This is a genomic window from Sphingomonas sp. LC-1 (assembly GCF_025371035.1).
In the GTDB taxonomy this organism is placed as follows: Bacteria; Pseudomonadota; Alphaproteobacteria; order Sphingomonadales; family Sphingomonadaceae; genus Sphingomonas; species Sphingomonas sanguinis_E.
In genome coordinates this window covers 56,723-114,393 of the sequence record NZ_JANZXB010000003.1, presented here as the reverse complement: position 1 = coordinate 114,393, position 57,671 = coordinate 56,723, and the positions used below count along the sequence as shown (strand labels likewise).

Here is a 57,671-nt window from a genome sequence, read left to right as displayed (position 1 = left end):
CCGCGCATCCAGCCCGCACGCACCTCCTCGCGCAGGCCGGGCCGGTCGGCGAGCAGATCGAGCATATTGTCGCCGGTCTTCGGACGCACGCCGAAGACGCGCTCGAACTCATTGGCATTGGCGAGGTTCAGGCCCAGAATGTCGAACTTCATATCGACCGCCATCACCATGATGTCGGTATTCTCGACCATCGTCGCCAGCATGTTGCGCTCGGCGGTCCGCTCCGCCACCCGCTGTTCCAGCGTCATGTTCAGCGCGTGGAGCTGATCCTCGGCAAGCTTGCGGTCGTGAATGTCGACCGAAGAACCGAACCAGCGGACGATCCGGCCGCTCGCCGGGTCGCGATAGGGATGCGCCCGGTCGAGGAACCACCGATACTCGCCCGATGCCGAACGGATGCGGTGCTGGCATTTATGGACGCCGCCACTGTCGCGTGCCGCCTGGAACGAGGCGACGACGTGGGCCGCGTCATCGGGGTGGATATGGGCCGCCGCGATCTCGGCAGGCGTCAGCGATTCGAAGGGCGCCCCGGTATAATCGGAGAAGCGCCGGTTGAGGAATTCCATCCGGCCATCGGCGTCCGCGATCCATATGATCTGCGGCACCGCATCGACCATCAGCCGGAAATGGGTTTCGCTGTCGGCCAGCGCCGTCTGCGCCGCGACCTGATCGGTCATCTCGGCCAGAACGCACAGCACGCCCCCCGGCCGACCGTCGTCGTCGATCACCGGTGAATAATCCAGATTCAGCCAGACCCGTTCGGCGACGCCGTCGCGATAGAGCGTGAAGGGCCGGTCCCGAAAGCTGAGCGTATCGCCGGCCAATCCGGTGCGCATCACATGATCGTTGAACTCGACCGCTTCGGGCCAGGCCCGCCGCACCGGCGTCCCCATCGCATCGGGATGCCGCCCCCTCGCCATCCTGGCATAGGCGTCATTGTACAGCATGACGCCCTCTTCACCCCATAGCAGCACCATGGCGACGGGCGATCGCAGCACGAGTAGCGTCGCGGCGCGCAGCGAGGCGCTCCACCCCTCCAAGGAGCCAGGCGTCCCCTGCGACCAGTCCCGCCGCGCGATCAACGCACCGCACGGCCCAGCGCTCAACAGGCTGTCGCGAAAGCTGGAAACCAGGGCCATGCGGGGATCGACCGTCCTTCACGCCGCACCGCCCAATCGGCCACGGGGTTAACCCGTGATAGACGATCGAACATCGCGATGCACCGCCCTTTCGACAGGATCGCGGCTCGCCCCCGGCCTCAAGAGTCTGTAGCACGGGGAAAAACAGATATGGGAGTGGGCATGAGCGATCTGGAACAGGCGACGGTCCGCCGGGTGACGTGGCGGCTGATGCCGCTGCTCGGCCTGCTGTATCTGGTCGCCTATATCGATCGGCAGAACATCTCCTATGCCAAGCTGCAGATGGTGGACGCGCTGGGGTTGAGCGAGGCGGCGTTCGGCTTGGGCGCGTCGCTGTTCTTCATCGGCTATTTCCTGTTCGAGGTGCCGAGCAACATCCTGCTCCATCGGGTCGGCGCGCATCGCTGGTTCGCGCGGATCATTGCGAGCTGGGGCGTGGTGACCGTGCTGCTGGCCTTTACCCCCAACGCCACGATCTTCTATCTGCTGCGCTTCCTGCTGGGCGTGGCGGAGGCGGGGTTCTTTCCCGGCGTCCTCTATGTCCTGACCCTGTGGTTCCCGGTCCGTTACCGCGCACGGGCGGTCGGCCTGTTCATGCTGGCGAGCGCGGTGGCCAATGCGGTGGGCGGCGCGGTCGGCGGGCTGTTGCTCGACCAGGACGGCACGCTCGGGCTGGCGGGATGGCAATGGGTGTTCCTGGCGACCGGCCTGCCCGCCGTGGCACTCGCCCCGATCGTGCTCTTCGCCCTGCCGCGCACGCCCGAGGCGGCGGCCTGGCTGACCCGGCCGCAAAAGGACTGGCTGGCCGCCGAACTGGCGACGGGACAGGCGGAAGCGGCGCATGGCGGCACTCTGTCGGTGCTGCGCGATCCGCGCGTGCTGCTGCTCTGCCTCGTCTATATCGGCTTTCCGCTGGCGGCTTATGGGCTCAGCTATTGGTTGCCGACGATCGTGCGGGGGTTCGGGGTGTCGAACACGGTCAACGGGCTGCTCGGCATCATTCCCTGGACGCTGGTCGCGATCGCCTTATGGGCGGTGCCGCGCCATGCCGCGCGGTTCCGCAATCCGGTCTTTCATGCCGTCGGACCGGCGCTGGCGGGGGCCGTCCTCTTGGTCGCGAGCGTGATGGTCAGCTCGATCCCCCTGCGCTTCGCCTGCCTCAGCCTGGGGGCCGCCGCGATCTTTTCGGGCCAACCCGCCTTCTGGACCCTGCCGCCACGCTTCCTGTCGGGCGCCCGCGCCGCCGCGGGCTTCGCCGCGATCAACTCAGTCGGCAATCTGGGCGGCTTCATCGCCCAGGCGATCGTGCCCGCGATCCGCGACCGGACGGGCAGCGATGGCGCGCCGATGCTGTTCCTGGCGGCCTGCCTAGCCCTGGCGGCGCTGGGCGTGCTGCTGGTCGAGCGGATGCTGCCAAAGCCCGCATAGCCCGCCCGGCACCGGGCGGGGATCAGGCCAGGCTGATCCGCCGCCCTTCGCGCGCGGAGCGATAGATCGCCTCGATCACCCGCATATCCGCCAGTCCCTCCTCGCCCGCCACCAGCGGCCGGGTGTCGTTCAGAATACATTCGGCCAGATGGTCGAGCTGCCCGGCATGCTGCCCCTTGCCCGCGGGCACCTGCCGCTCCTCGGTCCGGCCGTCGCGGCGAATCCACATTCTCTGCCCCTCATAGGACGTGGCGGGCTCCAGCTCGATCCAGCCTTCGGTCCCCGTCACCCGGTACATATTGTGGTTCGAACTATAGCTCGACACGCAGGTCGTCTCGATGCCCGAGGGAAAGCGCAGCAGGAAGCTGATCCGGTCCTCGACGGTGCGAAAGCGCGGGTCGTTGCGGTCGGTCGCCTCGATCGCGCTGACCTCCACCGGTTCCTCACCGGTCAGGTAGCGGACGGCGTTCAGGCTGTAGATGCCGATGTCCATCAGCGACCCCCCGCCCGACAGCGCCCGGTCCAGCCGCCACTGATCGGGCCGCGCATTGAAGCCATGATCGGCGGTGATGATCCGCGTCGGCCCGACAAAGCCCTTTTGCGCCAGATCGATCGCCAGCCGGTTGTGCGGCTCGAACCGGGACCGGTATCCGATCATCAGTTTGCGCCCCGCCTTGCGGCACGCCTCGATCATCGTCCGGCATTCGGCGACCGATACCGCCATCGGCTTTTCGCACATCACATGCTTGCCCGCCTGGGCCGCGCGCACCGTATATTCGGCGTGCATCGCATTGGGCAGGATCACATAGACGACATCGACGTCCGGATTGTCGCGAATGCTGTCGAACGTGCGGTAGCTGTAGCGGTGGCTTTCGGGCACGCCATATTTCTCGCCGAAGCGCTTCAGCTTATCGGGCGTCCCGCTGACCAGCGCGGTCAGGCGGGCATGGTCGCACTCGGCGAATTTGGACATGATCAGTTCGGCATAGCTGCCCAGGCCGACGATCGCATAGCCGATCCTGCGCCCGCGCGGCGCGGCGCAGGCATTGCCCGCGGCAAGCGCCAGGCCCGCTCCCAATCCCGCGATGACGGTCCGACGGTCGGCGTTGCGCATGATCCTCTCCCATTGGCATGACCGGCGATATTGGCCAGCCATGTCATGAAGTTATCATGCTCGCCCGCGCGGCACCACTGACATGGGCTAGACGGTCACCGCCGTCGCCTGTCGCCCCTCCTGTCCAAAAATGCGCAGATAGCGCGCGATCTCGCTCGGCTGGCCGGTCGCCTTGGCGGGATTGTCGGACAGCTTGACCGCCGGTCGGCCATCCGCGCTGATGACCTTGGCCACCAGCGAGATCGGCTCCAGCCCCGCCTCGCCCGCCGGATCGCATCCCCGGAAATCATTGGTCAGGTTGGTTCCCCAGCCGAAGCTCATCCGGACCCGGCCATGGAAATGGCGATAGGTCGCCTCGATGGTGTCGATATCCATGCCGTCGGAGAAGATCAGCAGCTTGCCGCGCGGATCGCGGCCATGGGCGCGCCACCAGTCGATGATCTGCTCGCCGCCCTCGATCGGCGGCATCGAATCGGGGCGAAAGCCTGTCCAGTCGGCCAGCCAGTCGGGGGCGTGGCGCAGAAAGGCGCTGGTCCCGAACGCATCGGGCAAGGCGATCAGCAGGTTGCCGTCATACAGCGCCTGCCATTCGGCCAGCACCTTGTACGGCGCCGCCGCCACCCCCGCATCGTCGGGTGCGAGCGCGGCCATCACCATCGGCAGCTCATGCGCGTTGGTACCGATCGCCTCCAGGTCATTGTCCATCGCCAGCAGCACGTTGGACGAGCCGATGAAGCGCGCGCCCAACCCTTCTTTCAACGCCTCGACGCACCAGCGCTGCCACAGAAAGCCGTGCCGCCGCCGCGTTCCGAAGTCGGAAAGCACCAGGTCGGGCAGCTCGCGCAACCGCTCGACCTTGTCCCACAGCTTGGCCTTGGCGCGGGCGTAGATAATGTCGAGTTCGAACCGACCCTTGCCCTTCAGCGCCGCGCGCGAACGGAGCTCGTTGACGATGGCGAGCGCAGGGATTTCCCACATCGTCGTATGCGCCCAGGGCCCTTCGAAATGCAGCTCGAACTGGCCATCGACGGTACGCAGTTCATATTCGGGAAGCTGGAACCGGGCGAGCCAGTCGATGAATTCCGGCTTGAACATCCGCTGCTTGCCGTAAAAACTGTTACCCGCCAGCCAGATCAGCTCCTTCTTTGTAAAGCGCAGCGTGCGGGCATGATCGAGCTGTTCGCGCAACTCGCGCTCGTCGATCACCTCGGCCAACCGGACCGAATGGCTGCGATTGATGAGCGAGAAGGTCGCATGCACATCGGGATGCAGTTGCCGGATCATCTGCAACATCAACAGCTTGTAGAAATCGGTATCGAGCAAGCTGCGCACGACCGGGTCCAGCCGCCAGCCATGGTTGTAGACGCGGGTGGCGATGTCGGTGACGGGCATGATCGGTCCTTGGCCATGGCGCTGCGCATGCGGTGGGACGTACCGACGCCGGAACGCGGCACCCCGTGCATCCGGTTGCAAGACCATGATCGCGCCCGGATGTCAGCCCCTTTGTGTCTTTGCCCGCCCCTCGCCGCACGCTTGGCGAGCGTCCGTGGCCGCCCTATGCCGGCCTCCCCCATGTGATCAGGACGCGGCTCTCTGCGATGACATTTCCCACCCCTGGCCTGTTCGGCCATATCGAGCGGCTTCATGGCGACCGCCCTTGGGGCACGATGCTGGATGCCGGGACGGGGACGGGATCGCTGCGCTGGATCGCCACGCTTCCGACCGAGCGCTGGACCGCCGTGACCGGGGCGGCGGGCTATGCCCGGCAGTTGCGCGAACAGACCAGGGCCAGCCGCCGTCCGGGCGACCGCATCATGCTGGGCAATTGGGAAGAGCCGACACTGCTGGCGGGCGAGCGATACGACACGGTGCTGGCCGACTATCTGCTGGGCGCCATCGACGGCTTCGCGCCCTATTTTCAGGACCGCCTCTTCGCCCGCCTGCGCCCGCTGACCGCCGGGCGGCTCTATATCGTCGGACTGGAACCCTATGTCACCGCCGAGCCGCCCATCGACCCGGCGGAGCGGATCATATGGCGGATCGGGCGGCTGCGCGATGCCTGCCTGTTGCTGGCCGGCGAGCGGCCTTATCGCGAATATCCCGCCGACTGGGTGATGGACAATCTGCGCCGCTCCGGCTTCCGCCCGGTCGATCTGCAGCATTTTCCGATCCGCTACGGCACGCGCTTCGTCGAATCCCAGATCGCGATGCTGCCCCCGCGCCTCGCCAAGCTGAGTGATCGCGCCCTTGCCGCGGCCTTGAACGCCCAGGCGGCGGCCCTGCGCGAGGAGGCATTAGCGGTGATCGCGGAACAGGGCGCGCTGGCCTGCGGGCGCGACTATGTGATTGCGGCGGAGCCCGAATAGGCCGACCTTGAATATCGTACCGGTCTCGGTCGCAGGTCCGAAGGGGTTACTCCCGACCAGGCCTTTTGCATGACGTGACACCAGGAATCCGCACCATCGGATGCCGAATTCAAGTGACCGGTCGCGCCGGAGTGCCCCAGGTCGGACGCGAGGCACCGGTCCATGTCTCGACCAGACGGTGTTGCGCCTTGGCCGAGAGTCCCCGCCATCGCGCCTTCTCGCGCGGCGACAGCGCATAGAGGGTCCAGCCGCGCATCCTCATACATTGTTCGATCGTGTCGGGGACGGGCGCGATCGGCTTGGGCAGGTCGGGGGCGGTTTCGTCCGGCGGCATCAGGACGCGGTCGGTCTCGATCATCGATCCCGTGCTGATCGCGCGACAGCGTCGCAGGTCGGCGTCCCGCCCGGCGATGGTCGCGCCCGGACGGTTGTAGAAATGACCGGGCGGAGGTGCCGGGACGGGCACGCCCTGGCCCATCAGGGATGTGGTCGCGATGAGCAGACGAAGCATCCGGGCATCTCCTCCTTCCCGTCCGGGGAGCGGATCGGCCACCGCCCCCCGGCCCAGCCGGATCAGAACGCGATGGCGAGCCCCGCGCGATAGGCCTGGTTGCGGACATCCGAGCGCGCGACCGTGGTGTCGGCCGCGACCGAGACCGTCATCCTGCCCGTGCGATAGGACAGCCCCGCCGACAACTCGCCCCAGTCGCGATCCTGCGTCGCGACGGCGAAGGGAATGCGCAGTGCGGTGCCGTTCGCGAAGCCGACAAAGGCCACGTTCGGGCGATCCTCGAAATCATGGACATAATAGGCGGAGGCGAAGGGGCGCAGGCCCCCGGCATCGCCGTCGAGTTGCAGGCCGGCACGCCCCTGCACGCTCAGGAAACTGTCCCGATCATAGGCCAGGGCCGGGCCGGTGCCGCGCTCGGGGGTCGGGGTGAAGTCGATCCGGTTGGCGCGCATCGACACGCGCGGGCCGAAGCGCAACGCCTCGCTGCCCGCCTGATACGCCGCCCCCAGCTCGGCCGACAGCGCCAGGGCATTGTCGCGAGCGCGCAGGTCATAGGGGGTGCCGAGGAAATCGCCGGTCCGGCGGGTGGTCGACTGATAGACGCCGGCGCTCGTCTGGACGTCGAGTACGGGGCCCAGCGATCCGCCGACACGCCCGTATAGCGTCCCCTGGATCAGCTCGCCGCGCGCCGACTGGCCCAGCCGGATCTTGCCGTCCAATTTGGAATAGGACAGGCCGAAGCCGAGCATCACGGCATCGCTCGCGCGCGCCTCGACACCGGTCGCGACATAGAAGCCGTCGAACCGGTCACGCCCGCCCGGGAGCGTGCCCGGCATCGCCGCGCCCGATCCGTCGATATAGCCGCCCGCCAGATACATGGCCGCATTCTCGGGCAGTACGCCTTCGCGCACGGTCGTGGCCGGCGTGTCGCTGACCATCGCGGCCTGACCGGGCATCGCGATTTCGTTGGCGGCGAACTCCATCGGCTTGCCGATCATCGCGATCGATCCCCCCTGGAAGCGATCGGGGGCCATGGCGGCGATACGGTCGCGGTAGAAGCGGGCCATATTGTCGGTCGCGGTAGTGCCGATCGCACGGCGCATCGTCTCCGAACGCGGGGCCAGCGACTCCAGCGTCCCCTGGATCGTCGCGACCGACTGGAGATCCAGCGGGTCATACACGCCGGACAGTGCCGCATAGGCCGAGCGATTGCCGTCGAGCAGACGGCCATAAGCCGCCTGGACCGGCGTCGCCGCCAGCTTGGCATAGGAAGATGCCGCGACGCTCGCGGTCACCGTGGTCGCGGCATAGGAGAGTTGCGGATAGAGGATGGCGCTGAACGCGGTCGCATCCCCGAACCCGCCAAAGACCCCGCTGCTGGCGGTCAGCACGGTGTAGCGGTCGCCGAAGCGCGGCACATGGCCCAGCGGGCGCAGCGTGATCGTGCCGCCCCCCAATATCGCCTGGTTGGCGATCAGCAGGTCGGAGGTGCCGCTGGCGCCGATGTCGACGACATAGTGGCTGCCCGCCGCCAATATGGCGGTGCCGGCCACGCTCAGCGTGCCGATCGCCCCCGCATTGCCGGGGGACAGGATGCCCCCGCTTTGTACCGACAGCGCGGCCACACGGCCATTGCCGCCGATGGTTCCGCCGGACGCGGCGGTCAGCGCGGAGCGGGTCAGCGCGCCGTTGACGGTCAGCAGCCCCTGTTCGACCCGCGTCGGGCCGGAAAAGCTGTTGCTGCCGGTCAGGATCAATTCGCCACCGCCGCGCTTGGTCAGCCCGCCGATATCGCCCGAAAAGCCCGCCAGCACCGCGGCCGAATAGCGGTCGCGCGCATCCTGGATGTCGTTGCTCCAGACATCCACACCGCCCGTCGCGACATTCACCTCGCGCGTCTGGCGCAGCGCGGTCGGCCCGCGCAGCGCGATCTCCATCTGCGGCATTCCCCAGCCCGAGCGCAGGTCGACCCCCGGCGTATCGAGGTCCTTGGAACTCGACACCAGAATATCGGAAATCAGGCCGGTATTGTAATCGGGAAAGCGGCTCATGAGCACCGCGGCGAAGCCCGAGACGTTCGGGGCGGCCATCGACGTGCCGGTCAGCGCAGCATAGCCGGGGCCGGTCAACGTCAGGAACTGCTTCATATCCGCCTGAAGCTGGGCATTGGCCTTGGTCAGCACTGCCCGGGAGAAATCGACGCCGAGCAGATCGGCATTGCTCGCCACGATCCCGGCAAGGCGGCTGGTATAGCCGTCCGGATCGCCACCGGCGAAGCGGCTGCCATACGCCAACGAGATGCCGACCGCCTGCTGCGCAAGCAGCGTGCTTTCCGCATCCTCGTCGAAGGTGGCACGGGTCCGCTGCGCAGCGGACTTGCGGCTGAGATAGCCGTTGAGCACGCCGATCCAGGCATTGACCGCGGCATTCTGAAGCGTGGCCAGCGTCGTGGCGCTATAGATGGCCGGATAGGCGGCGCGGGTATATTTGGCGCGGATCGCGGCGACGTCGAGCGTATAGGTGGCGACACCCGAGACGATCGCGCTGCCCGGCGCCGCGACGCACCAGGTCGCGGTCTGGCCGCACAGGCTGGAACTGGGCGCGGCGGTCCCGTCGGCCAGATAGTTGGCGACCGACAGCCAGTTGGAGCGCAACCGCATGTCGCTCAGCGGGGTGACGGCATCGATGCTGGCATGGACGCCGCCGCCATTGCCCGCCGAAAAGACGACCAGCACGTCGTTCTTCAGGACCGGATCGTAAAAGCCGTTCAGCGTCTGGGCGAATTGCGCCCGCGCCGTCGCGAGCGCGGCAGTATAGGGCAGCGTGGTGCCCGACCCCCAGCTATTGTTGATGATCCGGACCCGACCGGTGCTGGCGAGGCCGACGATATTCTCCTGCGCATTCGCGACGGGCAAGTCGTTCAGGACGCCGTCGCGCCACCACAGGAAATCGCCCGCCGCGAAATTGGTCGTCGCGGCCAGGATGTTGGCGCCATAGGCGTTGCCGAACATCACGCCGTTCGCCAGCCGGTCGCCCGCCGCGGTCCCGGCGACATGCGTCCCATGGATTTCCCAGGGGCGACGCGGATTGACCCGGCCGTCATTGCCGTAACCGGACGGCACATCGGTGCGATAGCCGGTCAGCTTGCCGGTACCGGCGAACAGCGGATGATCGAAGGCGACACCGGCATCGTTGATCCCGATCGTCTGACCACGCCCCGTCAGGCCCAGCACATAGGCATATTCCATGCCCAGCGCCGCCTTGGAATAATCGACCCTGAACTGCGCATCGTTGCGCCACGATGCGAGTGCGGCGTTATAGTCGGCGGTCTGCTGGCCATTGGCCAGGATGTAACCACCCGGTGGCGGAGGCGGCGGAGTCGCCTGGGTCTGTGCCTCGGCGGGCGACATGGACAAGGCCCCACTCAGGGCAGCGCCAGACAAGGCGATACGCAACAACGTACGATAGGATTTCACGGTCATGCAGAATTTCCCCGGTCGGACGCCTGTCGCGCCGACCCCGATTCCCGCAATCATGACAGTTTTGGTTTAATGACAATGGTTTGTCGGTAGATTTTCTGACTATTATGGTCAGAATGGCAAAATTGTCACAGAAGCCTGATTTCTCTTATGAACATGAGAATCAAGGATAAAATTTTCTCAGCTTGTGATCTAGGGCGACGATCGCCACGAAGGCTGGTCGCCCGGTGAGACAGAACCGGCAGATTGTGAGCAACTTCGGCTTTTTCGCAATGACTTAACAGGATTTCGGCGCGACGCTGGGACGGGGTGTCGGCGCTGCTGCGCCGGGCGATAGTGCCTCCCATTCCTGAACGGCCAGCCCCGCGTGGCGGCCATTCATCCCCGACGCTTCCATTACCGCACGCAGGCAACGGGTCGTAACGGTGGGGAAACGGACCGTCTGGAACCCGTCTATCCCGGTCGGATAGCGGGCCGCGATTCGCCGCCAGCCCTTATCCCAATATTCCAGATGCCAGGCCGCAGGCGGGGCGACGCCTTCGCTCGCCCCGGCGGGATGGTCGGCGAAGAAGCGGATGCGGCTGGCGTTCAGCGTCACCGGCGCGGGCCAGCGATATTCGATCCAGGCGCTCGGCGGGTTCGCCTGCGTCCAGTTGCCCCACATGTCGGGCGGCAGCGGGCTGGTACGCACCACACCATCGTTCAGCGCCGCGATCCAATATTGCACCGGCCCCGGCGCGTTGGAGGCGGTGGCAAAGGCGCCGAGAGCGACATTGCGCGTCGGCCGGGGCGGCGGAGCAGGCGCCTTGGTCGGCGTGACCGGACGGATCGCGGGGGGTGAGACGCTGTCGTCCCAGCGCATCGGATCGATCGCGACCGAGCGGCGGAAATGCCCGCCCCCCGTCGCATCCGCCGTATGATAGGCGAGATACCAGCGCCCCTTGAACTCCACGGCTCCGGCATGGGAGGTGGTCGACGACACCGGTCGCAGCACCACCCCGCGATATGTCCATGGTCCCATCGGCGAGGGCGCGGAGGCATAGGCCTGGCACGCATGGTACAGCGTCGGGGTACAGGGGCTGTCGGGCCCGGCGTTGTTGGCGGCGTAGAGCAGATAATAGGTGCCGCGCCGTTTCATGATCCAAGGTGCCTCGAAGAAGCCGGTCGCCCCGGTGACGACCCGTTCGGGGCCCTTGGGGGTGACCATATCGGCGGCCAGCTCCATCGCCCGCAGCCGCCCGAAGGTGCCCCAATAGATATAGACGCGCCCGTCCCCACCCTTGGCATCGTCGATCAGCACGCTGGGGTCGATATTCTGGATGTCGTTGGCGACGGGCGTCTGCTGCGAGATGATCGGCCCGGACGGATGCGCATCGCGCCATGGCCCGGTCGGGCGATCGGCCACGGCCACGCCGATCGCGAAACGATCCTTCGCTCCGCCGCCTCGCTGGAGCACCGGCGCATAGAGATAGAAGCGCCCATCCCGCCCCTTCACCATCTGTCCGGCATAGGCACGACCCGGCTCGGCCCAGGCGAATACCGCCTCGGGCCGGGCGATGGCGGGGTCATGCCGCCACACGCCGCTGGCGGGGTCTTTCGTCGACAGCAGCTGCCACTCGTTCATGATGAAGTCGTTGACGCCTTCGGGCGCCTCGTCCCGCCCTGCCAGGATCCACAGCGTGTCCCCATCGACCAGCGGCGCGGGATCGGTGGGAAAATAGCGCCCGTCGGACAGGATCGGATTGCCAGCCGCACGGACCGTCTCCGGCGTCGAGGGCGCGAGAAGCGCAGCGAGGAGGATGGGGATCATGGCGCGCATCCTGACCCGCCCCATCGAGTTTGTCGATATAGTATACGGTTATGTCAGGGTGTTGCTAGTATCGCGGTACTGGGGCAATGGTCGGGCACTGCCCCCGGCCCGCGTCGATAAACCAGCCGTACCCGGCTAGGTCCCGTGGGGATACAGGCGGCGAGATGATAGTCCTTGGCCAGCACGTCGCTCAGCACCTTGCGCGTGGCGGGGTTGCCGAAGGTGAAGCGGGGATAGTCGTCAACGATCGCGCCCGGCCGCGCGGCCAGGATGCGGCGGATTTCGAAGACCGGATCGACGCCGAGCGCGGCCGCGCTCGCCTCGTCGCTCGTATTAAGATGGCCGGGAAACACCCATTTCGACGGCAGGCAGCTATGGGTCAGCATGTAGAGCGCCGGATAGCCGTCATAGACATAGAGGCAGCCGCGATCCGGCATGGCCGCACGGGCGATCGCCATCGCCTCCGCCGCGCCGCCCTTGGCGCGTTCGCTCAGGGCCAGCACGATCTGTCCGGCCACCGCGATCACCAGGATCAAACCCAGCAGCCAGCCGCGCCGCCAGCGCCCCAGCGCGGGCGCGGCGGCGAGGGTCGCGGGCAGGACGATGGGCATGGCGTAATGCGGGCTGCCGAACCGGCCATAGAGCAGGACCGCGACCGCCGTCACCGCCAGCCAGACCAGCAGAAAGCCGAACCCGTCCCGCCGTTCGGGCGCGACATGCCGCCATGGACGCCCCAGCGCGATGACCAGGCCGAGCGGTAACAGGATGCCGACACAGGCGGCCAGCCCCTCCAGCTCGGTCGCCAGCGGCCGCGCCGCCTGTCCGCCGAGCGAGACCAAATTGGCGAACAGCCACGCTTCGCCCTGCCCCATCGCCGCATAAGCCCTCCAGGCCGCCAAGGTCGGCAGCAGCGCCAGCGCGACCCAGACCAGCGCCATGACGGCCAGCCGGACCAGCGGCACTTGGCGGCGCCAGCCGAGCCACAACAGGATGCAGCCAAAGGCGAACCCCTCGGGCAGCACCGAATATTTGATCTGGAGCGCCAGCCCGACCGCGCTCATCGCACCCGCGCCACAGGCGAACAGCCGCCCCCGCCGCTCGACAGCGCGCAGCACCAGGCTCGCCGCGACCAGGATCAGCGCATTGTAGAAGACGGGCGACTGCCCCCCTTCCCCCTCCATCAGGTTCAGCCACAGAATATAGAGGATCGCCGCGCCGATCGCGGCGGCTGGCGGGGCGAATGCCCGCGCGATACGCTGCACGCCGTACGCTGTGGCGACGACGAACCCCGTCGCGACCAGCTTATAGGCGAGGAAACCCCCTTCCCCGAATAGCGTCCCCAGCGCCCGCGCGCCGGCATAGATCAGGAACAGCCCGATCGGCTTGCGATCGAAAATATCGACATAGGGTAGTGCGCCGTGCAGCATCCGGTCGCCGACCAGCAGATAGAACTGCTCGTCGAACCCGATCACCGGATTGCCGAAGCCCTGCGCCCGCACGATCACCGCCACCAGCGCCAGCAGCCCCCAGGTGGCGACCGGCCCGATCCCGCGACCCTGTCCGCTCATGTCGTTCATGCCCGGCGGGTGGGTCGCTTTGCGGGCAAAGGCAAGCGGATTTGGCGCAGGCGGGCAGGACAAGGGGTGGGACGCCGCGCGACGGCCGAACATGACAGCGCCGTCACCAGTGTTTATATGCGGGAATATCGACCATTTTCTCTGGCCGATCTATGGATGGGGTGATGGGGCGACTTTCGCGACGATTGGGGCACGGCTTGGGGGGCGCGGCATCTTGCGCGTTCTGACCTTTCTGCACAGTTTCGAGCCTGGTGGAGTGGAGCGGATCGCGCTGCGCCTCGTCCGCCGCTGGCGCGACACGGGAATCGATGCGCCGCTTTTCCTGGGGCGGACCGATGGGGCGATGGCCGAGGATGTCGGCGCGGACCTCGATTATCTGACGCCGCCCCGCCGCTGGCCGGGGATCACGCATTGGGAAACGATCTGGATGGTCCTGACCCTGCCGCGCGTTGTGCGCGCGGTGCGGCCCGACCTGCTGTTCTGCGCGGGCAATACCTATGCCTTTGTCGCAGTCATGCTGAAGCTGGTGCTGGGGCGGAACTGCCCGCCGATCGTCGCCAAGATCAGCAACAATCTGGACCGGGCCGACGCCTCGCCACTCTACCGGCTCTTCTATCGTTTCTGGCTACGTATCCAAGGGCTGGCGATCGACCATTTCGTCGGCATGGAAAAGCCGATGCGTGCCGAGATCATGCAGGGCGTGCGCGTGTCCCCCGCCCGTGTCGCGATCATCCCCGACCCCGCCTTGTCCGAGGCGCAGATCCTGGCGCTGCGCGAGCCGGTCCCGGCGCCGATCCCCGCCCCACCCCCGCCCGGCGCACGCCGTTTCGTCACCATCGCGCGGCTGGCCCCACAAAAGAACCTCGCGCTGATGCTGCGGGGTTTCGCACGGGGGAGCAGCCCCGGAGACACGCTGACCCTGTTCGGCGACGGGCCGGAGCGCCCCGCGCTGGAGGCGCTGGCATCGTCGCTGGGGATTGCCGGACGGGTCGATTTCCGGGGCTATGTCCCCAACCCCGCCGCGCTGCTGAGCCAGTACGACATGCTGCTGCTGTCCTCGCATTATGAAGGCGTGCCCGCGGTGATCCTGGAGGGGCTGGCGGCCAATATCGGCATCATCGCCACCAATTGCAGCCGGTCGATGGCGACCCTGTTGCAGCAGGGCGCGCTGGGGACCTTGGTCCCGGTCGGCGACGAAGCCGCCTTCGCCGCCGCGATCGCCACTGCCCGCCCCCATAGCCAGGATGCCCGGCGCACGCTGCATCAGGCGCGGCGCTTCACCATCGAACATGGCGCGGACCATTATATACGGGTGATGCGCGGCGTCCTGCGCACCCGAAGGGCCCCGGCCCCGATGCTTGCCGAGCCAGTAACCCCGACGCGCTGACCCGGTTCGGGCCGCTCGCGAAGATGTCGCACGAGGAGGATGCGACGAAATGCTTTCGCGTGCCCGACGCTATAAGTCGTTCGGATCGCGCTCATTTTGCCCATGCCGCGATCTCTTCAACATGCACGTCAAGCTCTTCGCGGAAAAATGCCTTAATTGTGACATGGTTGCCACAGTATTTGCGGACTTCACGTCGGCGATGGGAGTGGCTGGACGATGGGATGCAAAGGGAACGCGCCGGCCATGCGCCGCGCGGCATGGTCGATTGTCGCGTTGGGGCTATCAGGGCCGGCCTTCGCGCAAGACGAGGCGAGCCCCGCCCCACAGACGGACGTTCCACCCGCCGAAGTCACCGTCACCGGCAAGCGCATCCCCGGCTCGGTCATCGGCGCGGTCGCGCCGGTGGCAGTGCTCGATGCCCAGGCGATGGAGGCGATGGGCGCAACCAGCCTGAGTGACCTGTTGAAGAAGATGAAGGCGCTGACCAGCTCCGTCAGCGGGGGCGAGCCGGTGATGCTGCTCAACGGACGACGCGTCTCGGGCTTTTCGGAGTTTCAGTCGCTGCCCTATGAAGCGATGGAGCGGGTCGAGGTGTTGCCCGAACAGGAGGCGGCGCGCTTCGGCTATCCGCCGACGGTGCGGGTGATGAACTTCATCACCAAGAAGAAATTCCGGGCGGTGACGGTGCAGCAGCTCCCCAGCCTGATGACGGACGGTGGCGGCGCGACCAACTATGCCGAGATCACCTCGGCCCGGATCGACGGACCGCGCCGCCTGACCTTCAGCGCGACGCACCTGCATGTCGATCCCGTCTTTCAAAGTCAGCGCGACATCGTTCCCGACCCCGATATGATGTTCGCGACGACAGGCAATGTGACGGGTGTTGGCGGGGCCAGCCTGGACCCTCGGCTCGACCGTCTGGCCGGACGCGCGGTGACGGTGGCTGGGGTACCGACCGATCCGGCCGCGCGTCGTTCGCTTGACGCCTATGCCGATAGTCCGGTCGCGGTCACCGATCCAGGCCGCTATCGCACGCTACAGCCACTGACCGACACGATCGAGGCTTAGGGCGGGCTGGCTTCGCCCATCGGCAAGACCATGTCGGGATCGCTGACGCTGTCGATGAAAGCCGATCGGAACAAGGGGCTGAATGGCCTTGCCCCCGCGACGCTGCGCGTGCCGGGCGGATTGGGGGCGTTTCCCTTTGCCGATGATACGCTCCTCTATCGCTATCTGCCCGACAGCGTACTGCACCAGCGGACGACCAGCATGGCGCTGCATGCAGGTGGCACCCTGTCCGGCGATGTACGCCGCTGGACCTGGACTGTGACGGGCAATTACGATCGGCTGGTGTCGCGCAGCATGTCGGAAACCGGCGTGCCGTTGGGCGCGTTGCAGGCCGTGATCAATGCGGGCGGCGATCCGATGGCGACGGTCGATCCGGCGATCGCGACCGCCCGTACCGTCAATCGCAGCCGGGCGGCATCCGACACGCTGGGGATCAAGGCGACCGCTAATGGCCCGGTCGTCCGCCTGCCCGCGGGCGAAGCTCAGCTGACCGTCACCACCGATTACAGCCGGATCGACAGCGATGCGACGACCAACTTGGCCCTGATCTCACCGAGGCCGGTAGAGGGTGTCGAGCGCACTATGCGCGGGGCTAGCGTCAATGCCAGCGTTCCCCTCGCATCGGCGCGGGAAGGCGCGCTGTCGCTGCTCGGCGAGTTGCAGTTGAGCGCCATGGCGGGCGTATCACAGGTGTCGAATTTCGGACGGCTCAACACGTCCAATTGGGGTTTGAACTGGACGCCGTTCGGCCCGGTTCAGCTCAACGCCTCGGTCAATGTCGCGCAGACCGCACCCGCCGTCACGCAACTCGTCGCGCCGGTGCAGGCCACGCCCAATACGCCCTTTTTCGACTATGTGACCGGGCGCAGCACGCTCGTCACCACCCTGCTCGGAGGCAATCCCGATCTGGCGCCCGAACGGCGGCGGATCACGACGCTGGGCATCGCGGTACAGCCGATCAAGGACAAGGACATCCGCTTCGGCCTGGATTATCTCGATACGCGGATCGACAACCAGGCCGCCTCGCTGGGCGGGGCGACCCCGGCGTTCCAGCGGATCTTTCCCGACCTGTTCGTCCGCAATGCGCAGGGCCAGCTAATCAGCGTCGATCTGCGCCCGGTCAACCTGGCGTTCGAACGCGAGCGCAAGCTGCGCCTGACCCTGACGTTCAGCGGTCCGCTGGGCAAGAGCCCGACGCCTCCGGCCGCGCCGCCCGCCCCCGACTCCGCCAAGGCCAGCCCGCCGCCTCGCCCGTCCAAGCGCCCCCCCTATCTGTCGGTCACCGCGACGACCAATTACCGACTGGAGGACCGGTTGACGCTTAGGACCGGGGGGCCGGCGCTCGATCTGCTCGACGGTGCGACGCTGAACGGCACGGGCGGGCGTCCGCGCTGGGACGTCGATCTGAACGGCTTCTTTTCCTATGGGCCGTTCAATGCCGGTATCTTCGGTCGCATCCAGGGGCCGAGCCGTATCCGCAGCGACATCGCTGCCTCCGACCTGCGCTTTTCGGGGCTGACATCTCTGGGGTTCTTCAGCTCGATCGACGCACACAAGCTGATCGACAAGCCGTGGACGGACAAGATGCGCATCCACTTCATCGTGGACAATCTGCTGAACGATCGGATCAACGTCACCGACCGCAACGGCGATACGCCCAACCGCTTCCAGCCCGCCTATATTGATCCCGTCGGGCGGTCGATCCGGATCGGGGTGCGCAAGCTGTTCTGATCCCGCCCTTCCCCGTCAGGGGAGGGGCGGGCCAAGTCCTACAGGCCGAGCGCCTTCGTCACCTCCGCCCAGCTGACATATTTGAAATTCTGCGTATCTGGCGCATTGTCGCCGTCCTGCGCCACGAACAGCCCCTTGGGATAATCGGGGCCGAAATCGCCCAGCGCCAGCTCGATCCCGTCAGTGTCGCTGGTCCCGTCGATCGCACCCCCGCCGATACGGAAGCGTCCGGCATAGATCACGCCCGGCAGGCGATAGAGCGTATAGGCGTTGTCGCCCTGGCTGGAGACGACCAGATAGCCGCCCTTCGCGCCCCGGGGCGCCAGCGCCAGCCCCTCGGCATCGGCGACGAGGGTGCGGCCGTCGACCCGTGCGATCGGGGTGGCGGTGCCGGGCGCGGCGGGGTCGGCCGCGAAACGCCACAGGCCGACATCCTCCTCCGCCACGTAAAGCAGGCCCGTGCGATCATCGACGACGCAGCCCTCGGCCTGGGTGCCCAGCTTCATGCTACGCACCGTCTCTACGCGCGGGGTGGCCCCGGACAGGTCGATGCGGACCTGGTCGATCCGCCCGTCCTTCAGCACGATAAAGCCGAACAGCACCTTGTCTCTGGCGCGGGTCCACAGGCACATGCCATAGGCCTCCCCCGCCCCCACCGGATAGCGACCCATCGGCACCAGTCGGCGGGCGACGGTGTCGAGGGTGAACAGCGCGACATGCGCCTGTGCAGTGTCCGCCCGGTCGCTGGCGGCGACGATCACCCGTCCAGGCCCCATGTCGCGCAGGTCGACATTGTTGAGCCGCGCGGCGGGGGTGAAGGACAGGCGCTTGCCCTTCAGGTCATAGACATGGATGCCCGCCTGCTTGTCGGTGCCGATCACCAGGCTGGCAGCGGGATTGGCCGCGTTGCGCCAGATGGCGGGATCGTCCGCCGCATCGGAGCTGCTGTCGACAGGATCGGTCTCGGCGCTTGCGGCGATCACCGGCGCCTCGGCGGTCGGCGTGGCCGCGGGCACGCTGGCGCATCCCGCGAGCAGCAGCGCGAGGAACGCGGCCCTCACAGCTTCACCCGCACGCCACCGAACACGGTGTAGCCGAACTTCTCATACTCATAGGTGCGGAACCGCTCGCCAAAATAGCGCACGCCCGGCGTGTTGGTCAGGTTCTTGCCCTCGGCGAACAGGTTGATGCCACGGGCGAGCTGCACGCTGCCCGTCACGTCGAGCTGGCCGCGCCCCTCCCAATACAGGTCGAGCGCGGGGTTGTCGGCGTTGATCTCGTCCAGATAGTCGCTGCGCTTGGTATAGGCGACGCGAACATTGACCGGCCCTCGCTCGTAGAAGACGCTCGCGTTCCACATATGGGTCGACTGGCCCGGCAGCGCGAAGCGGCTGCGCCCGCCATAGACGGCGTCGAAAGTCGCATGCCCCTTGGTATAGGTGTAGTTAGCGAACACGCCGAGCCCGCCCAGCACGCCCGGCAGGAAGCTGAAATGCTGCTGCCAGTTGAGCTCGACGCCGTAGAGCTCGCCGTGCTGCGCATTGATCGGGCGGCTGAGGATCGCACCGCCCACGCCGTTGTAAACGCCGGTGTTGTTCAGCGTGTAGCGATAGTCGGACAGATCCTTGTAGAAGCCGTTGACCGAGATCACGCCCAGCGGCCGGATGTAATATTCCAGCCCCGCATCGGCATTGTTCGACAGGGTCGGCTTCAGGTCCGGATTGCCGAACTCGACCCGCACCGTGTTGCCCTCGGTAGTTTCCAGCACACGCGGCGCGATTTGCGGGAAATTGGGGCGGTTGATCGCACGGCTGAGCGCGGCGCGCAGGATCAGGTTGGGCGTGAAGGCCTGGCGCAGCGTCAGGTTCGGGAAAAAGTCGGTATAGCCATTATGCCCGCGCGCGGTCACGACCGCGCCGGTGCGCGAGACGCTGGGCGCTTGGGCGTCGAAATCGGTGGTCTCGACGCGCAGACCCGCGATCAGGGTCGTGCCGTCCTTGACGTACTTCGCCATGCCGAACAGGCCGAGGATCTTTTCCTCCGCCGTATAATCGGCGGTCAGCGACTGGGGCAGACGACGCTCGGACGCGGCCTTGGTCGCGTCGAAATAGGCGTCGGCCAGCCCGGTATCGAACCGCTTGCCGACATCATAGTCGAAATTGCGCGAATCCTCGTCGGACAGCAGCCCGGCCAGGCTCTGGCTCGGCGCGGCGGACGAACGGCGATCGCGGAACCGCTCCTCATCGGCATTGATATGCCGTTCGCGATATTTGCCCCCGGACGAGAAAGTGACGGTGTCCCCCACCGGCAGGTCGGAGCGGATGGCGACGGTCAGTTCGTCATTCTTGGTCGTGTTCGAGCGATAGGCGTTTTCGCGGAAGGCGAAGGTGCCGGTCTGAAGATGCTCCTTCGTCGTGAACAGCGAATAGTTGGGCAGGTCGGCATTGCTGAAATCATAGGACAAGGTCGGCCGCAGCGAGGAACGGAACAGCAGCTCGTCCCGGCGCGGATAGGTTTGCGAGCTTTCGCTATAGGCGACATCGGCGCGGATCGTGCCCTCGCCCAGCCGCTGTTCGATGCCTGCGGTCGCCGACCAGATCTCGTTGACCTGCTTGCGGTGGCGCACCTGCTTTTCGATGCGGGTGTTGCGATAGGTGGCGGCACGGTCGGTCGATCCGGCCTGCAGCGTGCCCTCGCTCCACAGGATACCGATGCGGTCGCGGAACTCGTCATCCTCGAACCGGGCATAGGTGCCGCGCACCCAGGCGTGCGTCGCGTCGGTCGGGCGCCATTCGAACGCGCCCGTCCCTGCGATCCGCTGGCGCTTGGTGTCGTAATCCTTGAACAGCGTCTCGGTGACGCGAAGGCCGGCGGGCGTCTGGCTCCAGGTGTTCTCGACATTGTCGGGGCGGCGATGGGTGCGCGAATAGCTGCCCGAGAAGAGCAAGCCGAACTGGCGATCGGGGCCGAACGTGTCGCTGACCGCAGCCGATCCGCGATAGTCGCTGCCCTTGCCATATTGGTTGTAGCTCGCCCCCGCCATGCCGGTCAGCGCAAAGCCCTTGCGGTCGAAGGGCGAGCGGGTGGTGATGTTGACCGCGCCCGCGATCGAATCCGCATCCTGATAGGGGAGCAGCGACTTGGTGACTTCCAGATTGGCGACGATGTCGGACGGCAGTGTGTCGAGGTCGACGGCGCGGGTCGTCGGATCGACCGCAGGAATCTGGATGCCGTCGACCGAGATGGCCGACCATTCGCTCGGCGCGCCGCGCACGTTGATATAGCGGCCCTCGCCCTGGTCGCGCTCGATGCCGACGCCGGGCGCGCGCTGCAGCGCTTCGGCGATGTTGGGATCGGGGAAGCGGCCGATCGCGTCCGACGAGATGATGGTGACGGTGTTGTCGGCGGTCCGCTGCTGATTCAGCGCGCGCGCGGTATTGTCGAGCAGCGAGGCGCCGATGACGACGATGTCGCCAGGCTCACCGCTGGCCGCGGGCAGGGTCAGCGAGACGTCGCGACCGCGATCCGCCGCGGCCACGACGCGGGTGACGGGCGGACGGCCGAGATAGTCGATCAGCAGCGTGACGTCGCCCGGCGCCTCGGGGGTGACGATGCTGAATTCACCCTGGAGATTGGTGGTCGCCTGCGCGCCCGTTCCCTCAACCACGACCCGCGCACCCGGCAGCGCGACACCGGTCGCGTCATAGATACGCCCCGACAGGATCGGCCCCGAAACGGGCACGCCCGCCGATGCCGCGTCCGCATCGGGGCTCATGGCGAGCGCCGGCATGGCGGCAAAGCCCAATGCGATGAGAGAGGCCCCCGCGAGACCGCGGATTCCGCAACGGACGACGTGCATGATGTTCCCCTTGGGCGCTTGGTCGTGCCGACACCCCCCGGCGCCGGTCGTTCCGCCCCCGTGGCCGGGGTTTGTTACGCTACGATGTGATTGTGATGACGGGTCGATGACGCGGACGTCACAATCGATTTATGTAGAGGCTCTGGTTTTGGAGGATCGTCGTTTAGGCAAGAACGCTAATTCCTCCCCTGTGAGGGGAGGAATGACGGTCACCCCTTGGTCAGGTATAGCGCACGCAGCTTGGCGATCTGGCTTGGCCCCAGGCCCATTTCGTCCTTGAGAAACCCCATCGTCCCGCCCGGATGGCGGTCGGTCACCGCGAACACCGCGTCGATATAGCGGCGGTCGACCCCGGCGAAGGTGCGTGCGGCTTCGGGCGAGAGCCGGGCCCAGAAGCCGGTCGGGTGCGCAGGGCTAGGCGCCATATGCTGGTTGGACAGCAGATAGTCGTCTATGATCGTCGCCCTCGGCACGCCCAGCGCGGTCAGCAACAGCGCGGCCGCGACGCCGGTGCGGTCCTTGCCCGCCGTACAGTGAAAGGCCAGCGGCACGTCGCCCGCCAGCAGTTCGGCGAACATACGGCGGTACTGGCCGTTGAACTGGTCGAGCAGCTGCGGATAGGTCGCGGTCATTGCCGTCACGACCTGCTCATGCGTCCAGGTGGCAGGATCGCCGGGCAGCTTCATGGCGCTGACGTCGAGCGTGTAATCGTCGCTCAGCACCTTCGGCTTCCGACCGGCGGGCCAGAGCGTCGGCTCGCCCGCCCGCTCGCGCGTGTCGCGAAAGTCGCAGACGGTGCGGATGCCCAGCTTTTGCAGATAGGCGTAATCCGCTCGCGTCAGATCATGCATCTCGCCCGAGCGATAGAGCAGCCCCCATTTCACCGTCCGGCCATCGGCGGTGCGATAGCCGCCCAGATCGCGGAAGTTGCGCCCGCCCTGTAGCGGCAGGACGCGGCTGTGCGCGGGGGCCGCCACGGGGGTGGAGGCCAAAGCCCCCACCCCTGCCGGTACTGCCAACAGCACCGCGATCGCGATGGCTGCACGCATCAGAACTTCACCGTGGCTTCGAGGCCATAGGTGCGCGGTTCGTTGAAGAAGCCCGACACGCCGGTCAGGGTGCTCAGCCCCTTGTAGAACATATGCTGCTCGTTCAGCAGGTTGCGCGCCCAGGCCGAGACGCTGAGCCGTGCGCCCGTATCGTTCAGCGCGATGTCGGTCACGCCGACCCGGCCGTTGACGACAAAGCCCGGGTCGCCCTTGGGCTGGCTCACCCCCGGCGCGGGGTCGTTGTAGCTGGCATAGAAGCCGCTGTCGTAATTGCCATCGAGATGCGCGACCAGGCTATAGTCGCCCATCGGCCGATCGTAATCGATCGACCCGCTCGCGGCGTGCGCGGGCGTGTAGACCGGATAGATTTTGATCGGCGTGGTCACGATCACGCCGCTCGCCCCTTGCGGAAACGGATTCACCGTCGCCGGGATCGTCACGTCGTTATAGGAATAGCTGGCGCTGAGCGTCAGGCCTGCCATCGGCGCGACGGTCAGCTCCGCCTCGACACCCTTGGCGCGGCCGGTGCCGGGTGCATTGGTCGTCTCGATGGTGGTGCGGTTGGTCTGGAGCAGATTGCCCTGCGCATCGACCTGGAGATAGTTCGCCTGGAAGTCGATCTGAATCGCCTTGTACGCGCCGGTATAGGCGGCCAGGTTCAGGCGGACGCGGCGGTCGAGAAACTCGCTCTTGGCGCCCACTTCGAACATCGACAGCGTTTCCGGATTGAACGGGGCGTAACGCAGCGAGCGCGAATTGGCGCCGCCCGACTTATACCCCTCCGACCATTTGCCATAGACGTGCACGGCGTCGGTCACGTCATAGGCGAGCGTCACCAGCGGATCGACGCGCGACCACGCCGCATCCAGCTTGCGCGGGGCCACCACGCCGTCGACATTGGGCGTCTTGCCGTTCACGATGAACAGCGCGCCATGCTTCATGTCGCGGGTGTAGCGCGCGCCGCCCGTGACGTGCAGCCGGTCTGACAGGATCGCCGGGGTCCAGGTCGCCTGGCCGAAGGCGCCGATGCTGCGCGTCGTGATCCGGCTGGCGCGGTCGAAGGGGACGGTGGCGATGTTGTAGGTGGCGACAGTCGCGGCGGTGCCGTCGGCGTTCCACGTCATCGTGTTGAACGCCTGGGCATTGTCGGTGGTATGCTCGCGATAGGCCATCGCACCCGCGACATATTTCAGGCGAGGGCTGTCGCCGATCAGCTGGATTTCCTGGCTGAACTGGTCCTGCGCGAAGCCCGCCAGGCTGTAGCGGCTGAAGCTGCCGTTCGGCTTATAGGTGGTGCTGTTCTGGCCGCCATTGTCATACTGGCTCTGGTCGAGTTCGCGATAGGCGGTGATCGACTTGAGCTGGAGGCCCGGCGCCAGGTCGAGGCCGAGCGTCAGGCGATGGCCATGCGTCTTGCCGATGCTTTCCTGCTGCGGCACGCCGATGCTGGCGGTGCGCACCCGGTCGGGCTGGAGCGGCAGAGCGGGCGCGCGGGTCAGCGTGCCGGCCGTGATCGTCTGGAGATAAAGCGGGGTCGAAGCGTCATAGGAGGTGTCGAAGGCATAGTTGGCGCTGACGCCACCTTCCGGCTTCCACAAAACCTCGACATGCGCACCGTGCCGGTCGAAACCGTTGAAGTCCGCCTGGCCGGGCAGCGGATTGTCGACCAACCCGTTGCGCTTGGTGACGATGCCGTCCAGCTTCACACTGAAATTATGCCATTCGGGCAGGTTAAGATGCGCCTCGGCCTTGCGGTTGCCGAAATTGCCGATGCCCGCAGTCGCGGTCAGGCCAGATTCGCCGGTGGGCTTCTTGGTCACGATGCTGACCGCGCCGCCCTCGGTATTGCGGCCGAACAAAGTGCCCTGCGGACCTTTGAGCACTTCGATGCTCTCGATATCGTAGAGCGCGGTGCCCAGGCCCTGGGCGCGGCCCAGATACACGCCATCGATATAGACGCCGACGCCCTGGTCGCGCGCGGGCTGGTTGCTGTCGGCCAGCACGCCGATACCGCGGATGTTCATGATCAGCGCGGAGTTGCGCGAATAGAAGGGCGCGACACGGAGCGACGGGATCGCGCCGTCCTGCAGGTCGACCAGCGACTGGACATGGCGGTTCTGGAGATCCTCCGCCGACAGGACCGAGATGGCGATCGGTGTCTTCTGCAGGCTCTGCGGGCGCTTCTCGGCGGTAACGATGACCTCGTTCAACGCGCCATCGGCGGTGGTCTTCTGGTCGTCGGGCGCGGTCGTCTTGGCCGGTTCGGGCTCGGCTGCAAGAGCAGGCGTGGCGATCAGAAGAGCAAGCGCACTGGACGCAAAGAACCGCCCCGCAAAACGCGGGTTGAACGAAGTCATGATCTGGATTCCCCCCAAAGGATTATGCGGCGAGCCCTTGGGGCCGGTTCATTGCGCTTTGATGACGTTTGGGCGGGATCGGGAATATAGGATGATGAATTCTTGTTCATCATAGGGCCGAGGCGGATCACCGTCCCGGCCCTCTGATCCTCAGAAACTGAGGCGCAGGCCCGCCATGGCCGTGCCCTGTCGATCCCCGCTGCCGATCAGCGCGCTGCCCGAGGCATAGAGGTCCAGCCCGTTGGCGAAGCGATAGGAGACGCCCGCCGTCGCGGTCCCGACCAGCGGGGCGCGCGCGACACCCAGGGCGAGCAGGTCGGGCGCGACGCCGCCATAGCCGCCCGTCGCGCGCGTCCCCGTGCCCTGAAGCTGATAGCGAAGCCCCAGCGTGCCGAAGGGGCACAGCGGCGCGTTCGACCGGCCGCTTCGCTCCAGCGATACGCCCGCATCGACGAAGCTGGCGGTCAGCGACTGGCGCGTCAGGGTCAGGGTCAGGGGCAAGGCAAAGGGGCTGCCCGTTTCGCTGGAGTCCATACGATCGCCGCCGCCGCCAATCCGCGCACATCGACCCGCGCCTTCAATCGCGCGCAGAGCAAAGCGGTGCCGCTGATCTTGCGCTGGACGAACAGCGTCTCGACATGCGGCACGTGCCACGTATCGCGGTCGGCAATCATCGCGCGGGTTTCCTCACGCACCACGGGCACGAAGGCGCGGTCGCCGAAGTCGAACGGGCCAGGCCTTGCCATCGTATCGTCGATCGCCGCAATGATCCGGTCGACCGCCGGGCGATGTGCCGCGACCGCCGCCTCGCCCAGAAAGCCCGTCTCCACCGCAATCTCGCGAATCTGGTCGCGGTCATGCGCGAGGCCTGCCTCGATCAACCGGCGATAGGAGGCGACGGTTTCAGGCGGCACGTCACGCGCCGCGCCGAAGTCGAGCAGCACGAGGCAGCCGGTTTCCGCCTGCCAACGATAATTGGCGAAGTTCGGATCGGTCTGCATCATGCCGAAGTCGAACAGTTCGCGCAGGACCAATTGGATCAGCGCGGTCATCGCGGTGTCGCGGGTTTCCTGGGGGACCTCGACCAGCGTATCGATCGACTGGCCGGGGATATAATCCATCGCCAGTACCAGCGGCGTGGTCAGCGACGGCTCCGGCTTTGGCACGACATAGCGCGGATCGCCCGCCAGTTGCTCGCCATAGGCACGCATCCGCTCGGCCTCGCGCAGATAATCGGCCTCCTCGGCCAATTGCCGCTTGGCCTCTTCGAGCAGCGGCTTGAGGTCGATCGAGGGCGGAATCAGGTTCGACACGCGCAGCAGTGTCGCGACATTGTCGACATCCGACCCGATGCTGTCGCGCACCCCCGGATACTGGACCTTGATCGCCAGCACCCGGCCATCGGGCAGGGTCGCGCGGTGGACCTGCCCGATCGAGGCGGCGGCCATGGGGGCAGCCTCGAAATGGCGGAAGCGGCGTCGCCAGTCGGCACCCCACTGCGCCTTCAGCACCTTGTCGAGCTGTGCGGGCGGCATCCGATAGGCCTGGTCGCGAAGCCGCGCGAGGATGGTCTGAAGTTCGGGCGGCAACAGGTCGCCCGCGTCCATCGAGATCATCTGCCCCAGCTTCATCGCCGCGCCGCGCAGGTGCGAGAGCCGGTCGGCGACCCGCGCGGCATTGCCGGGGGTGAGGATCAGGTCGCCCAACTTCGGCCGCTCGCCGCTCGCCAGCCTGCGCGCGCCCTCGGCCAGCATCCCGCCCGCCACCCCGCTTGCCAGGCGGCCAAAGGCCCCTGCCCGCGCGATGCGTCCGCTGGGGACGGCGCGATGGGTGGCTTTGGTGCGATTGCTGTCGTCATCGGTCATGCGCGGGATAGCGGCGGGCGCACGTCTTGGTTCCGTTGGTCCGACGCCGACCGTCGGACATGTCGTCACGTCGTCGGGATCGCATATCCATATTGTCGGCCACCATGGAAACCGACATCCTGCTCCTCTGCGATCGTTCGGGGATCTCATGCGCGTCATGCTGCCGATCGCCGCCACGGTGCCCCAGGGGGCGTTCCAGAGCTTGCTGTTTTTTGCAAGGCCCCGATCGACTTCGTCTCGGACGGCGTGGCGGTCCATGTCGAGGCCCGGTCATGCGCTGCTCCGCTTACTCAGGGGTTAGATATCCGAGGATCGAGTGCATCCGAACAGCGCCTGTCGCGCTTCCGGCCCGCACCCCGACTTCCTCAGTACAATCTCCCAAATGCGATCATTCGCTGCGACCGCGTCAAATGACCAAGTGCCCAAGACCGCCAATGACCCAATCCGGCGTGCCACGAATGGCAATTCATCAGATCGGCGCGCAGCCCAATCATGGGCACCAAAACTCGCACGGTGACAGCAAATGCTTCACGCCTCCGATAGCACCAGAATGCCGCACGCAGCTTTGATTGTTGCATTTTTCTAGTGGGATGAACGCACTTCATCGCCATGCTCAGGTACAGAATTAATAAACAACACATTTTTAATGATTATTAGTTAGCGTAGCGGAAATTTTTAAATTTGCATGTCAAAGACTGTTGGATAATTATTTTGTCTAGCCTTTCCGATACGTTGGCGATCGACAAAGAGATTCAAAAACTGAATCGCCTGAGGTTCTCGCCGGCCCTCGAGGCACAGTTTGATGCGGAGGGCGTTGACCATCGCAAACGAGTCGGACCCGTCTCATTGGCTGCCGGCATGGTCATGTTTAATGCATTTTTGTTGGCGGATTTTACGATACTACCTGATGTGTTCCATTGGCTTGTGATAGTAAGGCTTCTAATATTTACGCCTGCTTGCCTTCTTATCCTTTGGGCCGTTTCCCGTACATCCAGTACATTTCAAATCGATGCGATGGCCGTGGCTGGCACATGTCTCGCAGTCGCACTGCCAACCACAACGATTTTATTCAGCGCTTCTAAATATACTTTGCTTTACCAGTTTGGAAGCATGGTAACCATTACCTACTACACACTCGTTCAAAGAGTGCGATTTCGAATGGCCTTAGCGGGCCTATTAATTATAGTCGCGCTTCATTTATACTGCGTTAAATATCTTACGGCAATGGACTCGATCTCATACAGCTTTGTATGTCAGTTTTACCTGGCAGGATCGTCCTTACTTCTGATGGGATCTTACATCCAAGAGCGATTGGAACGACAGGGATTCCTTGAAAGGCTGAAGAGCACCATGCTTTTGAAGCATATTGAATGGACCGCTCGAACTGACTTGTTAACTAGCCTTTCAAATCGCCATCACCTCGCTCAAGTACGAGACCAATTCGAATCAAAGCAACTCGAGGGGCAAATTGCTGCATTGATGGTCGACATAGACCATTTCAAATTATTCAATGACACGCAGGGTCATTTGGCTGGAGACCGCTGCATCAAGGCGGTCGGACGGGCAATAGTTTCGGCCCTGGAAGCGATCAGAGCATGCGAGAGGCAACATGACTTCGCCTTTCGCTTTGGCGGCGAAGAATTTTTGATTCTGTTGATGGGTTGGGACCATGAGCAGGCCATGACCCTGGGTGACGCAATACGTCGACACATTCGCGAAGCCTGTATTGGGCACCCTGCAGCCGGGGGGAGCGGGCGAGTGACAGTATCGATTGGCATAGCGGTCTCTGAAGCAGGTAGGCACAGTATGGACGAGTTGATCGGCTTGGCTGATGCGGCACTCTACAAATCCAAGCAGGACGGCCGGGACAGGCTGAGCGTAGCAGCTTGAATCGGCCCACCTGAGCCTTAGGCTCAGGCCTCATTGATCATAGCCAGAAGATGACAGTGGCAGCGAGGGCGATGGCGGAGAAGAAGGCCGTGGAACAGCGGTCGTATCGGGTGACGACCCAGCGCCAATCTTGGAGGCGGCCGAACATGATCTCGATGCGGCTGCGACGCCGATAGCGGCGTTTGTCGTACCGAATCGGCTCGTTGCGGGACCTGACCCTGGATTTGACGCGGCGCGGGGAACATGGCTTTGCATCGGACATGATCGAACCCGTTTCCCAGACCCGAACACTCGGCCGGCTGGTCGGATATCGCCTGCGCCGCGCTTCCGCCGTCTTTGCCACCGATTTCGCCAACGCGCTGGACGGCACAGGCATCCGCCAGATCCCACTTGGCATTATGGCGGTCGTCTCGGACAATCCGGGGATCAACCAGGGGACGGTCGGCCGCCTGCTCGGCATCAAGCGCGCCAATATGGTGCCGCTGATCAACGAGCTGATCGAAAGCGGCCTGATCCTGCGCGAAACCGATCCCGCCGACCGCCGCGCCTTCACGCTGGCACTGTCGCCGGCGGGATCGGCCATGCTTGCCGACTGTATCCGTCGGATCGACGCCCATGAGGACCGGCTGCTCGCCGGTTTCACCAAGGTGGAAAGGGCGCTGCTGCTCGACCTGCTGGAGCGGATCGAGCAGTTGGGGGCGACGACCGACTAATCGTATAGCGTATCGGTCAGGATCAGCGCGTCGAGCGCGACCACCCCCTGCCCCCGCGAATGGACGATGACGGGGTTGAGGTCGATCTCACGGATCGCGGGCGTCCCGGTCATTACGCGCCCCAACGTCGCGACCAGATCGGCCAGCGCCTCGACGTCCAGCGCGGGACTGCCGCGATAGCCATCGAACAGCGCCCCCTGCTGCAGTGCCCGCCATTCGGCGACGATCGCCTCGCGGGTCAGGTCGACGGGAAGCAGGCGGACGTCGTGGAACAGTTCCGCGGTCACGCCCCCGAAGCCGATCAGGATCACCGGCCCCCAGTCGGGATCGTTACGCGCGCCGACGATCACTTCGATGCCGCGGCGGCCCATTGCCTCGACCTGTGCGCCGTCCAGCCGGATGCCCTGGTCATAGGCGGCGACATTGGCGTGGAGCCGCTGCCATGCCTCAGCCAGCGCCTCGGAATCGCCGATGTTGAGCAAGACGCCGCCGGCATCGCTCTTGTGGCTGAGCGCTGCGGCCTGCGCCTTGAGTGCGACGGGATAGCCGATACGATCAGCGATCGCCTGTGCCTCGGCGACGGTTGCGGCGAAGCCGCCCGCCGGGAACGGGATGCCGATCGGCGCCAGCGCCTGCTTGGCGCGATATTCGGGAATGACACCGCCTGGCAGGTCGAGCGCGATCGGCGCCACCTCGGCCCGCGTGCCGTCGCGCGCCGCCGCCCGCGTCAGATGCCGTAGCGCACGGAACGCCCGGTCCGCGGTCGGGAAATAGGGCACGCCGAGCGCACGCAGCCCCGCGATATACTCGGCGGGCACGTCCGCCCCATCGTCGATGCCCGCGAAGATCACCGGCTTCTGCGGCTTCAACGCCACGACCGCATCGATGATCGCCGGGAATTTGCGCGCGGCGGTCGCCCGATCGGTCTGGATGATCCCCAGGACCAGCGCGGCGTAGCGTTCGTCCTCCAGCAACGGAACCATCGTGCGGCGATACAGATCGGGGTCGACCAGCGCCTGCGCCGTCAGGTCCATCGGGTTGGACACCGGGATGAAATCAGGGATCGCCGCGCGCATGGCAGCCGCCGCCGCGCCGTCGATCGCGGGCAGGTCGAGCCCGATGCGTTCGGCGAGATCGAGCACCAGCGCCTTGAACGCGCCGCTTTCGGTCAGCACGGCGGTGCCACCCGCCCGCACCGGCTGCGCCCGCACCGCCATTTCGACGACGTCGCCTAGCGCCTCCAGACTGTCGACCAGCACCACGCCGGCGCGCTCGACCTTGGTGCGCATCACCTGCCAGTCGCCGGCCATCGCGCCGGTGTGGGTCGCAGCGCTCTCCCGCGCGGCGTTGGACGTGCCGGGGTGGAGCAGCACGATCCGCTTGCCCATGGCCGCCGCTCGCTCGGCCAGCACCAGGAAACGGGCGGGCTGGCGGAACTGCTCGACGATCATGGCGATGACGGGCGTTGCGGGATCGTCGATCAGATGCTCGACATAGTCCTCGACGCCCGACGCCGCCTCGTTGCCGGTCGAGACCGACAAGGTGATGCCCAGCCCCTTGGCGTCCAGCGTCGTCGCCAGCACCACCGCCATCGCCCCAGACTGGCTGACGATGCCGACCGCGGGCTTGCCGGTCAGGTCGATCACCGGCGTCTCGACGAAGGTCAACGGCACGCAGGCGGCGTGGTTCACCATCCCGAGGCAGTTCGGCCCCTCGACGATCATGCCATGCTCAGCGGCGATGCGCGCAACCTCCGCCTGCGCGGCCAGCCCCTCCTCGCCCCCTTCCGCGAACCCGGCGGAAAAGATGATCGCCGCACCCACGCCACGCGCTGCGAGCGCCTGCACCGCTTCCAGCACCGCCGGTCCGGGGATGGCGAGTACCGCCGCATCGACGCCCTCGGGCAAGTCGGCAATGGTCTTCAGGCACGGCCGCCCGTCGATCGTGTCGCGCTTGGGATTGATGAGGTGGATGGCCCCGGCATAGCCGTGGCGGTCCAGGTTGCGCACCACGGCATTGCCAAGCGCGCCGGGCGTCGGCGAAGCGCCGACGATCGCAACCGAACGGGGGGTGAGCAGGCGGGAAAGATCGGGCATCGAGTTCCTCCTACGCCCCTCCCCGCCAGGGGGAGGGGTCGGGGTGCGGACGCGGGCGACAGTCTCCATGAGACTCCCCCACCCCCTTCCCCTCCCCCGAAGAGGAGGGGGTTTGTGGCGTCAGGCCTTCGCGCGGTCCTTGTCATAGGCGCCGAGCCCCGGCTTGTAGCTCTTCTCATCGATGAACTGGCGGATGCCCTCCTTGCGACCGTCATTGTCGTAGGAATTGGCGGCTTCCTGCGCACGGACCAGATAGTCCTCGGCATCGTCGTAGCTCATCACGCCGACGCGCTTCATCGCGTCCTTCGTCGCCTTCAGCGCCACCGGGTTCTTGGCGAGCAGGACCTTGGCCACCTCGGTCACCCGATCCTTCAACCGATCGAGCGGCAGCGCTTCGTTGACCAGACCCCATTCGGCGGCGGTGCGACCGTCAATATTCTCGCCCATCATCGCGTGGTACATCGCCTTGCGGAACGGCATCAGTTCCTGCGCCACCTTGGTCGCGCCGCCGCCGGGCAGGATGCCCCAATTGATCTCGCTGAGGCCGAACTTCGCCTCTTCCGCCGCAAAGGCTAGGTCGCAGGCGAACAGCGGGCCATAGCCGCCGCCGAAGCACCAGCCGTTGACCATCGCGATCGTCGGCTTCTGATACCAGCGCAGCCGCCGCCACCAGCCATAGCTCTCGCGCTGCGCCTTGCGCGTGCCGGCAAGGCCCTGCGCCTCGGTCTCGCGGAAATACTCCTTCAGGTCCATGCCTGCGGTCCAGGCAACGCCCTCGCCCGACAGCACCAGCACGCCGACGTCGTCGCGGAACTCGAGCGCGTCGAGCACCTCCATCATGTCGCGATTGAGCGTGGGACTCATGGCATTGCGCTTGTCCGGGCGATTGAACCGCACCCAGGCGATGCGATCCTCGACGTCATAGGCGACGACGCCATTGCTGCTTGTTTCGGTCATTGCTGCTGAACCTTTCTGTGCGTCGCCAATGTCATTCGACGGCGAAGATTTCGATGAGGACATGGTCGGGCATGCGGATGCCGCGGCCGACGAAGGTCTTTTCCCGCAACCATTGGTATTTGCCCGGCGGCGGATCGAAAACCGGAGCGGTACGGAAGTAATAAGCCTCGGGATCGACGCGCTCGCCCCGCGCGATGCGATCGGTCACCGCCTGGCTGGCGACCCGGATGCCGGGATTGTGGATACCGATGACGGTGCCGTCCGCAGCCTTCAGGAAATAGCGTGCCTCCACCCGCGTGAACCCGCCGGGATAGATGGTCTGCCAGTCGCCGCCGCCGGGCAGGACGGTGCCGCTGATCCGCGCACCGCTAACGGTGCCGCCCGTGATAGGGATAAACCGGCGCCGCCCGCCATCGATCTCGCCCTGCTCGACCGGAGCGGCGATCTCGACGCGCAGGGTAAATACCGGCGTCAGCTGCGGGGCGACGGGCGCATCGGCGTCACCGGCTGCGACAGACGCGATGGCGGCAAGCATCAGGGGCAGGCTCGACATCGTGCCGCCCCCTCAGATCGGATAGTGACCGGGCTCGGTCTCGATCGTGATCCAGCGCAATTCGGTAAAGGCATCGATCCCCGCGCGTCCGCCGAACCGGCCATAGCCCGATGCCTTCACTCCGCCGAACGGCATCTGAGCCTCGTCATGCACGGTCGGACCGTTGACGTGGCAGATGCCCGATTTGATCTGTCTGGCGACGCGCAGGCCGCGCGCGGTATCGCGGGTGAAGACCGACGCCGACAGGCCATATTCGGTGTCGTTGGCGAGTTCGATCGCGTGCGTTTCGTCACGGGCGCGGATGACGCCGACGACCGGCCCGAAGCTTTCGTCGCGGAACAGCTTCATGTCGGGAGTCACCCGGTCGACGACATGCGCGGGCATCAGCACGCCGTTCGCCTCGCCGCCGATGGCCTGCACCGCGCCTGCGGCAACGGCGTCATCGATCAGCGACATCACATGATCGACCGTCTTGCGATCGACCACCGCGCCGAGCGGCGTCTTGCCCTCGCGCGGGTCGCCGACGGGCATCGTACCGACCTTGGCCACGAACTTCTCGACAAAGGCGTCGGCGACGCTGTCGACGACGATGATCCGCTCGGTCGACATGCAAATCTGGCCCTGGTTCATGAACGCCCCGAACGCAGCCGCCTTCACCGCCTCATCGAGATCGGCATCGTCCAGCACGATCAACGGCGCTTTGCCGCCCAGTTCCAGCAGCACCGGCTTCAGATGCTCGGCGGCGCGTCGTGCGATGATGCGGCCGACATGCGTCGATCCCGTGAAATTGATGCGGCGAACCGCGGGATGATCGATCAGCGCGCCGACGACTTCGCCGGCATCCTCGGGAGCATTGGTGACGATCGACACGGCGCCTTTGGGCAGCGCTTCGGCGAAGGCCTCGGCGATCAGGCTGTGGGTGCGCGGGCATTGCTCGCTCGCCTTCAGCACCATCGTGTTGCCGCACGCGAGCGGCACCGCGATCGCGCGGACGCCGAGGATGATCGGCGCATTCCACGGCGCGATGCCGAGCATCACGCCCACCGGCTCGCGCACAGCCATGGCGATACAGCCGGGCTTGTCGGAAGGGATGACCTCACCCGCGATCTGCGTCGTCAGCGCGGCGGCTTCGCGGACCATCGACACGGCGAGCATCAGGTTGAAGCGCGCCCAACCCTCGGTCGCGCCGATCTCGCCCATCATCGCATCGACGAACTGGTCGGCCTTGCCCGCCAGCGCATCGGCGGCCTTGGTCAGCGCGGCGCGGCGGGCGTTGGGTCCAAGGGAGGACCATACAGGAAACGCGGCGGCAGCGGATTCGACCGCGGCGAAGGCATCGACTGGGTCGAAGGCCGGGGCGGTCGTCGCGACGGCGCCGGTGACGGGGTTGTTACGGGTGAACGTCCTGCCGGACAGTGGCGAACCTGTCATAGCCATGCTGCCTCTCCATTTGTTATGGTACATAGCTTAATCGGCAATGGCAGCGCGGTCAATCGCGCTTTCGATCCCCAAGCACGATCAAAGCCACGGCCGCGATCAGCGAGCCGAAGCTCATCAGCACCGCGACGAGCTGCAACCCGTGCCCCGCGGCGAACAGTACCCCCGCCAACGCCGGGGCGAGCGCCGATCCACCGCGCCCCACCCCGATGACGAAGCCGGTCGCCGAAGCGCGTACCCCCGTCGGAAAGCTGCGCGCGATCAGGGCGTAAAGGCCGACGACACCCGCATTGGTCGCAAAACCGGCCGCTGCTGCCACGAGGGACAAGGTCGCAAGATCGCTCTGCGTGCGGCCGAACACGATCACCAGCGCCGTCGACAACAGCATCGCCGCGATAGTCAGCCCGAGCAGCCGGACCTTGCCGGTCAGCAACCCCAGGATCAGCGATCCGGTCGCGCCGCCGATACTTGCCCACACCAGCACGCCCGCCGCCTGCGGGGCGGGGAAGCCCATTTCCGCAACGATCTTGGGGATCCATTTCAGGATGAAGTAGAAGGTCATGATATGCGCGAGATAGGCGAGCGTCAGCAACAGCGTGGTCCGCCTGAGGTCGGGCGCGAACAGGGCCATGACCGGCACCTTTGCCGTCCGGGGTTCGGCCGGGGGTAGCGCATCGACCGGGGGGTGGCCCATCCGCGCCAGCGTCGCATTGACCCGCGCCAGCGCATCGGGCGGCCGGCGATGCAGCAGGAACGCGACCGATTCCGGCGCACGCCACAGCACCAGCGGCACGAACAGCACGCTGCATACCGCCCCGAACAGGAAGACCGCGCGCCAGTCATACCAGCCGAGCAACAGCGCCGAGGCCGATCCGCCGACGATCGTGCCGATGGGATAGCCCGCCGCCATCAGAACCACGGCGAGCGAGCGATGCCGGGCATTGGCCGCCTCCGCCACCGCTGCATTGGTCGCGGCCAGCATACCGCCGATGCCGAGCCCGGTCAGCACCCGCCACAGCGACAGCACCATGATCCCGCCAGCACTCGCCGCACCCAGCATGCCCGCGGCCATGACGCCCAGACAGCCGAGGATCGTCGTGCGACGCCCGATCCGGTCGGCGACCCCGCCCAGCAGCAGCGAGCCGATCGCCATGCCGACCAGCTCCATCGACAACACGATGCCGAGGGCCGCGCGATCAATGCCCCAGTCCGCGGCGATGCCGGGCGAGGCGAAGCTGATCGACAGGACGTCGAACCCGTCGAGCGCATTCAGCCCGACCATCGTCGCGACGATTCCCCATTGAAACCGCGACATGTCGGCACGGTCGATAATCGCTCGCGGGTCCTGCATCGGCGCTTCTGCCTTTCTGGTCATGTCATGCTGGTAACGAGGCTTATTTCGCCGCAGCCTGCTCCCGCGCGATCGCGCGATCGATCATCAGCCGCGACCGCACGCCGCCGGCATCGATGTTGAGCTTCAGCAACTTACGATCGGGATATTGCGACAGATTGCGCTGCTGCCGTTCGAGCATCTCGAGATCCTCGGAGAAGATCTTGCGCTGCCCGTCGCGGATCGTGTCGGTCAGCGCGGCGTCGTCGACCGCGAACTGACGGGCCATGCCCCAGAAATACCAGTGCGACGTCTCGGTTTCCGGCGTGATGAAGTCGACGACGATGCTCGACGCCTTCTTCGCCGGATCGGCGTGATAGCCGCCTTCCCCCGCCAGCGCGACGCCGACCTCGATCATGACGTGGCTCGGCAGCGTGAAGCGACAGACCTGCCAGCGGTCGACCAGCGCATCCTCGGGCAGGCCCGCGCCGCGCAGCCCCATGCGCCAGAAGGGCGGCGCGACCACATTCTCCATGTGACGACTCGTGACGACCTCGTCGCCGGTCGCCTCGGTTTTGACCGGCGCTTCGTCGATCTCCTTCTGCCCGATGCTGCTGGCATGGACATAGGTTTCGTGTGTCAGGTCCATCAGATTGTCGATCATCAGCCGATAATCGCACGCGATATGGAACAGCCCGCCGCCATAGGCCCAGTCGGGACTCTCCGCCCAGGGCAATGGGTGCAGCTTGTCCGCGCTCGCCTGTGCCGGATCGCCCGGCCACACCCAGACGAAGCCGTAGCGCTCGATCACCGGAAAGTGGCGTGCCGAGGGGAATTTGCCGACCTGCTGCCCGGGCATCGAGTCGGAGCGCCCCCGACAGTCGAGCGCCAGCCCATGATAACCGCACACCAACGTCTCGCCGCGCACGAAGCCGAGCGACAACGGCGCGCCGCGATGTGGACAGAAATCCTCCAGCGCGGTGACGACGCCGCCGCCGGTACGGAAGAACACCATGTGCAGCCCCGTAATCTGCCGGGCGAGCGGCTTGCTTCCCACCTCTTCGGTGCTGGCGGCAACATACCAGGCGTCGAGCGGCCAGGTGGCCCGCGGCGCGGCGGTCACGCTATCGATGGCGTTCATCCTTCTCTCCTGATGGTCAGCGTAGGGACATGCCGAGCCGGACGCCATAGGTGCGCGGCGGATCGTAATTGGCGGTGGTCGAGCTCCACACCGTCACCAGCGTGTTGGGGACGCGACTGTCCTCGACATTGTTGACGAAGGCGGTGATCGAATAGCGCGAGTCGGCATCCTCGAACCGCAGATTGAGGTCGGTCTTGGTATAGGCGTCGCGCCGGCTCTGCGCGTAATTCTGGATGTCGCTATAGGTGTGCGACTGGGCGTAGAAATCGACGCTGGGGATCACCCGCCCCTTGCGGCCGAGGTCGAAGGTATGGGCGTAGCTGAAGCGACCGCTCCATTCGGGGGCGTTCGCCAGGCGATTGCCCGAAGCGTCCAGCGTCAGGTTGGACGGCAGCGGCTGGAAGCCGAAGAGTGGCGCAAAGCCATTATAATTGCCGCTGGCCGAATTGAGATTGTCCGGCGCCGACGGAAAGGACCTGATCCGCGCGTCGAGATACGAGACATAGCCGCTGATCCGGTCATTCGGCGTCGGACGCAGGCTCGCCTCCAGCTCGATGCCGCGCAGGCGCGCCGTTGCCGCGTTCGTCGTCACCGCCGACACCTGATTGGTCAGCGGGTTGAGCACGACGCTCGACACCTGCAGGTCCTTATAGTCCATGTGGAAGCCGGTGGCGCTGAGATAGAGCTTGCCGTCCATCAGCGTGGTGCGGATGCCCGCTTCGTAATTGGTGACGGTTTCCGGGCGATATTGGCGGTATTGGGGCGCATTGCCGCTCGCCTCCAGCCCGCCGCCGCGAAAGCCCGTGCTCACCGTCGCATAGACCAGCGTGGTCGGGCTCACTTCATAGTTCGCGCCGACCTTCCAGCTGATGTTGTCGAACTTCGACTCGGGCCGTGCGGCGTCGTTCGACAGGGCGTAGACGAAGGGGATGCCGGGACAGGTGGTCGACGTGATGTTCTGGCGGTTGATGGTGTCGCCGGGGCAGACCAGCTCGACGTTGCGCGCGTTGACCTGTTCCCAGGTCGAACGGATACCGCCGATCAGCTTCAGGCCGGGCAGCACTTCCAAGGTGCCCTGCCCGAATACCGCCTGCGACTTCGTCCCCTGCCCGCGATAGCTGGTGACGACGTCGACACCGCTGATCGTCGAAATGCCGGTGCCGGTGCCGGCGATCTTGGCACCGACCAGATTATAGGCGGTATTGAACGGCGCAGGAGCGGTGTCGCCGGCGTGGAGCAGGCGTATCCCCGAGGGCTGGCGGTCCTGATACAGGAAGCCGCCCAATACGAGGTTCAGGATGCCGCGATCGTAATTGAGGTCGACTTCGTGCGACCAGCTTTCCATGCGGCGGTTGATCGATTCCTGGGTGAACACGCCGGTCGCCGCGTCGATCCCGTTGTTCTTCAGCAGGGTGTAACCGGCAAGATAGGTCAGCGACAGGCCATCTGCCGCCTGCCATACCAGTCGCGAGCGCGCCGCATAATAATTAAGGTCGATGCGGTTGTCCTGAACCTGCGCCTGCCCGACGTTGAGCGCATCCTTCGCGATCACCTGACGCGGGCCGAAAGTACCGGCGACGAGATTGCCCTGCGGGTAATAGTTGATGCTGGTCAGGTAGCTGGCCGGAATCGTCCCCTGGTTCTGGCCGTAGTTCAGCGACAGGCGCCAAGTGACCGGCCCGACGTCGAGCAGCGACGTGGCGCGCAGGCCCGCCTGATCGGTCTTCCCATAGCCGTTTTGCGCGCCGTAGCGGGGGTCGACGCCATCATCGACCTGGCGATAGGCAGCGAAGCGCAGCTTCCATGCGTCGCTGACCGGCAGGTCGACGGCGGCGCGGGCGCGGACTTCGTTGAAGCGCCCGACCTGCAGGTCGGCGGTGACGCCGCGGGTGGAGCGCGGATCGGCGGTATTGATGTTGACGACGCCGGCGGTCGCATTGCGACCATAGACGGTGCCCTGCGGCCCGCGCAGCACCTCAACCGCGCCGATATCGAAGAGGCCCAGCGACAGGACCTGCGCCGAGGGTTCGTAGATGCCGTCGATCTGCGTCGCGACGGTCGAATAGCCGCTGAAGCTGTTGTTGCTGCCGATGCCGCGCACCGCGAAGCCGTTGGCGCTGAGTTGCAGGTTGGGCACGGTCGTAGCGAGCGACGACGCGGAATCGACGCCTTGGCGGGTCAGCGAATCCTGCGACACGACGCTGATCGCGATCGGCGCGCGTGACAGGCGTTCGGATGTCTTCTGGCCGGTGACGATGATGTCGCCCGTCGTGCTGGCGTCGGTGGCGGCGGTCGCCGTCGCGGGCGACTGGGGGGCGGAGGCGGGTGTCGTGTCCTGGGCGGAGGCAGCACCGGTGAAGGCGATGAGCGCGGTTCCCGTCAGCAGCAACGTCAGTGTTCGCATGATAGTCCTCCCCGAGTCGGTTGTCGTTCCGATGCGAGTGAGAGGCACGCGTTCGACGCGGCATTGCGGCATTGCGGCACTGCGGCCCCGCGCAGCACGCGGCCACCGCAGGCCGGCGACGATTCCGTCACGGCACCTCTCCTCTGTTGGCATGCTCCAACTGCAATGAGGCATAACTAAATTTACAAACGGTTGCAACGGGTGATGCGCGCGATCGCCAGCCGCGGCATTGATCGATTGGGCACGTCTCCGCGACCAATGCTATAGCTATTGAACATAGCCAGTTTCCGGTATTATGACGGATACAGGTGCCGGTCACGAACCGCGCACCGATCGGAGAGGGTGACGATGACGCTGTTACGGCGAGAGGTGCTGCGGGGGGCGGCGATGGCGGGACTCGGTGCGATGCTGCCCCCGGCCGCACGCGCCGCGGCGGCGGCGACGATGCCCGGCGCGCTCGACGCGGTCGCGCCCGAACTCCGCCCGGCGGCAGAGAAGATTCAAGCGATGATCGCGGCGATGCCGCCGATCACCCAAGCCTATCGCACGATGCGCAGCGGCCCGATCCCGCCGCCCGCAACCGACATTCCCTATACCGAGCAACATATTCCCGGGGCGGCGGGACAGCCGCCCGTCACCGTCTACGTCATAAACGCCCGCGCCGGCACGCGCCGCCCGGCTATCCTGCACACGCACGGCGGCGGCTATATCGTCGGGTCCGCGCGCGGATCGATCGCGCCGTGCCAGGACATCGCGCGGCAACTCGACTGCGTGGTGGTGACCGTCGACTATCGACTGGCGCCAGAGACGACCTACATCGGGTCGGTGGCGGACAATCATGCCGCGCTCCTGTGGCTGCACGCCCATGCCGCGGACCTTGGCGTCGACCCGGCCCGGATTGCGCTGTTGGGGGAGAGTGCGGGCGGCGGCCATGCCGCCCTGCTCGCGCTGATGGCGCGCGATCGGCGCAGCGTGCCGCTCTGCGCGCAGGTGCTGATCTATCCGATGCTTGACGACCGGACCGGCAGCACGCGGACGGTGCCGCCGTTCATTGGCCGGATCGGCTGGGACGCGCCCGCCAATGTCTTCGGCTGGACGTCGTTCCTCGGCCACCCCGCCGGTGCTAGCGACGTCCCTGCCGCCGGGGTGCCGGCCCGGATCACCGATCTGTCCGGTCTGCCGCCGACCTTCATCGGGGTCGGGTCGGTCGATCTCTTTGTCGACGAGGATGTCGACTATGCCCGCCGCCTGATCGCCGCGGCGGTACCGACAGAACTGGTCGTGACGCCGGGCGCATTTCACGGGTTCGACGCGGTCGCTCCCGAAACAGGGCTGGCGAAACGCTTCACCGCGGCCAAGATCGCCGCCTTGCGCCGCGCCTTTGGCGGCGATGGCGTCGTAGCATGACCTTTCGACAGGATTCCCGTAATGACCCTTCGTTCGTTTCGGCATGCCGCCGTGCCGCTATTGGCCCTCGCGATGCTGCCGTCCCTTGCGAATGCGCAGGCGTCTGCGGTGATGGTGACTGAGCGCACTGCCCCGCCACCGGCATGGACGGCGGCGCCGTTTCTGCCATTGTGGGACGGCGCACCGCCGGGTGGCGGGTTCCGCCCCGCGCCGGTCCCACCGAAGGATCCGGCCACGTTCCTGCGCAATATCGACAAACCGGGTCTGCGTCGCTTCACGCCCACCCACCCCAACGGGGCGTCGGTGCTGGTCATTCCCGGCGGGGCCTATACCTTTCTTTCGATCGGCAATGAGGGGCTGGACATAGCGGGGCGGCTGACCGCGCTCGGCTATACCGTCTATGTGCTGGTATACCGCCTTCCTGGGGAAGGCTGGACAAATCGCGCCGACGTACCGCTGCAGGATGCGCAGCGCGGGCTGCGTATGGTTCGTGCCGCCGCGATCAGGGACGGGCTGGATTCGCACAAGGTCGCGGTGCTCGGCTTTTCGGCGGGCGGCCATCTGGCGGCGACGCTGGAGACCGATTTCGGCCAGACGGTCTATCCGCCGCGCGACTCGACGGACCGGATCGACGCGCGACCGGATGCCGCAGCGCTGATCTACCCGGTGATCGCTGCGGCGGCGCCCTTCACTCATGCCCTGTCTGCGGAAAAGCTGCTGGGCAAGGCCGCGGATGCGGCAGCGGTGGCCAGGCGATCCCCGGCGGAGCATGTGACGGCAACCACGCCGCCGACCTTTCTGCTCCACGCGCTGGACGATGATGCGGTCGTACCGGACAACAGCCTGATGATGATGGCGGCGCTTCGCCGCGCCGGTCGCCCCGTCGAGGCGCATTTCCTGGCCGAAGGCGGGCATGGTTTCGGCGTCGGCCCGGCGGCGCTGCCGGTCGGGGCGTGGGTGCCCATGCTCGACCGCTGGCTGCAACGCATCTTCGCGCAAAAGGAGCGTCCGGCGGGTTGATGTTTCCCGCCTTGCCATCCCGAGCGTTTTAGCTATGTTTCATAGCAGACTCGCGGCGATCGATCGCGGGATAGGAAGGGATGCGGGATGACGGATGCGACGACCGGTTCTGGTGACGAGGGTTGCACGCGGCGCACGCTGCTGGGCGTATCGTCCGCGCTGGCGGGGGCGGCTGTGCTCCCTGGGGCGGCGGCGGCCGCACCGGCGCGGCTGACCAGCATCGGCCTGCAATTCGCCTATGAAGCGATCGTGACGCTGGGCAAGGCCGAGGAGGTCGGCGCAACGCCACTCGGCAAGCGTATCCGCATTCCGATCACCGGCGGCCGGTTCGACGGCCCCCGCCTGTCTGGCACCATCCTGCCGGAAGGCATGGACTGGCAATTGGTGCGTACCGATGGCGTTACCATGCTGGAGGCGAGCTACCTGATGCGCGAACGCGACGGGACGCTGATCCATATCCGCAACACCGGTATTGTGCATGGCGGCTATATCCGGACGACCCCGGTATTCGAAGTGCCGCTGGGCAAGCATCAATGGCTGAACGAGGCGATCTTCCTCGGCACGGTCGGGGCGGCCGATCCGGCGGACGGCCCGGCGGTGCGTATCACCGTTTATCGAGTGGCATGACGATGGGAGCGAACAGGATGCGAGGGGCGATCACCATGGCCGCGATGCTCGCGGGCACCGCACTGACCGGCATGGCGCTGGCAGGACGGGTCCAGCCCGAGACGCCGGCCGCCGCGGCCATGCCTGCGCCAAGAGCATGCGCCGCGCTGCTCGGCGCCAGTGGGTGGAGCGATCCGACGCTGCACATTCAGACCGCAGAAGACCATGCGGCGGGCCTCGTCGTCGACGCGGGGTTTGGGGCGAAGACCGCACCGCTGCCAGCGCATTGCGAGATCTCCGGCGTCATGCACGAACGCACCGGGCAGGACGGGCAGCGCTATGCCATCCATTTCCGCATGCGCCTTCCCGACGCCTGGAACCGCCGCTTCGTGTACCAAGGTGGCGGCGGGACCAATGGCGAGGTCGGCAACGCGGTCGGCCCGGCAACCGGCGGCGCGACCGCCCTGGCGGAGGGCTATGCCGTCATCAGCCAGGATTCAGGGCATTCGAACGCGACCAACGCCGACCCGGCGCGCGGCGGCGTCGTGTCGTTCGGCTTCGATGCGCAGGCACGGGCCGATTATGGCCATGCCTCGCTGAAGGCCAGCTACGACGCGGCGCGCGCGATCCTGCGCCGCCACTATGGCGGCGATCCCGCGCGCAGCTATTTCGCGGGCTGTTCGAAGGGCGGGCAGGAGGGCATGGCCTTCGCCCAGCGCTATCCGGACGCGTTCGACGGCATCCTCGCTGCAGCGCCCGGCTTCGCGCTACCAAAGGCGGCAATCGCCGAAGCCTGGGACACGCAGACCTATGCCGCCCTGGTCCGGACACCGGGCGAGACCAGCATTCCCATTTCGCGGCTGGCGCAGGCCTTTTCGGACGGCGACCTGTCGCTGGCGCGCGCGGCGGTGCTGGCGGCGTGCGATGCCAAGGACGGCCTCGCCGACGGGCTGGTCGGCAACTTCGCGCAATGCCGCACGCCCGATGTGCTGCGTGCCCTACGCGCCCGGCAGTGCAGCGGCGCCAAACAGGCGAGTTGTCTCGCCCCCGCCCAGATCGATGCACTGGCAAAGGCATTCGGCGGTCCGCATGACAGCCGCGGCAAGCCGCTCTACGCCAGTTACCCCTGGGATGCCGGCCTCGCCGACACCGGCTGGCGCATCTGGAAGCTGGGCCTGACGACATCGCCCGTCCCGGCAATCAACGCGAGCATGGGCGCGCCCGCGCTGGCGACGATCTTTTCGACCCCGCCCCGCGCCCTGGCACCAACGCCGCAGGCCGGCTTGGACTATCAGCTCCGCTACGACTTCGATCGCGATCCGGCGGCGATCTTCGCCACGGCACCCGGCTTTCCGCGTTCGGCGTGGGAGGACATCTCCGCGCGCTCGAGCGACCTCAGCCGCTTCCGTGCGCATGGCGGCCGGATGCTCGTGCCCCATGGCGCGTCGGACCCGGTGTTCTCCATCAACGACACGATCGCCTGGTGGAGCGACGTCGACCGCCGCAACGGGGGCCGCGCCGCATCCTTCGTCCGCGTCTTCCCGGTGCCCGGCATGGCGCATTGCCAGGGCGGCCCCGCAACCGACCAGTTCGACGCCTTCGCCGCGCTGGTCCGCTGGGTCGAACAGGGTGCCGCCCCCGACCGGATCGAGGCGGCCGCCGGGCCGATGACGCCCTGGCCCGGCCGCACCCGACCGCTCTGCCCCTATCCGCTGGTTGCGCGCCCGATCCCGGGGGCAACGGATACGGAGAAAGCGGCGGCGTTCCGTTGCGTCGCGGCGACGGCGGGATGACCAGGGTGGATCAGCCTGCCGTCATCCTGCCCCGGTCTGATCCGTCCTCGTGAACAATTCGCCCCGGCGAAGGCCGGGGCCTCCAGCGGGCGGCGGATGCCGGTCAGATCCGTTCCAGCATCAGGGCGATCCCCTGCCCCACGCCGATGCACATGAACGCCATCGCATAGCGACCGCCGGTGCGGTGCAGTTCCTCGACTGCGGTCATCGCGACGCGCGCGCCCGACATGCCGAGCGGATGCCCGAGCGCGATCGCCCCGCCGTTGCGGTTCACGCGCGGATCGTCCGCGGCGATGTCGAGGTCGCGCAGCGTGGCGATCGCCTGCGCGGCAAAGGCTTCGTTGAGCTCGATGACGTCGAGCTGGTCGAGTCCGATGCCGGTGATGCGGGTCAGTTTGCGCGCCGCCTCGATGGGGCCGACGCCCATGATCCGAGGCGCAATACCCGCCGACGCCAGCCCGAGCACCCGCGCGCGCGGGGTCAGTCCATGCCGTGCCGCCGCTCCTTCAGACGCGACCAGCATCGCCGCCGCGCCGTCGTTGAGGCCAGAGGCATTGCCCGCCGTCACCGTGCCGTCGGCGCGCACCACGGGTTTCAACTTCGCCAGCGCCTCCAGGCTGGTGCCGCGCGGATGCTCGTCCTGCGCGAAGACGATCGGATCGCCCTTCCGCTGCGGGATCGTGACCGGCACGATCTCGACCGCCATGCGCCCACTGGCAATCGCCGCCGCCGCCTTTTTCTGGCTGGCGAGCGCGAAACGGTCCTGATCCTCGCGGGCGACATGCCATTGATCGGCGACGTTCTCGGCGGTCTGCGGCATCGTATCGACGCCGTAAGCCGCGCGCATCGCCGGGTTGACGAAGCGCCAGCCTAGCGTGGTGTCCTCGATCTGCTGGCCCCGGTCGAACGCGCTTCCCGCCTTGCCCATGACATAGGGTGCGCGGGTCATGCTCTCGACGCCGCCCGCGATCATCAGCTCGGCATCGCCGCTTCGGATCGCCTGCGCCGCACTACCGACCGCGTGCAGCCCCGATCCGCAGAGGCGGTTGACCGTGGCCCCCGGCACCGCCTCGGGCAGGCCCGCCAACAGCACCGCCATGCGCGCGACGTTTCGATTGTCCTCGCCCGCCTGGTTCGCGCAGCCGAGCAGGACGTCGTCCACCGCCTGCCAGTCGACGGACGGATTGCGCTCGACCAGCGCGCGCAGCGGGATCGCGGCGAGGTCGTCGGCACGAACGCCCGCCAGCGCGCCATTCAGCTTTCCGATGGGCGTGCGAATCGCATCGCAGATAAAGGCGTCGGTCATCAGGCACTCTCTTCCAGCATATCGATGATCTTTTGGGCTTCGGCGAAACCGGTATTGGCGGCGGGCACCCCGGCATAGATGGCGGCCTGCATCAGCACCTCCTTCAACTCGTCACGCGTGAAGCCACCTTGCGAAAGCCCCGCACGGACGTGCAGCGCGAATTCCTCCCAACGGCCCAGGGCACAGGTGATCGCCAGCACGATTAGCCGCCGCGTGCGGTCGTCCAGCCCCGGTCGGCCCCATATCTCGCCCCAGGCGATGCGGGTGATCATCGCCTGGAAATCGGCCGTGAGCGGCGTGCGATTTGCCAGGCTGCGCTCGACCCAAGCGTCGCCCAGCACCCGGCGGCGGTTCACCAGCCCATTCTCGAACAGCGTCTCCGCCGCCCCGTCCACTGCCGGATCGCCCGTCAGGAACCGGCGCAGCGCCGTCGCCAGTGCGGCAGGCGCCTCGATCGGGGGCAGATGCGCGCCGTCGACGCCGACATGGTGCACGTCCGGGATGCCAGCAAGCAGATGCTCGCCATGCCCCGCATAGGGCGTGGACACGTCCAGCATAGCGGTCACCACCAGCGTCGGCACAGCGATCTCGCCGATCCGCTCGGCCAGCGCCATATCGCGGATCGCCGCGCCCGCCCCGGCATAGCCCGCATCCGACTGCCGAGCGATGCCGTCACGCAGCGAGTCCGCGATCTCGGGATGCTGTGTCGCGAACCCCGGTGACAGGAAGCGCCCCACCGCCATGTCGGCGATCGCCGCCGTGCCCTGCTGCCGTACGGTATCGATCCGCGCCTTCCAGGCGGCCGGGTCCATCGTCGCCGAGGTGCAGATCAACGCCAGCGCCGCGACGCGCGACGGATGGTCGAGCGCGAGTTGCATCGCGACCATGCCGCCGAGCGACACGCCCGCCACCGCGGCGCGGTCGATGCCTGCGTCTGCCATGATTGCAGCAACATCGGCGGCCAGCATGCCGAGGCTATAGTCCCCCTCCGGCGCATCCGATCCCCCCGCCCCGCGCGTGTCGATCCGCAATAGCCGGAAGCCGGGCAGCAGCAGCGGCACGGTGCGGTCCCACAGGCCGATATCGGTCCCGATCGAGTTGAGCAGCACCAGCACCGGCCGGTCCGCCGCGCCCTCCAGCCGCCAGTGCAGGCGGACGCCATCGCATAGGGTGAACGCCATCTCAGTCCTCTTCGATGCCGAGCAGCTCGGCGATGATCGCCGCGCTCTCGCCCATATCCTCACCCATTCCGGCGGCGTCGCGATTGCGCACGATAGCGTCGATGTCGATCTCCAGCCCCTCGGCCACCTGCGCCATCGCAGCGGCACTGCCCGAGGCGAGCAGGAACAGCTCGGTCAGGACCGGCCCTTCCGCCTGCCAGCCGCCCAAACCCCGTTCCTGTTCCTGCGGAAGCCCCGCCAGCAGCGAAGCCACCAGCCCCGGCGCGCGCGTGGCGGCGGACAGAGCAACCTGGCATCCGGTGGGGTTGCGCTTGTGCGCCATCGCCGACGATCCGCCGCGACCGGCGATGACCGGCTCCTGCGCTTCGCCAACCGCATTCTGGGCGAGCAGCGACACGTCGCGCGCCAGCTTGCCGAGCGCGCCGATCAGGATGGCGACGCTTGTCCCCATCGCGGCGACGCCGGTTCGCCGGGCATGCCAGGGCGGTGCGGTCATCAGTCCCAGATCGTCCGCGACGCGCCGGGCGATAGCTGCGCCACATCCGCCCAGCCCCGCCCGCGCACCCGCCGCGCCGCCCAACTGGATCACGCCATGTTGCGCCACCGCGTCGTCCAGCATTTCCAGCGCATCGGCGATCCCGACCGCAGCCTGGGCCAGCCGCAGGCCGAAGGCGACCGGCATCGCATCCTGCAACAGGGTGCGTCCGACCGCCGGGGTCGCACGGTGCGCCTTGGCATGGCCTGCCAGCGCGGCCCATGTTCGGCGACCATCGCCTGCGACCAGCCGGTGCGCCGCGCGGACCTGCATCATCAGCACAGTGTCCGCCACGTCCTGGCTCGTCGCCCCGCGATGCAGCGCCTGCGCCGCCTCGCCGGTCAGGGTGGCGCGCAAACGAGCGACGAGCGGGATGGCCAGCGTTCCCGCCAGCGCCGCCTCATCCGCCAGGATGGATAGGTCGATCCGCGTCGCCGCAACCCCCTCGGCGATCGCTCGGGCGACCGCCTCTGGGATCAGGCCATGGGCCGCTTGTGCTCGGGCAAGCGCGACCTCAAAAGCACAGGCATGGGCGATGGTCGCATCGTCGTCGAACACCGCGATCATCTCCGGCGTCGCGACGGGGCGCAGGCGCAGCAGATCGCTCACAGGTCGAACATCGCCGTTTCGTGAGCACCCTGCAGCACGATGTCGAGCGACCAGACGCCCGCTGCATCGCGTCGCGCGATCAGGGTCGCGCGACGGTCGGCGGGCACGCACGCGAGGATCGGGTCGGTGTCGTTGCCCTCAGCTCCGTCGAAATAGATACGGGTCGCCAGCCGCTTGAGCAGTCCACGCGCAAAGATCGACACCGCCAGATGCGGTGCCTGAAGGCTATTGCCCGGCCCCGGCACCCGCCCCGGCATGATCGTACGAAAGCGGTAGCGACCATCCTCATCGGTCGCGGCACGCCCGAACCCCACGAAATGCGGGTCGAGCGGCACATCGTCGCGCGCATCATCCATGCTGCGATAGCGGCCCGCCGCATTGGCCTGCCAGATTTCGATCATCGCATCGGGCACCGCAGTGCCCTGGCCGTCGAGCACCCGGCCGGTCAATTCGATGACCTCCCCATCGGGGGTACCGCTGGGCGAGGACAGGTTCAGCACATAATGCGCCTCCGGCATCAGTTCGGGCCGCGCGCCCATATCCGACCGGCCGACCAGGTCCGCGCCGCCTTTCCACGGCAGGCCATAGTGGAAAAAGGGACCGACCGTCTGGCTGGGCGTCTGACCGAACAGTGCGGGATCCTGATTGTCGGGGCGCGCCTCGGGGCGGCGGTCGGCGGGATCAATGGTCATGATCATCCTCCTCGAACGGGGTCTGGTCGCGGCCCTTCAGCACCACGTCGAAGCGATAGCCGAGCGCCCAATTGGGCTCGGTCACATCCATATCCAGCCGCGCGACCAGCCGCTGGCGGTACGGCATGGGCACCGCATTGGCGATCGGATCGATCTCGATCAGCGGGTCGTCGGGAAAATAGAGCTGCGTCACCAGCCGCGTCGCGAAGGCGGGGCCGAGCAGCGACAGATGGATATGCGCGGGGCGCCAAGCATTGCGATGATTGCCCCAGGGATAGGCCCCCGGCCGCACGGTGACGAAGCGATAACGTCCCTCCGCGTCGGTCACCACCCGGCCCGCGCCGGTGAAATTGGGGTCGTGCGGCGCGTCCCACTGGTCCTTGGCATGAATATAGCGTCCGGCGGCATTGGCCTGCCAGATTTCCATGACGGTGTCTGGCACGGCGCGGCCCTGTTCATCCAGCACGCGCCCGGCAATGATGATCCGCTGCCCCAGCGGCTCGGCCTTGTGCTGCTTCGTCAGGTCGGCCAGCGCCGATCCCATCAGCCGGTCCCAGCAGCCGCCCGGCCCGGTCGTCTCGGTCAATGTCGGCGGTATCGCGATCGGCGGATGCTGCGGCGCCCGGATCACCGTGGAGCGATAGTCGGGCACCAGCAGCGGCGGCGCGCCCGCATCGTCTTTTGCATAACCGATCACGCGACTTGCTCCGTAAAGGGCGCACCCGTCTTGGCGCGTACCTCGTCCAGCGTGACGCCGGGCGCCAGTTCGATCAGCCGCAACCCCGGCTTGTCGCAGGCCATCACGCACAGATCGGTGACGATCAGGTCGACACAGGCCTTGCCGGTCAGCGGCAGGGTGCAGGCGGGCAGGATCTTCGGACTGCCGCTCTTGCTGGCATGATCCATCACGACGACGATGCGCTTGACGCCTGCGACCAGGTCCATCGCGCCGCCCATGCCCTTCACCATCTTGCCCGGAATCGTCCAGTTGGCGATGTCGCCGCCCTCGCTCACCTCCATCGCGCCCAGCACCGCCATGTCGATATGGCCGCCGCGGATCATTGCGAAGCTGTCCGCGCTGGAGAAAAAGCTGGAGGTGGGCAGCGTCGTCACCGTCTGCTTGCCCGCATTGATGAGGTCCGGGTCCGCCTCACCCTCATAGGGAAAGGGCCCGATGCCCAGCAGGCCATTCTCCGACTGAAGCGTCACGTCGATCCCGGCGGGCACATGGTTCGCGACCAGGGTCGGGATGCCGATGCCGAGATTGACGTAGAAGCCGTCCTGCAGTTCGCGGGCGGCGCGCGCCGCCATCTCGTCGCGGGTCCAGCTCATGCCGCATCCTCCCGTGCGCGGGTCGTCAGCTTCTCGATCCGCTTTTCATTGATGGTCGAACGGACGATCCGGTCGACGAAGATGCCGGGCGTGTGGATGCAATCGGGGTCGAGCGCGCCCGCTTCCACGATCTCCTCCACCTCGACCACAGTCACCTTGCCAGCGGTCGCCATGTTCGGGTTGAAGTTGCGCGCGGTCTTGCGGAACATGAGGTTCCCCGCCGGGTCCGCCTTCCACGCCTTGATGATCGACAGGTCGGCGCGCAGCCAGGTCTCGCGGACATACTCCTGCCCCTCGAACGTCTCGACCGGCTTGCCCTCGGCCACCACGGTGCCGACGCCGGTCTTGGTGTAGAAAGCCGGGATGCCAGCGCCGCCAGCGCGGATACGCTCGGCCAGCGTGCCTTGCGGGTTCAGCTCCAGCTCCAGTTCGCCCGACAGATATTGCTGCTCGAACAGCTTGTTCTCGCCGACATAGCTGGAGATCATCCTGGCGACCTGGCGGCTTTCCAGCAGCATCCACAGGCCAAATCCGTCCGCCCCCGCATTGTTGGAGATCACGGTCAGCCCCGTCACCCCGCTTTTGCGCACTTCCGGAATCAGGCTTTCGGGATTGCCCGACAGGCCGAAGCCGCCCGACATGATCGTCATGCCGTCGAACAGCAGCCCGTCGAGCGCCGCCGCCGGGCTGTCATAGATCTTGCTTTTCATGCCATCTCCAAAGGCAGGCCCACATAATTTTCGGCGAGCGTGCGCTGCGCGGCGGGCGAGCCGCGCAGATAGTCGAGCTCGGCCATCTGGATGCGCCGGTCGAAGCCATCCATGGTCGGGAACCGGTGGGTTACCGAGGTGAACCACCAGGAAAACCGCTCCGCCTTCCATACCCGCGACAGGGCGCGTGCGGAATAATGGTCGATCCCGGCATCGGACCGCTCGCGATAATGCTCGGTCAGCGCCGCGCCCAGCATCGTCACGTCGGACACCGCCAGATTCATCCCCTTGGCGCCCGTCGGCGGCACGATATGCGCCGCGTCCCCGGCCAGGAACAGCCGCCCCCAACGCATCGGCTCGGCGACGAAGGAGCGCAGCGGCGCGATCGCCTTTTCGAACGAAGGGCCGCGCGTCACCTTCGCCGCCGTCTCCGGCCCCAGGCGCAGGCACAGTTCGTCCCAGAAGCGGTCGTCGGACCACTCCGCCACATCCTCGTCCAGCGCGCACTGGATGTAATAGCGGCTGCGCGTCGGCGACCGCATGGAGGCAAGCGCGAAGCCGCGTTCGTGATTGGCGTAGATCAACTCGTGATCGGCAGGCGGCACATCGGCCAGCACGCCGAGCCAGCCGAAAGGATAGACACGTTCGAAGACCCGTAGGACCTTTGCCGGGATGGCCGCGCGACTGATGCCGTGATAGCCGTCGCAGCCGACCACGAAGTCGCAATCGAGCCGGTGTTCCGCGCCATCCTGCCGCCAGGTCACGCTCGGTCGGTCACCGTCCAATCCGGATAATGTGACGTGTTCCGCGTTCCACATGATCGTCACGCCCCGGTCCTCGGCGGCATCGAACAGGTCGCGCATGACCTCCTGCTGTCCATAGACGGTGACCGTCGACCCACCGGTCAGCGCGGCCATGTCGATCCGGAAGACCTCGCCATCAAGTGCGACATTGGTGCCGCCATGAACGAGCCCCTCCCGCTCCAGCCGTGCCGACAGTCCCAGGCGGCGCATCAGCGCGACCGTGCCCTGCTCCAATACGCCTGCGCGCACGCGACCCTCGACATAATCGCGGTCGCGCCGTTCGATGACAACTGCGTCGATCCCCTCTGCGTGGAGCAAATGCGCCAGGAACATGCCCGCAGGCCCTGCGCCGATGATCGCGACTTGTGTGCGATGCCTCATGCCATCCTCTCGTCCGCGCGGGCGATACCCCGCCGCCTTTTGCCGCATCATGCGCGGAGCGCCGGGCTCGGGCTATGGACCACACACGCAAAAAGTTGGACGATCCGTCTCCACCCTTCTATCCCCAGTCCATGGCGGTGCCGAGTTTCTACCTGTACGGCGAACCTCATCGGGCGGTGCCGGACGACTTCGTCCACACCGAATCGCTCGACGATCGCTCGCGACCCAGCGAATGGACGATCCTGCCGCACGCCCATGCCGACCTGGTCCAGGTGTTCGTGCTGGCGAGCGGCGGTGGTACGATGCAGGCCGAGGCGGACAGCTTGCGCGTCGCCGCGCCCGCGCTGCTGATCGTGCCCGCCGCGATCGTCCACGGCTTCGATTGGCATCCCGATTCGACCGGCTCGGTCCTGACACTGTCGGTGCGCCATCTGACGCGGCTCGATTCGCTCTATCCGGGACTGGCGGCGATCTTTGCGCATGTCGCGGTGCTCCACCCCGACGCGGCCGCCATGACGACGGTCACCTCGGCGATGGCGGCGCTGATGCGCGAGCTGGGCTGGGCCGCGCCAGGGCATGGCGCCGCGGTGGATGCGGCGCTGCTGTCCATCCTGGTCGAGGCGATGCGCGCACCCGGTGCCGCGACGGACGATCCGGCCGCAGCACCCGGTTATCACCACGCGCTCGTCGCCCGCTTCCGGGCACGGATCGACGAACGGTTCCGCCTGCGCGAACCGATGTCGAGCCATGCCGCGGCGCTCGGCACCAGCGAAAGCCGCCTGCGTACGGCGTGCGCCAAGGTCGCCGCGCTGTCGCCTGCGGCAATGTTGGACCAGCGCGCGATGCTGGAGGTCCGACGCGCCCTGCTCTACACGCATCTTTCGGTCGCGGAGATTGGCTATGCCGTCGGCTTCGCCGATCCCGCCTATTTCTCGCGCTTCTTTACCCGGCATGAGGGGTGTTCCCCGCGCGCGTTCCGCGATGCCCGAGGCACCCGGCCCCACCCGGCGGGACCAGCTGCGCCGAACGTGCGTCGCGGCGTGGCATGATCCGCACGCCGCTGCCTCACCCATAGCGAAACCTGCATGTGCCGCTCGACGCGCCCGGTGATGATCTCGAACGCCGCCGCGGCCTGGCGGATCACCATGCCGCTGCCGTCGAGCGTCGCGCAGCCAAGCGTCCGCGCGGTACGCAGGAGTTCGGTTTCGCGCGGGAAGTAGACGATGTCCGCGACCCACAATCGCGGGTCGAGATGCTACGCGGCGATCGGCATGCCGGGCTTGGCCTTCATACCGACGGGGCTCGCATTGACGATCCCGTCGATCCTGTGCGTGTCATGGTCCCCCGCCCTGCGAACGACCACCTCGGCATCGAACCGCGAAGACAGGCTGGCCGCGGTCGAGACGCGCATCGGGCAGTCCGTCGCGCAGGCTGTCGCAAAAGCCGGTCATGTCCGTATTGTGCCCGGTCATGCGCCCGTCGCGCATCGCGGTCGTGTTGACCGCGCCCACGGGCTGCGCGCTATCGGCCAGAGCGTCGAGATGGGGGATCACCGCCTGCTTGAACGGATAGGCATCCGCCTTTTCCGGCGTGAGGTTCAGTTTGCCTGCGATCGACGACGGCGGCGTGCCGATGACGAGCTGCGTGCCCGATGCTGGAGTGAACAGCTCGCCGCCTCGACGATTTTGGTACATGCCCTGCAAGCGGTGGAACGCGGCATTGGGGGAGTTGTCGGCACAGGACGTTCTCATGCCGCTTAACGAAATATGCTCGGTCATCGGCATTCACGGCAATGTGAATCGATTAGGCCCACCGCCATCCATGGCTAGCGTGAATTGAAACCACACGAGTTTGCTGGCCGAAATATGGGGCCGTTTGGCCAAACCACCCTAAAATCAATGTTATAGCGGGCAATTTTGCGCATAATGGCGGAGACGGAGGGATTCGAACCCTCGGTACGGTTTCCCGTACGACGCTTTAGCAAAGCGTTGGTTTCAGCCACTCACCCACGTCTCCGGCTGCGGCGAGGTGCGGCTATAGCGGGGCCGGGGGAGGCAATCAACCGGGTCTGGCGGGGATTTTATCAGGAAAATCGACTAGGGCGTTTTCCGTCGTTCATTGCACTGCAAGGCGGGGGCTGGTTAACGTGGCCAATCGGTTCGCCGGGGGAGTTTGAAGTCATGCGTCTTGTCTGTCTGGGTCTGTCGCTACTGGGCGGCCTCTCGATGGTCGCCGCTGCGCCGCTGGCCGCGCAGGTTCGCACCATCGACCCGAATCAGGGCATCGACAGCGATCTGGGCACCCAACCCTCGCGCCCGGCACCGCGCAGCACGCCCGCACAGGAAGACGTACCGGTGCAGTCGTCGCCCCCCACCCAGCAGTCCCCCGTCACCACCCCCCCGCCCGCAACCACCCCGGATTCCAGGGCGACGCAGACGACGCAGGCCGCCGACACCTTCGAGCGCGACGACCTGCTGGCGGCGGGCGAAGGCGTATTCGGCAAGGGCGCCGAAGGGCTGGCGGGGATGATCGAGCGCATCCTGCGCGAACAGGGGCGCCCCAATGCCTATATCGCGGGGCGCGAGGCGTCCGGTGCGTTCGTGGTCGGGCTTCGTTACGGCTCGGGGATCATGACGCACAAGGTCGAGGGGCAGATGCCGGTCTATTGGACCGGACCGTCGCTGGGTTTCGACATCGGCGGCGATGCCAACAAGGTGTTCGTGCTGGTCTATAATCTCTACGACACCGAGGAGCTGTTCCATCGCTTCCCCGCGGCCGAGGGGCGGCTCTATTTCGTCGGCGGTTTCGCGGCGACCTATTTGCGGCGCGGTAACGTCGTGCTGATCCCGGTGCGATTGGGTGTCGGCTGGCGAGCAGGCGTCAATGTGGGCTATATGAACTTCACCCATAAGGCGCGGTGGCTGCCATTCTGATGGCTTTGCGCTTCGCCTTCGCGGTGGAGGATTTCCTTGGCCTTCGCCTCCGTTTCGTCTGGGCGAAGTCGAAGGCCTCGCCACACGCTATTCCCGCCCGAGCAACCGATAGGGCTCGCTGACCGCGATCACCGGCACGTCCCAGGGATGCGCCGCCAGCAGCCGATCGGCCAGCGCGTCTACATCCGCCTCCGCATCGAACATCGCGGTCAGGATGACGGTGGGCGACCAGCTTGCCTGCCCGACCGCACCCAGCGCCGGTACGGCGCCCTCGCCCGGCCGAAAGCCTTCATAGCCGAGCGACAGTTCCACCACCTCGCGATACCGCCCGAAATCGCCCAGCGGCGGGGTCCGCAGGATGGCGAGCAGTGCGGCGGCGGTCTCGTCCCGCTCGACCGCACCCGGCTCGCCCGCCATCAACGCGGCCAATGTGGCGGGTGCGACGGGGCAATAGACCCGTATGTCGCGAACCCACCGCATCGTGCTCATCCGAAATCGACCGCTTCGAAACGCAGCGGCTGGCCGGTCGGCGCGTCGGCGAGCTGGTCTTCCCACATGGCGATCTGCCCGCGAATGATGGTGCCGATCGGCTTGCCGGTCAGTTCCATGCCGGTAAAGGGCGACCAGCCGCACTTGGACTGAAGCCACTGATCCTCGATCGTCCAGCGCTTCTTCAGGTCGACGATGGTGAAGTCGGCGTCATAGCCCGACGCGATCCGCCCCTTGCCCACGATGCCGAAGATGCGCTGCGCCCCCGCGCTGGTCAGTTCGATCACGCGCTGAAGCGAAAGACGGCCATTGGCGGCATGGTCGAGCAGCAGCGGCAACAGCGTCTGCACGCCGGGCATGCCGCTGGGGCTGCCCGGATAGGGCTTGGCCTTTTCCTCCAGCGTGTGCGGCGCATGGTCCGAGCCGATCACGTCGGGCACGCCCTGGTTGAGCCAGTACCACAGCCCGTCGCGATGTGCGCCCGAACGGATCGGCGGGTTCATCTGCGCCAACGTGCCGAGGCGTGGATAGGCGTCCTCGCCCGCCAGGGTCAGGTGCTGCGGCGTCACTTCGCAGGTCGCGATGTCCTTGTGCTGGGCGATATATTCCAGCTCGGCGGGCGTGGTGACGTGCAGGATGTGGATGCGGCGCTTCGCCTCGCGGGCCAGGCGCAGGATGCGACGGGTGGCGAGCAACGCGCTCTCGTCGTCGCGCCAGACGGGGTGCGAAGAGGGATCGCCTTCGATTCGCTCATCGGCGCGCGCATTCATCCGGTCCTCGTCCTCGGCATGGATGGCGACGCGACGATGGCCCGAGGCGAGCACCTCGGCCAGCCGCGCGTCCTCGGACACCAGCAGGTCGCCGGTCGAGGCCCCCATGAAGATCTTCACCCCCGCCGTGCCCGGCATCCGCTCCAGCTCGGCGAGATCGCGCGCATTATGGTTGGTCGCGCCGACATAGAAGGCGTGGTCGCAATACATGGTCCGGGCGCGAGTCAGCTTGTCAGTGATCGCGTCGGCCGAATCGGTGTTCGGCTTGGTATTGGGCATTTCGAAGACGGCGGTGACGCCGCCCATCACTGCCGCGCGGCTGCCCGAGGCCAGATCCTCCTTGTGCATCAGCCCAGGCTCGCGGAAATGGACCTGGGTGTCGATCACGCCGGGCAGGATGTCGAGCCCGGTGCAGTCGATCACGCGCCCCGCATCGCTCCCCCCGAACGCCCCGATCGCCACGATCTTGCCGTCCCGCACGCCGACATCGGCGCGGACCGGGCCGCCGGGGGTGTGAACGGTGCCGCCGGAGAGAAGCAGGTCGAAGGTCATGACAGAACGGGCCTTTCGCGAATGATCGCGCCTTCCTACCTTGACCGGATGAGCGATACCACCCCGACCACCACCCCCGGTTCGACCTTGGCCGACCGCCGTCTTCTTCGTATCGCGGGGGAGGATGTACGCGGCTTTCTGCAGGGCTTGGTGACGCAGGACGTGGCCGGATTGACACCCGACGCGCCGCGCTGGGCCGGACTGCTGTCGCCGCAGGGCAAGGCATTGTTCGACTTCATCCTGTGGGCCGATGGCGATGCCGTGCTGATCGATGCGGAGGCAGGACAGGCCGAAGCGCTGGCGCGGCGATTGAGCATGTACCGGTTGCGGCGGGCGATCACGATCGAGCCCGTCACCGACCTCGCGGTGCATTGGAGCCACGACGCCCCCGGGCGGCCCGACGACCCCCGGCTGGCGGCACTGGGCAAGCGCTGGCTGGCCCCGGCAGGGGATGCGGCGGCGGGATGGCTGGCGCACCGGCTGTCGCTGGGCGTGGTCGAAGGGGTCGGCGAACTCGGCTCGGGCGAGACCTTGTGGCTGGAGTGCAATGCGCGCGAGCTGAACGGCGTCAGCTTTACCAAGGGCTGCTATGTCGGGCAGGAAAATACCGCGCGAATGCATCACCGGTCGAAGGTCAATCGACGGCTGGTGGTCGCGCCACTGGGCGAGGCGGGGGATCGGACACGGGTCCGCTATCCCGAACTGGGGTTGATGGTGGAGCATCGCCGGGTCGAGTCGCTGGGCGATGCCTTGCGCCCGGACTGGCTGGTCGCCGCGTTGGAGGAATCGGACCGGGACTGACCCGGTTCGGCGCTCATTGCGCGGTGTTGGCTTCGGTCGAAAGCGCTTGTTCGATCCGCGCGGTCGGCGCGGAGAGCATATGCCCCAACTGCACCGCGATCGTGGCGGCGGCGGCCAGGCCGAACAGGCATAGCGCGCCGAATTGCAGCGCGCTGGAGATGGAGCGACTGCGCTCCATGCGACGCGCGGCGTCGATTTCGCTGACCAGCCGATGGCGGGCGCTGCGACGATCCTCGCCAACCTCGATCGCGGCTGGTTTGCCCTCCAGACGCGGTTCGTTGACCAGCACATCGGCGCTGATGCGATCTTGGGTCCGAATGCCGGCGAAGCGATCCCGCTGCCAGATGACCCGGGCGATGACGACCTGACGCCCACGACGAATGTCGACATATTCGCCGGCTTGCAAAGGATCGTCGCTGGCGATCATCATCCCGCGCGACGAGATGTTATGAATACACGCGTCACCCCAGCCACGAGCGGACTTCATGCG

At 66.6% G+C, this 57,671-nt stretch carries 46 protein-coding genes, 1 tRNA gene and 1 pseudogene (2 of these 48 running past the window's edge); 14 read left to right on the top strand and 34 right to left on the bottom strand.

Annotation, left to right across the window (positions count from 1 at the left end):
- A protein-coding gene (locus NZL82_RS05435) for a PAS domain-containing protein (protein ID WP_261268761.1) crosses the window boundary here: on the bottom strand, positions 1-1,139 show its start. Its footprint begins 1,318 nt before the window's first position; the window shows 1,139 of its 2,457 coding nt (coding positions 1-1,139); it begins with the start codon at positions 1,137-1,139; its stop codon lies off the left edge, out of view.
- Between the two features lie 162 nt (positions 1,140-1,301).
- Here NZL82_RS05435 and NZL82_RS05430 point away from each other — a divergent pair, with 162 nt between their 5' ends.
- The gene (locus tag NZL82_RS05430; RefSeq protein WP_261268760.1) at positions 1,302-2,567 is read left to right on the top strand and encodes an MFS transporter; all 1,266 of its coding nucleotides are present in this window, start codon (positions 1,302-1,304) and stop codon (positions 2,565-2,567) included.
- 22 nt (positions 2,568-2,589) lie between these two features.
- On the opposite strand, the gene NZL82_RS05425 is transcribed toward NZL82_RS05430, so the two are convergent.
- Positions 2,590-3,681 (bottom strand): Gfo/Idh/MocA family protein, encoded by a 1,092-nt coding sequence (locus NZL82_RS05425; RefSeq protein WP_261268759.1) that lies wholly within the window; start codon positions 3,679-3,681, stop codon positions 2,590-2,592.
- 87 nt (positions 3,682-3,768) lie between these two features.
- Entirely contained in the window at positions 3,769-5,073 is a 1,305-nt protein-coding gene (gene pncB, locus NZL82_RS05420) for a nicotinate phosphoribosyltransferase (protein ID WP_261268758.1), read from the bottom strand.
- 206 nt (positions 5,074-5,279) lie between these two features.
- Between pncB and NZL82_RS05415 the strand changes: the two genes are divergently transcribed.
- Positions 5,280-6,047: a class I SAM-dependent methyltransferase gene (locus NZL82_RS05415; protein WP_261268757.1), complete on the top strand. Its 768-nt coding sequence runs from the start codon at positions 5,280-5,282 to the stop codon at positions 6,045-6,047.
- 109 nt (positions 6,048-6,156) lie between these two features.
- Here NZL82_RS05415 and NZL82_RS05410 read toward each other — a convergent pair whose 3' ends face one another.
- The 4 genes from NZL82_RS05410 to NZL82_RS05395 all read right to left on the bottom strand — a co-directional run bounded on the left by NZL82_RS05410 (position 6,157) and on the right by NZL82_RS05395 (position 13,424).
- Positions 6,157-6,558 (bottom strand): hypothetical protein, encoded by a 402-nt coding sequence (locus NZL82_RS05410; RefSeq protein ID WP_261268756.1) that lies wholly within the window; start codon positions 6,556-6,558, stop codon positions 6,157-6,159.
- A gap of 62 nt (positions 6,559-6,620) precedes the next feature.
- Complete coding sequence (locus NZL82_RS05405) at positions 6,621-10,040, bottom strand: S8 family serine peptidase (protein WP_261268755.1); 3,420 nt, start codon at positions 10,038-10,040, stop codon at positions 6,621-6,623.
- A 274-nt stretch (positions 10,041-10,314) separates the two neighbouring features.
- Positions 10,315-11,847 carry a family 43 glycosylhydrolase gene (locus NZL82_RS05400; protein ID WP_261268754.1) on the bottom strand — a complete coding sequence of 511 codons (1,533 nt, stop codon included), beginning with the start codon at positions 11,845-11,847 and terminating at the stop codon, positions 10,315-10,317.
- 53 nt (positions 11,848-11,900) lie between these two features.
- A complete protein-coding gene (locus NZL82_RS05395; RefSeq protein WP_261268753.1) occupies positions 11,901-13,424 on the bottom strand; it encodes a hypothetical protein in 1,524 nt (507 codons plus the stop codon).
- Positions 13,425-13,638: 214 nt separating this feature from the next.
- On the opposite strand from NZL82_RS05395, the gene NZL82_RS05390 reads away from it, so the two are divergent.
- From NZL82_RS05390 to NZL82_RS05380, 3 genes are all read left to right on the top strand, one after another.
- Positions 13,639-14,811, top strand: a complete 1,173-nt coding sequence (locus tag NZL82_RS05390) for a glycosyltransferase (protein WP_261268752.1) — start codon at positions 13,639-13,641, stop codon at positions 14,809-14,811.
- Positions 14,812-15,054: 243 nt separating this feature from the next.
- On the top strand, positions 15,055-15,879 hold the full coding sequence (locus NZL82_RS05385; RefSeq protein ID WP_261268751.1) for a TonB-dependent receptor plug domain-containing protein: 825 nt from the start codon (positions 15,055-15,057) through the stop codon (positions 15,877-15,879).
- Between the two features lie 30 nt (positions 15,880-15,909).
- A complete protein-coding gene (locus NZL82_RS05380) occupies positions 15,910-17,610 on the top strand; it encodes a TonB-dependent receptor domain-containing protein (protein WP_261268750.1) in 1,701 nt (566 codons plus the stop codon).
- 38 nt (positions 17,611-17,648) lie between these two features.
- Here NZL82_RS05380 and NZL82_RS05375 read toward each other — a convergent pair whose 3' ends face one another.
- From NZL82_RS05375 to NZL82_RS05350, 6 genes are all read right to left on the bottom strand, one after another.
- Positions 17,649-18,671: a phytase gene (locus tag NZL82_RS05375; protein ID WP_261268749.1), complete on the bottom strand. Its 1,023-nt coding sequence runs from the start codon at positions 18,669-18,671 to the stop codon at positions 17,649-17,651.
- The gene (locus NZL82_RS05370) at positions 18,668-21,469 is read right to left on the bottom strand and encodes a TonB-dependent receptor (RefSeq protein WP_261268748.1); all 2,802 of its coding nucleotides are present in this window, start codon (positions 21,467-21,469) and stop codon (positions 18,668-18,670) included. The genes NZL82_RS05375 and NZL82_RS05370 overlap by 4 nt, the downstream gene beginning before the upstream one ends.
- 209 nt (positions 21,470-21,678) lie before the next feature.
- Complete coding sequence (locus NZL82_RS05365) at positions 21,679-22,518, bottom strand: tyrosine-protein phosphatase (protein WP_261268747.1); 840 nt, start codon at positions 22,516-22,518, stop codon at positions 21,679-21,681.
- Positions 22,518-24,875, bottom strand: a complete 2,358-nt coding sequence (locus NZL82_RS05360; RefSeq protein ID WP_261268746.1) for a TonB-dependent receptor — start codon at positions 24,873-24,875, stop codon at positions 22,518-22,520. The genes NZL82_RS05365 and NZL82_RS05360 overlap by 1 nt, the downstream gene beginning before the upstream one ends.
- Before the next feature lie 150 nt (positions 24,876-25,025).
- Positions 25,026-25,409, bottom strand: coding sequence for a hypothetical protein (locus NZL82_RS05355; protein WP_261268745.1), 384 nt, complete (start codon positions 25,407-25,409; stop codon positions 25,026-25,028).
- Entirely contained in the window at positions 25,367-26,740 is a 1,374-nt protein-coding gene (locus tag NZL82_RS05350) for an AarF/ABC1/UbiB kinase family protein (RefSeq protein WP_261268744.1), read from the bottom strand. The genes NZL82_RS05355 and NZL82_RS05350 overlap by 43 nt, the downstream gene beginning before the upstream one ends.
- 732 nt (positions 26,741-27,472) lie before the next feature.
- Between NZL82_RS05350 and NZL82_RS05345 the strand changes: the two genes are divergently transcribed.
- Entirely contained in the window at positions 27,473-28,630 is a 1,158-nt protein-coding gene (locus tag NZL82_RS05345) for a diguanylate cyclase (RefSeq protein ID WP_261268743.1), read from the top strand.
- A 37-nt stretch (positions 28,631-28,667) separates the two neighbouring features.
- Here NZL82_RS05345 and NZL82_RS05340 read toward each other — a convergent pair.
- Positions 28,668-28,880 (bottom strand): annotated as a pseudogene (locus NZL82_RS05340) (IS5/IS1182 family transposase); the annotation flags it as partial.
- Positions 28,881-28,890: 10 nt separating this feature from the next.
- Here NZL82_RS05340 and NZL82_RS05335 point away from each other — a divergent pair.
- Positions 28,891-29,343 carry a MarR family winged helix-turn-helix transcriptional regulator gene (locus NZL82_RS05335; protein ID WP_261268742.1) on the top strand — a complete coding sequence of 151 codons (453 nt, stop codon included), beginning with the start codon at positions 28,891-28,893 and terminating at the stop codon, positions 29,341-29,343.
- Here NZL82_RS05335 and NZL82_RS05330 read toward each other — a convergent pair.
- From NZL82_RS05330 to NZL82_RS05300, 7 genes are all read right to left on the bottom strand, one after another.
- The gene (locus NZL82_RS05330; protein WP_261268741.1) at positions 29,340-31,439 is read right to left on the bottom strand and encodes an acetate--CoA ligase family protein; all 2,100 of its coding nucleotides are present in this window, start codon (positions 31,437-31,439) and stop codon (positions 29,340-29,342) included. The two genes, NZL82_RS05335 and NZL82_RS05330, sit on opposite strands and share 4 nt — an antisense overlap.
- Before the next feature lie 120 nt (positions 31,440-31,559).
- The gene (locus tag NZL82_RS05325) at positions 31,560-32,396 is read right to left on the bottom strand and encodes a p-hydroxycinnamoyl CoA hydratase/lyase (RefSeq protein WP_261268740.1); all 837 of its coding nucleotides are present in this window, start codon (positions 32,394-32,396) and stop codon (positions 31,560-31,562) included.
- Positions 32,397-32,427: 31 nt separating this feature from the next.
- A complete protein-coding gene (locus NZL82_RS05320) occupies positions 32,428-32,949 on the bottom strand; it encodes a DUF3237 domain-containing protein (RefSeq protein ID WP_261268739.1) in 522 nt (173 codons plus the stop codon).
- Between the two features lie 12 nt (positions 32,950-32,961).
- Positions 32,962-34,386 (bottom strand): aldehyde dehydrogenase, encoded by a 1,425-nt coding sequence (locus NZL82_RS05315; protein WP_261268738.1) that lies wholly within the window; start codon positions 34,384-34,386, stop codon positions 32,962-32,964.
- Positions 34,387-34,438: 52 nt separating this feature from the next.
- Positions 34,439-35,701, bottom strand: a complete 1,263-nt coding sequence (locus NZL82_RS05310; RefSeq protein WP_261268737.1) for an MFS transporter — start codon at positions 35,699-35,701, stop codon at positions 34,439-34,441.
- A 79-nt stretch (positions 35,702-35,780) separates the two neighbouring features.
- Positions 35,781-36,857, bottom strand: a complete 1,077-nt coding sequence (locus NZL82_RS05305; RefSeq protein WP_261268736.1) for an aromatic ring-hydroxylating dioxygenase subunit alpha — start codon at positions 36,855-36,857, stop codon at positions 35,781-35,783.
- A 16-nt stretch (positions 36,858-36,873) separates the two neighbouring features.
- Positions 36,874-39,261 (bottom strand): TonB-dependent receptor, encoded by a 2,388-nt coding sequence (locus NZL82_RS05300; RefSeq protein WP_261268735.1) that lies wholly within the window; start codon positions 39,259-39,261, stop codon positions 36,874-36,876.
- Positions 39,262-39,609: 348 nt separating this feature from the next.
- Here NZL82_RS05300 and NZL82_RS05295 point away from each other — a divergent pair, with 348 nt between their 5' ends.
- The 4 genes from NZL82_RS05295 (at position 39,610) to NZL82_RS05280 (ending at position 44,087) form a co-directional block, all read left to right on the top strand.
- Positions 39,610-40,668 (top strand): alpha/beta hydrolase, encoded by a 1,059-nt coding sequence (locus NZL82_RS05295; RefSeq protein WP_261268734.1) that lies wholly within the window; start codon positions 39,610-39,612, stop codon positions 40,666-40,668.
- A 21-nt stretch (positions 40,669-40,689) separates the two neighbouring features.
- On the top strand, positions 40,690-41,688 hold the full coding sequence (locus NZL82_RS05290) for an alpha/beta hydrolase (RefSeq protein WP_261268733.1): 999 nt from the start codon (positions 40,690-40,692) through the stop codon (positions 41,686-41,688).
- An 87-nt stretch (positions 41,689-41,775) separates the two neighbouring features.
- Positions 41,776-42,315: a DUF3237 family protein gene (locus NZL82_RS05285; RefSeq protein WP_261268732.1), complete on the top strand. Its 540-nt coding sequence runs from the start codon at positions 41,776-41,778 to the stop codon at positions 42,313-42,315.
- 35 nt (positions 42,316-42,350) lie between these two features.
- On the top strand, positions 42,351-44,087 hold the full coding sequence (locus tag NZL82_RS05280; RefSeq protein ID WP_261268731.1) for a tannase/feruloyl esterase family alpha/beta hydrolase: 1,737 nt from the start codon (positions 42,351-42,353) through the stop codon (positions 44,085-44,087).
- A gap of 103 nt (positions 44,088-44,190) precedes the next feature.
- Here NZL82_RS05280 and pcaF read toward each other — a convergent pair whose 3' ends face one another.
- The 8 genes from pcaF to pobA are packed head-to-tail and all read right to left on the bottom strand — an operon-like array spanning position 44,191 to position 51,636.
- Complete coding sequence (gene pcaF / locus NZL82_RS05275; RefSeq protein ID WP_261268730.1) at positions 44,191-45,393, bottom strand: 3-oxoadipyl-CoA thiolase; 1,203 nt, start codon at positions 45,391-45,393, stop codon at positions 44,191-44,193.
- Entirely contained in the window at positions 45,393-46,574 is a 1,182-nt protein-coding gene (gene pcaD, locus NZL82_RS05270) for a 3-oxoadipate enol-lactonase (RefSeq protein ID WP_261268729.1), read from the bottom strand. The genes pcaF and pcaD overlap by 1 nt, the downstream gene beginning before the upstream one ends.
- 1 nt (position 46,575) lies before the next feature.
- A complete protein-coding gene (locus NZL82_RS05265; protein WP_261268728.1) occupies positions 46,576-47,718 on the bottom strand; it encodes a lyase family protein in 1,143 nt (380 codons plus the stop codon).
- Positions 47,715-48,410, bottom strand: coding sequence for a protocatechuate 3,4-dioxygenase subunit alpha (gene pcaG, locus NZL82_RS05260; protein WP_261268727.1), 696 nt, complete (start codon positions 48,408-48,410; stop codon positions 47,715-47,717). Before pcaG ends, NZL82_RS05265 begins: the two co-directional genes overlap by 4 nt.
- Positions 48,400-49,107 carry a protocatechuate 3,4-dioxygenase subunit beta gene (pcaH, locus tag NZL82_RS05255; RefSeq protein WP_261268726.1) on the bottom strand — a complete coding sequence of 236 codons (708 nt, stop codon included), beginning with the start codon at positions 49,105-49,107 and terminating at the stop codon, positions 48,400-48,402. Before pcaH ends, pcaG begins: the two co-directional genes overlap by 11 nt.
- On the bottom strand, positions 49,104-49,742 hold the full coding sequence (locus tag NZL82_RS05250) for a 3-oxoacid CoA-transferase subunit B (protein WP_261268725.1): 639 nt from the start codon (positions 49,740-49,742) through the stop codon (positions 49,104-49,106). The genes pcaH and NZL82_RS05250 overlap by 4 nt, the downstream gene beginning before the upstream one ends.
- A complete protein-coding gene (locus NZL82_RS05245; RefSeq protein ID WP_261268724.1) occupies positions 49,739-50,452 on the bottom strand; it encodes a CoA transferase subunit A in 714 nt (237 codons plus the stop codon). Before NZL82_RS05245 ends, NZL82_RS05250 begins: the two co-directional genes overlap by 4 nt.
- The gene (gene pobA / locus NZL82_RS05240; protein ID WP_261268723.1) at positions 50,449-51,636 is read right to left on the bottom strand and encodes a 4-hydroxybenzoate 3-monooxygenase; all 1,188 of its coding nucleotides are present in this window, start codon (positions 51,634-51,636) and stop codon (positions 50,449-50,451) included. Before pobA ends, NZL82_RS05245 begins: the two co-directional genes overlap by 4 nt.
- A 131-nt stretch (positions 51,637-51,767) precedes the next feature.
- Here pobA and NZL82_RS05235 point away from each other — a divergent pair, with 131 nt between their 5' ends.
- Positions 51,768-52,685, top strand: a complete 918-nt coding sequence (locus NZL82_RS05235; RefSeq protein ID WP_261268722.1) for a helix-turn-helix domain-containing protein — start codon at positions 51,768-51,770, stop codon at positions 52,683-52,685.
- 285 nt (positions 52,686-52,970) lie between these two features.
- Here the strand turns inward: NZL82_RS05235 and NZL82_RS05230 are convergent, their stop codons facing one another.
- Together NZL82_RS05230 and NZL82_RS05225 are read right to left on the bottom strand one after the other, a co-directional pair.
- A complete protein-coding gene (locus NZL82_RS05230; protein ID WP_261268721.1) occupies positions 52,971-53,387 on the bottom strand; it encodes a hypothetical protein in 417 nt (138 codons plus the stop codon).
- A gap of 175 nt (positions 53,388-53,562) precedes the next feature.
- Positions 53,563-53,652 (bottom strand) — tRNA-Ser (locus NZL82_RS05225).
- 164 nt (positions 53,653-53,816) lie between these two features.
- Between NZL82_RS05225 and NZL82_RS05220 the strand changes: the two genes are divergently transcribed.
- Positions 53,817-54,569, top strand: a complete 753-nt coding sequence (locus tag NZL82_RS05220) for a DUF1134 domain-containing protein (RefSeq protein WP_261268720.1) — start codon at positions 53,817-53,819, stop codon at positions 54,567-54,569.
- 87 nt (positions 54,570-54,656) lie between these two features.
- Here NZL82_RS05220 and NZL82_RS05215 read toward each other — a convergent pair whose 3' ends face one another.
- Together NZL82_RS05215 and NZL82_RS05210 are read right to left on the bottom strand one after the other, a co-directional pair.
- Positions 54,657-55,058, bottom strand: a complete 402-nt coding sequence (locus NZL82_RS05215) for a hypothetical protein (RefSeq protein ID WP_261268719.1) — start codon at positions 55,056-55,058, stop codon at positions 54,657-54,659.
- Entirely contained in the window at positions 55,055-56,380 is a 1,326-nt protein-coding gene (locus NZL82_RS05210) for a dihydroorotase (protein WP_261268718.1), read from the bottom strand. Before NZL82_RS05210 ends, NZL82_RS05215 begins: the two co-directional genes overlap by 4 nt.
- A gap of 48 nt (positions 56,381-56,428) precedes the next feature.
- Here NZL82_RS05210 and NZL82_RS05205 point away from each other — a divergent pair, with 48 nt between their 5' ends.
- Complete coding sequence (locus NZL82_RS05205) at positions 56,429-57,181, top strand: folate-binding protein YgfZ (RefSeq protein ID WP_261268717.1); 753 nt, start codon at positions 56,429-56,431, stop codon at positions 57,179-57,181.
- A gap of 13 nt (positions 57,182-57,194) precedes the next feature.
- Here the strand turns inward: NZL82_RS05205 and NZL82_RS05200 are convergent, their stop codons facing one another.
- Positions 57,195-57,671, bottom strand: partial view of a PilZ domain-containing protein gene (locus NZL82_RS05200; protein ID WP_261268716.1) — the 3' portion only. 63 nt of this gene lie beyond the right edge of the window; the window shows 477 of its 540 coding nt (coding positions 64-540); its start codon lies beyond the right edge, outside the window; it ends in the stop codon at positions 57,195-57,197.

What these genes read in the sequence shown, in the direction of transcription:
- NZL82_RS05430 (WP_261268760.1), top strand. Translation starts at nt 1,302, where the DNA reads ATGAGCGATCTGGAACAGGCGACGGTCCGCCGGGTGACGTGGCGGCTG.
- NZL82_RS05425 (WP_261268759.1), bottom strand. Translation starts at nt 3,681, where the DNA reads ATGCGCAACGCCGACCGTCGGACCGTCATCGCGGGATTGGGAGCGGGC.
- pncB (WP_261268758.1), bottom strand. Translation starts at nt 5,073, where the DNA reads ATGCCCGTCACCGACATCGCCACCCGCGTCTACAACCATGGCTGGCGG.
- NZL82_RS05415 (WP_261268757.1), top strand. Translation starts at nt 5,280, where the DNA reads ATGACATTTCCCACCCCTGGCCTGTTCGGCCATATCGAGCGGCTTCAT.
- NZL82_RS05410 (WP_261268756.1), bottom strand. Translation starts at nt 6,558, where the DNA reads ATGCTTCGTCTGCTCATCGCGACCACATCCCTGATGGGCCAGGGCGTG.
- NZL82_RS05405 (WP_261268755.1), bottom strand. Translation starts at nt 10,040, where the DNA reads ATGACCGTGAAATCCTATCGTACGTTGTTGCGTATCGCCTTGTCTGGC.
- NZL82_RS05400 (WP_261268754.1), bottom strand. Translation starts at nt 11,847, where the DNA reads ATGATCCCCATCCTCCTCGCTGCGCTTCTCGCGCCCTCGACGCCGGAG.
- NZL82_RS05395 (WP_261268753.1), bottom strand. Translation starts at nt 13,424, where the DNA reads ATGAACGACATGAGCGGACAGGGTCGCGGGATCGGGCCGGTCGCCACC.
- NZL82_RS05385 (WP_261268751.1), top strand. Translation starts at nt 15,055, where the DNA reads ATGCGCCGCGCGGCATGGTCGATTGTCGCGTTGGGGCTATCAGGGCCG.
- NZL82_RS05380 (WP_261268750.1), top strand. Translation starts at nt 15,910, where the DNA reads ATGTCGGGATCGCTGACGCTGTCGATGAAAGCCGATCGGAACAAGGGG.
- NZL82_RS05370 (WP_261268748.1), bottom strand. Translation starts at nt 21,469, where the DNA reads ATGCACGTCGTCCGTTGCGGAATCCGCGGTCTCGCGGGGGCCTCTCTC.
- NZL82_RS05365 (WP_261268747.1), bottom strand. Translation starts at nt 22,518, where the DNA reads ATGCGTGCAGCCATCGCGATCGCGGTGCTGTTGGCAGTACCGGCAGGG.
- NZL82_RS05360 (WP_261268746.1), bottom strand. Translation starts at nt 24,875, where the DNA reads ATGACTTCGTTCAACCCGCGTTTTGCGGGGCGGTTCTTTGCGTCCAGT.
- NZL82_RS05355 (WP_261268745.1), bottom strand. Translation starts at nt 25,409, where the DNA reads ATGGACTCCAGCGAAACGGGCAGCCCCTTTGCCTTGCCCCTGACCCTG.
- NZL82_RS05350 (WP_261268744.1), bottom strand. Translation starts at nt 26,740, where the DNA reads ATGACCGATGACGACAGCAATCGCACCAAAGCCACCCATCGCGCCGTC.
- NZL82_RS05335 (WP_261268742.1), top strand. Translation starts at nt 28,891, where the DNA reads ATGATCGAACCCGTTTCCCAGACCCGAACACTCGGCCGGCTGGTCGGA.
- NZL82_RS05330 (WP_261268741.1), bottom strand. Translation starts at nt 31,439, where the DNA reads ATGCCCGATCTTTCCCGCCTGCTCACCCCCCGTTCGGTTGCGATCGTC.
- NZL82_RS05325 (WP_261268740.1), bottom strand. Translation starts at nt 32,396, where the DNA reads ATGACCGAAACAAGCAGCAATGGCGTCGTCGCCTATGACGTCGAGGAT.
- NZL82_RS05320 (WP_261268739.1), bottom strand. Translation starts at nt 32,949, where the DNA reads ATGTCGAGCCTGCCCCTGATGCTTGCCGCCATCGCGTCTGTCGCAGCC.
- NZL82_RS05315 (WP_261268738.1), bottom strand. Translation starts at nt 34,386, where the DNA reads ATGGCTATGACAGGTTCGCCACTGTCCGGCAGGACGTTCACCCGTAAC.
- NZL82_RS05310 (WP_261268737.1), bottom strand. Translation starts at nt 35,701, where the DNA reads ATGTCGCGGTTTCAATGGGGAATCGTCGCGACGATGGTCGGGCTGAAT.
- NZL82_RS05305 (WP_261268736.1), bottom strand. Translation starts at nt 36,857, where the DNA reads ATGAACGCCATCGATAGCGTGACCGCCGCGCCGCGGGCCACCTGGCCG.
- NZL82_RS05300 (WP_261268735.1), bottom strand. Translation starts at nt 39,261, where the DNA reads ATGCGAACACTGACGTTGCTGCTGACGGGAACCGCGCTCATCGCCTTC.
- NZL82_RS05295 (WP_261268734.1), top strand. Translation starts at nt 39,610, where the DNA reads ATGACGCTGTTACGGCGAGAGGTGCTGCGGGGGGCGGCGATGGCGGGA.
- NZL82_RS05290 (WP_261268733.1), top strand. Translation starts at nt 40,690, where the DNA reads ATGACCCTTCGTTCGTTTCGGCATGCCGCCGTGCCGCTATTGGCCCTC.
- NZL82_RS05285 (WP_261268732.1), top strand. Translation starts at nt 41,776, where the DNA reads ATGACGGATGCGACGACCGGTTCTGGTGACGAGGGTTGCACGCGGCGC.
- NZL82_RS05280 (WP_261268731.1), top strand. Translation starts at nt 42,351, where the DNA reads ATGGCCGCGATGCTCGCGGGCACCGCACTGACCGGCATGGCGCTGGCA.
- pcaF (WP_261268730.1), bottom strand. Translation starts at nt 45,393, where the DNA reads ATGACCGACGCCTTTATCTGCGATGCGATTCGCACGCCCATCGGAAAG.
- pcaD (WP_261268729.1), bottom strand. Translation starts at nt 46,574, where the DNA reads ATGGCGTTCACCCTATGCGATGGCGTCCGCCTGCACTGGCGGCTGGAG.
- pcaG (WP_261268727.1), bottom strand. Translation starts at nt 48,410, where the DNA reads ATGACCATTGATCCCGCCGACCGCCGCCCCGAGGCGCGCCCCGACAAT.
- NZL82_RS05250 (WP_261268725.1), bottom strand. Translation starts at nt 49,742, where the DNA reads ATGAGCTGGACCCGCGACGAGATGGCGGCGCGCGCCGCCCGCGAACTG.
- NZL82_RS05245 (WP_261268724.1), bottom strand. Translation starts at nt 50,452, where the DNA reads ATGAAAAGCAAGATCTATGACAGCCCGGCGGCGGCGCTCGACGGGCTG.
- pobA (WP_261268723.1), bottom strand. Translation starts at nt 51,636, where the DNA reads ATGAGGCATCGCACACAAGTCGCGATCATCGGCGCAGGGCCTGCGGGC.
- NZL82_RS05235 (WP_261268722.1), top strand. Translation starts at nt 51,768, where the DNA reads ATGGCGGTGCCGAGTTTCTACCTGTACGGCGAACCTCATCGGGCGGTG.
- NZL82_RS05230 (WP_261268721.1), bottom strand. Translation starts at nt 53,387, where the DNA reads ATGAGAACGTCCTGTGCCGACAACTCCCCCAATGCCGCGTTCCACCGC.
- NZL82_RS05220 (WP_261268720.1), top strand. Translation starts at nt 53,817, where the DNA reads ATGCGTCTTGTCTGTCTGGGTCTGTCGCTACTGGGCGGCCTCTCGATG.
- NZL82_RS05215 (WP_261268719.1), bottom strand. Translation starts at nt 55,058, where the DNA reads ATGAGCACGATGCGGTGGGTTCGCGACATACGGGTCTATTGCCCCGTC.
- NZL82_RS05210 (WP_261268718.1), bottom strand. Translation starts at nt 56,380, where the DNA reads ATGACCTTCGACCTGCTTCTCTCCGGCGGCACCGTTCACACCCCCGGC.
- NZL82_RS05205 (WP_261268717.1), top strand. Translation starts at nt 56,429, where the DNA reads ATGAGCGATACCACCCCGACCACCACCCCCGGTTCGACCTTGGCCGAC.